The 40,714-nt window shown below is 49.4% G+C and carries 69 protein-coding genes and 1 tRNA gene; 62 read left to right on the plus strand and 8 right to left on the minus strand.

What is annotated here, in order from left to right:
• Nucleotides 1-110 precede the first annotated feature (110 nt).
• The 6 genes from ACKTSG_RS07375 to ACKTSG_RS07400 all read right to left on the minus strand — a co-directional run bounded on the left by ACKTSG_RS07375 (nt 111) and on the right by ACKTSG_RS07400 (nt 3,933).
• Nucleotides 111-1,310 carry a tyrosine-type recombinase/integrase gene (locus ACKTSG_RS07375; protein WP_407893428.1) on the minus strand — a complete coding sequence of 400 codons (1,200 nt, stop codon included), beginning with the start codon at nt 1,308-1,310 and terminating at the stop codon, nt 111-113.
• A gap of 173 nt (nt 1,311-1,483) precedes the next feature.
• Nucleotides 1,484-1,897 (minus strand): hypothetical protein, encoded by a 414-nt coding sequence (locus ACKTSG_RS07380; protein WP_407893430.1) that lies wholly within the window; start codon nt 1,895-1,897, stop codon nt 1,484-1,486.
• Complete coding sequence (locus ACKTSG_RS07385) at nt 1,887-2,345, minus strand: hypothetical protein (protein ID WP_407893431.1); 459 nt, start codon at nt 2,343-2,345, stop codon at nt 1,887-1,889. Before ACKTSG_RS07385 ends, ACKTSG_RS07380 begins: the two co-directional genes overlap by 11 nt.
• 95 nt (nt 2,346-2,440) lie before the next feature.
• Nucleotides 2,441-3,139, minus strand: a complete 699-nt coding sequence (locus tag ACKTSG_RS07390; protein ID WP_407893433.1) for a hypothetical protein — start codon at nt 3,137-3,139, stop codon at nt 2,441-2,443.
• Nucleotides 3,140-3,198: 59 nt separating this feature from the next.
• Complete coding sequence (locus tag ACKTSG_RS07395; RefSeq protein ID WP_407893435.1) at nt 3,199-3,609, minus strand: hypothetical protein; 411 nt, start codon at nt 3,607-3,609, stop codon at nt 3,199-3,201.
• The gene (locus ACKTSG_RS07400; protein WP_407893437.1) at nt 3,610-3,933 is read right to left on the minus strand and encodes a helix-turn-helix domain-containing protein; all 324 of its coding nucleotides are present in this window, start codon (nt 3,931-3,933) and stop codon (nt 3,610-3,612) included. It lies immediately after the preceding gene.
• 277 nt (nt 3,934-4,210) lie between these two features.
• On the opposite strand from ACKTSG_RS07400, the gene ACKTSG_RS07405 reads away from it, so the two are divergent.
• Nucleotides 4,211-4,393, plus strand: a complete 183-nt coding sequence (locus tag ACKTSG_RS07405; RefSeq protein WP_407893438.1) for a helix-turn-helix domain-containing protein — start codon at nt 4,211-4,213, stop codon at nt 4,391-4,393.
• Between the two features lie 13 nt (nt 4,394-4,406).
• Entirely contained in the window at nt 4,407-4,550 is a 144-nt protein-coding gene (locus ACKTSG_RS07410; RefSeq protein ID WP_407893440.1) for a hypothetical protein, read from the plus strand.
• Here the strand turns inward: ACKTSG_RS07410 and ACKTSG_RS07415 are convergent.
• A complete protein-coding gene (locus ACKTSG_RS07415; protein WP_407893442.1) occupies nt 4,547-4,723 on the minus strand; it encodes a hypothetical protein in 177 nt (58 codons plus the stop codon). The genes ACKTSG_RS07410 and ACKTSG_RS07415 overlap by 4 nt on opposite strands.
• Before the next feature lie 65 nt (nt 4,724-4,788).
• Here ACKTSG_RS07415 and ACKTSG_RS07420 point away from each other — a divergent pair, with 65 nt between their 5' ends.
• From ACKTSG_RS07420 to ACKTSG_RS07460, 9 genes are read left to right on the plus strand one after another with little or no spacing between them, the layout of a single operon-like run.
• Entirely contained in the window at nt 4,789-5,613 is an 825-nt protein-coding gene (locus tag ACKTSG_RS07420; protein ID WP_407893444.1) for an ORF6N domain-containing protein, read from the plus strand.
• A gap of 2 nt (nt 5,614-5,615) precedes the next feature.
• Nucleotides 5,616-5,804 (plus strand): hypothetical protein, encoded by a 189-nt coding sequence (locus ACKTSG_RS07425; RefSeq protein WP_407893446.1) that lies wholly within the window; start codon nt 5,616-5,618, stop codon nt 5,802-5,804.
• 3 nt (nt 5,805-5,807) lie between these two features.
• Complete coding sequence (locus tag ACKTSG_RS07430) at nt 5,808-6,074, plus strand: hypothetical protein (RefSeq protein ID WP_407893448.1); 267 nt, start codon at nt 5,808-5,810, stop codon at nt 6,072-6,074.
• Between the two features lie 41 nt (nt 6,075-6,115).
• A complete protein-coding gene (locus ACKTSG_RS07435) occupies nt 6,116-6,259 on the plus strand; it encodes a hypothetical protein (protein WP_407893450.1) in 144 nt (47 codons plus the stop codon).
• Entirely contained in the window at nt 6,256-6,555 is a 300-nt protein-coding gene (locus tag ACKTSG_RS07440; protein WP_407893452.1) for a hypothetical protein, read from the plus strand. The genes ACKTSG_RS07435 and ACKTSG_RS07440 overlap by 4 nt, the downstream gene beginning before the upstream one ends.
• Nucleotides 6,552-6,830 carry a hypothetical protein gene (locus ACKTSG_RS07445; RefSeq protein ID WP_407893454.1) on the plus strand — a complete coding sequence of 93 codons (279 nt, stop codon included), beginning with the start codon at nt 6,552-6,554 and terminating at the stop codon, nt 6,828-6,830. Before ACKTSG_RS07440 ends, ACKTSG_RS07445 begins: the two co-directional genes overlap by 4 nt.
• Nucleotides 6,827-6,958 carry a hypothetical protein gene (locus ACKTSG_RS07450; protein WP_407893456.1) on the plus strand — a complete coding sequence of 44 codons (132 nt, stop codon included), beginning with the start codon at nt 6,827-6,829 and terminating at the stop codon, nt 6,956-6,958. Before ACKTSG_RS07445 ends, ACKTSG_RS07450 begins: the two co-directional genes overlap by 4 nt.
• The gene (locus ACKTSG_RS07455; protein ID WP_407893458.1) at nt 6,942-7,226 is read left to right on the plus strand and encodes a hypothetical protein; all 285 of its coding nucleotides are present in this window, start codon (nt 6,942-6,944) and stop codon (nt 7,224-7,226) included. The genes ACKTSG_RS07450 and ACKTSG_RS07455 overlap by 17 nt, the downstream gene beginning before the upstream one ends.
• Nucleotides 7,219-8,094 carry a YqaJ viral recombinase family nuclease gene (locus ACKTSG_RS07460; RefSeq protein ID WP_407893460.1) on the plus strand — a complete coding sequence of 292 codons (876 nt, stop codon included), beginning with the start codon at nt 7,219-7,221 and terminating at the stop codon, nt 8,092-8,094. The genes ACKTSG_RS07455 and ACKTSG_RS07460 overlap by 8 nt, the downstream gene beginning before the upstream one ends.
• A 171-nt stretch (nt 8,095-8,265) precedes the next feature.
• Here the strand turns inward: ACKTSG_RS07460 and ACKTSG_RS07465 are convergent, their stop codons facing one another.
• A complete protein-coding gene (locus ACKTSG_RS07465) occupies nt 8,266-8,490 on the minus strand; it encodes a hypothetical protein (protein WP_407893461.1) in 225 nt (74 codons plus the stop codon).
• A gap of 51 nt (nt 8,491-8,541) precedes the next feature.
• Between ACKTSG_RS07465 and ACKTSG_RS07470 the strand changes: the two genes are divergently transcribed.
• The 51 genes from ACKTSG_RS07470 (at nt 8,542) to ACKTSG_RS07720 (ending at nt 40,464) form a co-directional block, all read left to right on the plus strand.
• On the plus strand, nt 8,542-8,733 hold the full coding sequence (locus ACKTSG_RS07470) for a hypothetical protein (protein ID WP_407893463.1): 192 nt from the start codon (nt 8,542-8,544) through the stop codon (nt 8,731-8,733).
• A gap of 2 nt (nt 8,734-8,735) precedes the next feature.
• Nucleotides 8,736-9,635 (plus strand): recombinase RecT, encoded by a 900-nt coding sequence (locus ACKTSG_RS07475; protein ID WP_407893465.1) that lies wholly within the window; start codon nt 8,736-8,738, stop codon nt 9,633-9,635.
• Nucleotides 9,636-9,766: 131 nt separating this feature from the next.
• Nucleotides 9,767-10,582: a DnaD domain protein gene (locus ACKTSG_RS07480; RefSeq protein ID WP_407893467.1), complete on the plus strand. Its 816-nt coding sequence runs from the start codon at nt 9,767-9,769 to the stop codon at nt 10,580-10,582.
• 14 nt (nt 10,583-10,596) lie between these two features.
• Nucleotides 10,597-11,430, plus strand: coding sequence for an ATP-binding protein (locus tag ACKTSG_RS07485; protein WP_407893469.1), 834 nt, complete (start codon nt 10,597-10,599; stop codon nt 11,428-11,430).
• 2 nt (nt 11,431-11,432) lie between these two features.
• Nucleotides 11,433-11,726: a hypothetical protein gene (locus ACKTSG_RS07490; protein ID WP_407893471.1), complete on the plus strand. Its 294-nt coding sequence runs from the start codon at nt 11,433-11,435 to the stop codon at nt 11,724-11,726.
• Complete coding sequence (locus tag ACKTSG_RS07495; RefSeq protein WP_407893473.1) at nt 11,716-12,060, plus strand: hypothetical protein; 345 nt, start codon at nt 11,716-11,718, stop codon at nt 12,058-12,060. The genes ACKTSG_RS07490 and ACKTSG_RS07495 overlap by 11 nt, the downstream gene beginning before the upstream one ends.
• Nucleotides 12,053-12,280 carry a hypothetical protein gene (locus ACKTSG_RS07500; RefSeq protein ID WP_407893475.1) on the plus strand — a complete coding sequence of 76 codons (228 nt, stop codon included), beginning with the start codon at nt 12,053-12,055 and terminating at the stop codon, nt 12,278-12,280. Before ACKTSG_RS07495 ends, ACKTSG_RS07500 begins: the two co-directional genes overlap by 8 nt.
• A complete protein-coding gene (locus ACKTSG_RS07505; protein WP_407893477.1) occupies nt 12,264-12,536 on the plus strand; it encodes a helix-turn-helix domain-containing protein in 273 nt (90 codons plus the stop codon). Before ACKTSG_RS07500 ends, ACKTSG_RS07505 begins: the two co-directional genes overlap by 17 nt.
• Nucleotides 12,529-12,810, plus strand: a complete 282-nt coding sequence (locus ACKTSG_RS07510) for a hypothetical protein (protein ID WP_407893479.1) — start codon at nt 12,529-12,531, stop codon at nt 12,808-12,810. The genes ACKTSG_RS07505 and ACKTSG_RS07510 overlap by 8 nt, the downstream gene beginning before the upstream one ends.
• A 312-nt stretch (nt 12,811-13,122) precedes the next feature.
• Entirely contained in the window at nt 13,123-13,326 is a 204-nt protein-coding gene (locus tag ACKTSG_RS07515; protein WP_407893480.1) for a hypothetical protein, read from the plus strand.
• Nucleotides 13,319-13,510, plus strand: coding sequence for a hypothetical protein (locus ACKTSG_RS07520; protein WP_407893482.1), 192 nt, complete (start codon nt 13,319-13,321; stop codon nt 13,508-13,510). Before ACKTSG_RS07515 ends, ACKTSG_RS07520 begins: the two co-directional genes overlap by 8 nt.
• A complete protein-coding gene (locus ACKTSG_RS07525; RefSeq protein WP_407893484.1) occupies nt 13,507-13,914 on the plus strand; it encodes a hypothetical protein in 408 nt (135 codons plus the stop codon). The genes ACKTSG_RS07520 and ACKTSG_RS07525 overlap by 4 nt, the downstream gene beginning before the upstream one ends.
• Entirely contained in the window at nt 13,914-14,081 is a 168-nt protein-coding gene (locus ACKTSG_RS07530) for a hypothetical protein (protein ID WP_407893486.1), read from the plus strand. The genes ACKTSG_RS07525 and ACKTSG_RS07530 overlap by 1 nt, the downstream gene beginning before the upstream one ends.
• Nucleotides 14,078-14,269: a hypothetical protein gene (locus tag ACKTSG_RS07535; protein WP_407893488.1), complete on the plus strand. Its 192-nt coding sequence runs from the start codon at nt 14,078-14,080 to the stop codon at nt 14,267-14,269. Before ACKTSG_RS07530 ends, ACKTSG_RS07535 begins: the two co-directional genes overlap by 4 nt.
• Nucleotides 14,266-14,676, plus strand: coding sequence for a RusA family crossover junction endodeoxyribonuclease (locus ACKTSG_RS07540; protein WP_407893490.1), 411 nt, complete (start codon nt 14,266-14,268; stop codon nt 14,674-14,676). Before ACKTSG_RS07535 ends, ACKTSG_RS07540 begins: the two co-directional genes overlap by 4 nt.
• An 11-nt stretch (nt 14,677-14,687) precedes the next feature.
• Entirely contained in the window at nt 14,688-15,116 is a 429-nt protein-coding gene (locus ACKTSG_RS07545; RefSeq protein WP_407893491.1) for a hypothetical protein, read from the plus strand.
• A complete protein-coding gene (locus ACKTSG_RS07550) occupies nt 15,116-15,316 on the plus strand; it encodes a hypothetical protein (protein ID WP_407893493.1) in 201 nt (66 codons plus the stop codon). The genes ACKTSG_RS07545 and ACKTSG_RS07550 overlap by 1 nt, the downstream gene beginning before the upstream one ends.
• Nucleotides 15,313-15,462, plus strand: a complete 150-nt coding sequence (locus tag ACKTSG_RS07555; RefSeq protein ID WP_407893495.1) for a hypothetical protein — start codon at nt 15,313-15,315, stop codon at nt 15,460-15,462. Before ACKTSG_RS07550 ends, ACKTSG_RS07555 begins: the two co-directional genes overlap by 4 nt.
• Before the next feature lie 203 nt (nt 15,463-15,665).
• On the plus strand, nt 15,666-15,827 hold the full coding sequence (locus tag ACKTSG_RS07560) for a hypothetical protein (protein WP_407893497.1): 162 nt from the start codon (nt 15,666-15,668) through the stop codon (nt 15,825-15,827).
• 77 nt (nt 15,828-15,904) lie between these two features.
• Nucleotides 15,905-16,402: a hypothetical protein gene (locus ACKTSG_RS07565; RefSeq protein WP_407893499.1), complete on the plus strand. Its 498-nt coding sequence runs from the start codon at nt 15,905-15,907 to the stop codon at nt 16,400-16,402.
• 158 nt (nt 16,403-16,560) lie between these two features.
• A tRNA-OTHER gene (locus ACKTSG_RS07570) sits at nt 16,561-16,619 on the plus strand.
• Between the two features lie 378 nt (nt 16,620-16,997).
• Nucleotides 16,998-17,483 carry a phBC6A51 family helix-turn-helix protein gene (locus ACKTSG_RS07575; protein ID WP_407893500.1) on the plus strand — a complete coding sequence of 162 codons (486 nt, stop codon included), beginning with the start codon at nt 16,998-17,000 and terminating at the stop codon, nt 17,481-17,483.
• On the plus strand, nt 17,461-18,702 hold the full coding sequence (locus tag ACKTSG_RS07580) for a PBSX family phage terminase large subunit (protein ID WP_407893502.1): 1,242 nt from the start codon (nt 17,461-17,463) through the stop codon (nt 18,700-18,702). The genes ACKTSG_RS07575 and ACKTSG_RS07580 overlap by 23 nt, the downstream gene beginning before the upstream one ends.
• A 3-nt stretch (nt 18,703-18,705) precedes the next feature.
• The gene (locus ACKTSG_RS07585; protein WP_407893504.1) at nt 18,706-20,220 is read left to right on the plus strand and encodes a phage portal protein; all 1,515 of its coding nucleotides are present in this window, start codon (nt 18,706-18,708) and stop codon (nt 20,218-20,220) included.
• Nucleotides 20,213-21,232 carry a minor capsid protein gene (locus tag ACKTSG_RS07590; protein ID WP_407893506.1) on the plus strand — a complete coding sequence of 340 codons (1,020 nt, stop codon included), beginning with the start codon at nt 20,213-20,215 and terminating at the stop codon, nt 21,230-21,232. The genes ACKTSG_RS07585 and ACKTSG_RS07590 overlap by 8 nt, the downstream gene beginning before the upstream one ends.
• A 95-nt stretch (nt 21,233-21,327) precedes the next feature.
• The gene (locus tag ACKTSG_RS07595) at nt 21,328-21,882 is read left to right on the plus strand and encodes a phage scaffolding protein (RefSeq protein WP_407893507.1); all 555 of its coding nucleotides are present in this window, start codon (nt 21,328-21,330) and stop codon (nt 21,880-21,882) included.
• Nucleotides 21,883-21,895: 13 nt separating this feature from the next.
• Complete coding sequence (locus ACKTSG_RS07600; protein ID WP_407893508.1) at nt 21,896-22,840, plus strand: capsid protein; 945 nt, start codon at nt 21,896-21,898, stop codon at nt 22,838-22,840.
• A 74-nt stretch (nt 22,841-22,914) separates the two neighbouring features.
• Nucleotides 22,915-23,376 (plus strand): Ig-like domain-containing protein, encoded by a 462-nt coding sequence (locus tag ACKTSG_RS07605; protein ID WP_407893510.1) that lies wholly within the window; start codon nt 22,915-22,917, stop codon nt 23,374-23,376.
• 13 nt (nt 23,377-23,389) lie between these two features.
• Nucleotides 23,390-23,782: a head-tail connector protein gene (locus ACKTSG_RS07610; RefSeq protein ID WP_407893511.1), complete on the plus strand. Its 393-nt coding sequence runs from the start codon at nt 23,390-23,392 to the stop codon at nt 23,780-23,782.
• Complete coding sequence (locus ACKTSG_RS07615) at nt 23,776-24,183, plus strand: hypothetical protein (protein WP_407893513.1); 408 nt, start codon at nt 23,776-23,778, stop codon at nt 24,181-24,183. Before ACKTSG_RS07610 ends, ACKTSG_RS07615 begins: the two co-directional genes overlap by 7 nt.
• Complete coding sequence (locus tag ACKTSG_RS07620; RefSeq protein WP_407893515.1) at nt 24,161-24,604, plus strand: HK97 gp10 family phage protein; 444 nt, start codon at nt 24,161-24,163, stop codon at nt 24,602-24,604. Before ACKTSG_RS07615 ends, ACKTSG_RS07620 begins: the two co-directional genes overlap by 23 nt.
• Nucleotides 24,605-25,036 (plus strand): phage tail terminator family protein, encoded by a 432-nt coding sequence (locus ACKTSG_RS07625; protein ID WP_407893517.1) that lies wholly within the window; start codon nt 24,605-24,607, stop codon nt 25,034-25,036.
• On the plus strand, nt 25,026-25,196 hold the full coding sequence (locus ACKTSG_RS07630) for a hypothetical protein (RefSeq protein WP_407893519.1): 171 nt from the start codon (nt 25,026-25,028) through the stop codon (nt 25,194-25,196). The genes ACKTSG_RS07625 and ACKTSG_RS07630 overlap by 11 nt, the downstream gene beginning before the upstream one ends.
• Nucleotides 25,196-26,641 carry a phage tail sheath family protein gene (locus tag ACKTSG_RS07635; protein WP_407893521.1) on the plus strand — a complete coding sequence of 482 codons (1,446 nt, stop codon included), beginning with the start codon at nt 25,196-25,198 and terminating at the stop codon, nt 26,639-26,641. Before ACKTSG_RS07630 ends, ACKTSG_RS07635 begins: the two co-directional genes overlap by 1 nt.
• A 15-nt stretch (nt 26,642-26,656) precedes the next feature.
• Nucleotides 26,657-27,121 (plus strand): phage tail tube protein, encoded by a 465-nt coding sequence (locus tag ACKTSG_RS07640; RefSeq protein ID WP_407893523.1) that lies wholly within the window; start codon nt 26,657-26,659, stop codon nt 27,119-27,121.
• A gap of 29 nt (nt 27,122-27,150) precedes the next feature.
• Entirely contained in the window at nt 27,151-27,573 is a 423-nt protein-coding gene (locus ACKTSG_RS07645) for a phage tail assembly chaperone (protein ID WP_407893524.1), read from the plus strand.
• A gap of 203 nt (nt 27,574-27,776) precedes the next feature.
• The gene (locus ACKTSG_RS07650) at nt 27,777-31,754 is read left to right on the plus strand and encodes a tape measure protein (protein ID WP_407893526.1); all 3,978 of its coding nucleotides are present in this window, start codon (nt 27,777-27,779) and stop codon (nt 31,752-31,754) included.
• Between the two features lie 17 nt (nt 31,755-31,771).
• Nucleotides 31,772-32,473, plus strand: coding sequence for a hypothetical protein (locus tag ACKTSG_RS07655; RefSeq protein ID WP_407893528.1), 702 nt, complete (start codon nt 31,772-31,774; stop codon nt 32,471-32,473).
• 4 nt (nt 32,474-32,477) lie between these two features.
• Nucleotides 32,478-33,464 (plus strand): XkdQ/YqbQ family protein, encoded by a 987-nt coding sequence (locus ACKTSG_RS07660; protein WP_407893530.1) that lies wholly within the window; start codon nt 32,478-32,480, stop codon nt 33,462-33,464.
• Nucleotides 33,464-33,808 (plus strand): DUF2577 domain-containing protein, encoded by a 345-nt coding sequence (locus ACKTSG_RS07665; RefSeq protein WP_407893532.1) that lies wholly within the window; start codon nt 33,464-33,466, stop codon nt 33,806-33,808. Before ACKTSG_RS07660 ends, ACKTSG_RS07665 begins: the two co-directional genes overlap by 1 nt.
• Nucleotides 33,809-33,811: 3 nt before the next feature.
• Nucleotides 33,812-34,195: a DUF2634 domain-containing protein gene (locus tag ACKTSG_RS07670; protein ID WP_407893534.1), complete on the plus strand. Its 384-nt coding sequence runs from the start codon at nt 33,812-33,814 to the stop codon at nt 34,193-34,195.
• A complete protein-coding gene (locus tag ACKTSG_RS07675; RefSeq protein ID WP_407893536.1) occupies nt 34,192-35,334 on the plus strand; it encodes a baseplate J/gp47 family protein in 1,143 nt (380 codons plus the stop codon). The genes ACKTSG_RS07670 and ACKTSG_RS07675 overlap by 4 nt, the downstream gene beginning before the upstream one ends.
• Nucleotides 35,327-36,196 carry a putative phage tail protein gene (locus tag ACKTSG_RS07680; RefSeq protein ID WP_407893537.1) on the plus strand — a complete coding sequence of 290 codons (870 nt, stop codon included), beginning with the start codon at nt 35,327-35,329 and terminating at the stop codon, nt 36,194-36,196. The genes ACKTSG_RS07675 and ACKTSG_RS07680 overlap by 8 nt, the downstream gene beginning before the upstream one ends.
• Nucleotides 36,197-36,207: 11 nt before the next feature.
• Nucleotides 36,208-36,738, plus strand: coding sequence for a phage tail-collar fiber domain-containing protein (locus ACKTSG_RS07685; protein ID WP_407893539.1), 531 nt, complete (start codon nt 36,208-36,210; stop codon nt 36,736-36,738).
• A gap of 173 nt (nt 36,739-36,911) precedes the next feature.
• Entirely contained in the window at nt 36,912-37,451 is a 540-nt protein-coding gene (locus ACKTSG_RS07690; RefSeq protein WP_407893541.1) for a hypothetical protein, read from the plus strand.
• 35 nt (nt 37,452-37,486) lie between these two features.
• On the plus strand, nt 37,487-38,095 hold the full coding sequence (locus tag ACKTSG_RS07695) for a hypothetical protein (RefSeq protein ID WP_407893542.1): 609 nt from the start codon (nt 37,487-37,489) through the stop codon (nt 38,093-38,095).
• Complete coding sequence (locus ACKTSG_RS07700; protein ID WP_407893543.1) at nt 38,088-38,447, plus strand: hypothetical protein; 360 nt, start codon at nt 38,088-38,090, stop codon at nt 38,445-38,447. The genes ACKTSG_RS07695 and ACKTSG_RS07700 overlap by 8 nt, the downstream gene beginning before the upstream one ends.
• Complete coding sequence (locus ACKTSG_RS07705; RefSeq protein WP_407893545.1) at nt 38,447-38,689, plus strand: hypothetical protein; 243 nt, start codon at nt 38,447-38,449, stop codon at nt 38,687-38,689. Before ACKTSG_RS07700 ends, ACKTSG_RS07705 begins: the two co-directional genes overlap by 1 nt.
• A 1-nt stretch (nt 38,690) precedes the next feature.
• Nucleotides 38,691-39,056, plus strand: a complete 366-nt coding sequence (locus tag ACKTSG_RS07710; RefSeq protein WP_407893546.1) for a hypothetical protein — start codon at nt 38,691-38,693, stop codon at nt 39,054-39,056.
• Nucleotides 39,053-39,328: a phage holin gene (locus ACKTSG_RS07715; protein WP_407893548.1), complete on the plus strand. Its 276-nt coding sequence runs from the start codon at nt 39,053-39,055 to the stop codon at nt 39,326-39,328. Before ACKTSG_RS07710 ends, ACKTSG_RS07715 begins: the two co-directional genes overlap by 4 nt.
• Nucleotides 39,325-40,464, plus strand: a complete 1,140-nt coding sequence (locus ACKTSG_RS07720) for a GH25 family lysozyme (RefSeq protein WP_407893550.1) — start codon at nt 39,325-39,327, stop codon at nt 40,462-40,464. The genes ACKTSG_RS07715 and ACKTSG_RS07720 overlap by 4 nt, the downstream gene beginning before the upstream one ends.
• Nucleotides 40,465-40,714 lie beyond the last annotated feature (250 nt).

Raw genomic sequence — 40,714 nt, forward strand, 5'->3', positions numbered from 1 at the left:
GGTGTTTAATTACTGCCTTCTCAATTTGAGCCCAGTGTTGACGCGGCTTACAACGTTTTTACCCAAAAATTGTCAGAAAATTGTCAGAACGGCTTATCAGGAGTTGAGCGCTATCCGTTCGATTCGTAATATTGTTTGAATAATGATTCAGCGTGGACAACACCTTCGCGAGTCGAGTGCATGTAATGGGTGAGGGTGAAGGTGCCGTTTGAGTGTCCAAGGATGGCAGCTACATCTGCGGGATCAGCACCGGCTTCTCCTAACAAAGTTGCTTTCGTATGCCGAAGGCCATGCAAAGTGATCCGGCGTAGCCCGTGATTTTCACAGGTTTGCTTCATCCACTTACCAATCTGAGTAGGAGTGAGGGGTTCAAAAGGATCATTGTCATTTCGAGGAAAGACCCATGCGTTAGGTGTAATGGTCGGCAACTGGCGTTGAAGGTTCCATTGCGCCTGCTTCATTTTCCAATCTTTTAGTGCTTCAACAGCTGCGTCGTCGAGATAGATAGTCCGAACACCGCTGCGCGTTTTTGTGGCGCCAACCATGATTCCATTTTTCACGCTCTTGATGCCACGCTCAACGCTGACAGTTTTCTCTTTCCAATCGATGTCCGCCCATTGTATGCCAGCGGCCTCGCCACGGCGCATACCTGTCGATACTACCATCATGAGTAACGCTTTGATTTTGGTTTGCAAATGTCTTGGCGATTTATCGTCGTCAGGCAAATGTTGCACAACCTCCACAAATTGTTTTAGCTCAGATAAGGAATACCAGTTTTGTTGGATATGATGTGAAGTCCTTTTGACTTTTCGTGGGCGTTCGACGTAATCGAATGGATCACGATCAATATAACCAGCTCGGACCGCAAAGCGCATGATCTGATGGCAGTCAGATAAATAATTGGCGTAACCAACATAGCGCGCCGCCACGTTGTTAAGCCATTCTTCAGCATCGATAATGGTGATTGCGTCAACGTAAGTGTGACCAAACGTGGGGATGACATGGCGTTCAATCCGACTTTTGATGTTTGCTTGCGTTGTTTGCTCTAGCTGAGACGCGTGTAGCTCAAACCACTGTTCGTAAACTTTTTGAAACCTTATCCTCTTAGGCTTCTGAGTGATTACAGTCTGCTTCTTGAATTCAGATACAGCTTCTTCGAAAGCATCTTTCGCGTCAAGCTTAGATTTGAATCCTTGACGGTTAAAATACTTGCGTTCGCCGGTTTTTTGGTTGGTGCCCATGTAGCCGGTGGCGCGATAGAAAGTTTTGGAGGTGTTTTTCTTTTTGTAAGATTCGATTTTTAAACTCATTTGATTGTCCTTTCGCTCGCGCTCGCACACGCAATTGATGGACAAGAGGGTGGGCATCACCTCCTTTCAGTGATAAAATGTGTACACAAAGAGCCACTCACTGAATGAGCTTTTTGAGAGATGCGTCTACCCACGGTCCGCCAAGATAGTGGGGTAGGCGCTTTTTATTTTGTCTAAACCAATCCGAGTAGTTTGGCAACAATGGCAACTACGACCGGTGCAATGATGCTTGCTAAGATCAAATTCTTCATACTTGATAAGCTCTCAGCTGTTGCTTTAGTTCGCTCATCCAGTCTGGCAAGTGCTGACGAATGATTAGCTTGTTGATTGTGAATATCGTCCATACCGGATGATATTCTCTCGGTGTCGGACTTGATGCCGTCCATTTTGGCCATCATCGTATCGAAACGACCGTCCATCTTTGCTTCTAGGGTCTTGAGCTCTTCTTTTGTGGCAAAACGTTCGTCCATGGTATTACCTCCATCTCCGCTGTTTTGGCCCGCCGGCTTCATTGTATCACTGCAAGTATTACTTTCATCTTCAGTGATCGGGTCGACTTTTGTCATTGAGATTACATTATTCTTCATGGAGGAGCTCCGCGTCTTTGCCAAAGGGAAGAATGGTCCTAAAAATTCTTCTGGTGATGTATGAGCCATCGTTCATGTTTTCAGTAAGCAGGTATACGCGAACGTCGAAATGTGAGGAAAGTGCATCTCGCAACTTCTGTGCATCTAGTGAGAAACCAGCTTCGAAAATAAAGAACCCTCGTTGGTTGTATGGAATTACAGCTTGCCTGCCTTCGCCGGGATGAGTTTGACGTAGCGTTTCAGATCGCCAGTGTGAGGGAGAAATATCAATTTGAAGTTTCTGGTGGCCTTCAGAATAAAGTGGTTGGAATAACCCTAGTCTGATTTGGAAGTTGACCGTTTCAAAAGAATCTATATCAATTGAGTGCACGCAGTTGTTGTTTTGCTTCACTGAAAATTCGGTAATAAAATTGTATTCCTCTGGCCTCAAGTAGTCTTCTTGTTGCACGATATCATTCCTTTCCGAGCCTCCCGCCTAGCGAGGGGCTTTTTTATGCCTCCGGCACGGCTCGCACGTGCCCGCCGCTAGGGGAGGACACATGATTACGGTAATTCGATTGTTGTTGCTGGTAAAGTCCCGACGTCGCTGAAGTCAGTTGTGTTGCAGAAACTGTCAAAGTTGATGGTCAGTTTCTTCAAGGTGTCCTTTTCAGCAGTGGGGATGATGGCCATAAATGCTGTGGTTTTTGTTGCGCCCGCTGCTACGGCTTCGCCCATGCCTTGGTCAACTAGCCCGCCGTTAAGGTCCAATTGAGTTCCCGCGCTTGTAAGGATTGATTTCACACCGTTGAACTGAACTTCTTCAGTGCCGGCGTTCTTAACGGAGTACTGAACTTGTGCTTCGTAATACGGTGTTGTAACACCAGCACTCACACCAAACAAGTCACTCGCTAACTTCTTTTGATCGTCATCTTTTGGAGTGACTTCAAAAAGCTTGTAGTCAGTCAAGGTGAGCGTATATGAGCCTGTGGTAAATGGCTTATTAATCGTGCTGATTTTTGCAAGCTTCATCGTACCTTGAGTGCTGTCATTCATCCATTCGCCAACCTTGAGAAGCTGACCGTTGGTAACTTTCTTCCCCTCGGAGGTTGCTTTTTTGCTACTTGACTTGGCCGTCGACGTCTTGGCCTTTGATGCAGTGGTGGTCTTGCCGCCATTGTCAGTGCCCTTACTACTGTTCCCACATGCAGCCAATGACAAAACCGCGGCAAGCGTGACCCCGATTGTCAGTAGTTTCTTCATGATGGTTCCCCCTAAAATTCCCCCAGCTTTTAACGTCAATCCGGTCTGGACGTAAGTATCTATTCTGCCGGTAGAAGTCGTTTGGCAGCACGCCAAACATTTTCTTCGTAGCCCATCGGAATCATAAACTCATTTACAAAGTCAGCAATGTTAAACATAGACTGTGGTGTGTCACTTGGCACATAACATTCCATCAATATATCAATTGCCCCACGGGTGGCTGCGGCCTCCTCAGGGTCTGTCGGTGTTCGTGTATATTGAGCGTTATCTGTACCATCTGCGAGTACGTGGCTAAACTCGTGCGCAAACTGCAATGGAATTTCTTGCTTTCGAGCCCAGCCAAGGTTCATGAAAACTAGTCTTTGTGACGGAATAGCCAATGGGATCCAATCAGGTGCGTGTGTGCCAGCATCGACGTTTATGTGATGGTCGAAGGCAAAGGACAGCAAAGGGTCAAGACTTACAGCCATCTATTTACCCCCATCCAAGATCCGGCGGATCATTTCCATTTCTTCGGGCGGGATAGGGCGGCCATTCCACGACATGATGGTGTCGGGGTCGTCTGAGGCCGCTTTGAGATCGATGCTTGTTGGTTCTTTGGACTTGGCAGTGCCAGTAAGATCTTCGTATGTCACTCCAAGCGTCTTGGCGACGAGAAGGACTGTAGCTTCTGCTGGCTGATGGTTTTTCCACCCATAAATGGCATTTTCACTCAATCCAGACTTAAGCGCAGTCTCTTTTAGATTCCAGCCACGAATTTTTGCATATTTTTTTACGCGTTCAATCAGCGTCATAACGGCGTTCCTCCGAAAGATGCTGGAACAAAAAGTATTCAATTCGTACTTTTCTATTTACAAAAAGAATTCTAGGAATTATACTTTGTTCATCAGCTAAGGTTGTTAGTTGCGAAAGCGAAGTTAATAAACTCAATCATATCGTTGACAGACGGGTAATGAGGAGTTTTTGGCTTGCTTATTAACTATGCCCAAATTGTACGACTGAAATACTTTTTTGGCAACACTTTAATAGCTGAAATCTTTAATTAACAAAAGGAAGTAGGTGAACCGAGGAATGACGCTGATTGAGAAACGTTTCAAGAAGCGGCTCATTGATAAAGAAATGAGTCAGAAAGAAGTCGCAGATCACTTCGGGTGGTCAAGCCAATATCTTCGCCAACTGCTAAAAGGCATGACCGCCGGACCAGCCGCAGATGCGAACTTAGCAAAGGTCAAGGATTACATGGGGCTTAAGTAAGGAGGGATGCTACATGGCTGAATCAAAAGAGTCACAAGATACAAAATCCAGCATCACGAAATTTGTTACTGACGTTTTGTCCAAAGAAGAAACAAAGAAAAGCCCTGCAATGGTGGCAGCCATCGCGGAGCTAGTCAAAGCGTACTGGGCGCTTTAGTTATTGTTCCCATAGAAGTCGTCGTGTTTCTGTTTGACGACAGCTTGGTTATGAGCGAATGCCTTCTCAGCCGCGTCGATGTACAAATCAAGTTTTTCATCGACAGTTAAATCCGGTGATGACGAATTAACAACTGCGGCAGCAAAGGCAAGCGGATCAGTTTTGACAGCCATATCTAACACCTCCTTCCCGAATTTCATTATCCGTCGGAGGGAGGCTAAACGAAAGGAGAAACAAAATGAATCAACTCAAAGTAATCGGCCGTGAGCATATCGGCCATATCGAATTTACCGGTATCGAGGGTGGCTTCGGTGAAAACAAAAAGGCGATGCTCGTCAAAGACGTCGCAGGGATTCACAACCGTCCGGTTTTTAAAATCAATGAGCTTATCAACCGCAATCGAAAACGATTTAAAGATGGCATCGACATCATTGATCTTGCCTCCCCAGATTTCGCTATCTTTTTGAAGGATAGCGGATTTACTCAGAATCAAATCAACGCTTCATCAAACATCTATCTGCTTTCTGAGCGCGGCTATTCTAAGCTGCTGAAGATTCTCGAAGACGATAAAGCGTGGGAAGTATATGACCAATTGGTCGATAACTACTTCAACCAGCGTCAAGCCATTCGCGAGAATCAACCTTCGATTTTGGAAGGTAAGCATCTTGAACTTATGGAAGATCGTGCGAAGACAGCACGCGGCAATCTGTTGTATCGGTTGGCAATGGCTACTGGCTCTGATTCGGCCCGTGAACAAATTCTGGCGGATGCCGTTGAAGCAGTTACCGGTCAACGACGAATCCCGACGATGAAGCAAGCAGAATATACCGCTACGGAAGTCGCAGAGAAGCTTGGTATCAGCTCTTCGAAGATGGTTGGCATTATCTGCAACAGTCTTGGTTTGAAAGCTGAAAAGCCACTTCAAAATGAGTTTGGGCGCTGGGCCGCCGATAAGTCGCAACACGGCCCTAAAGAAGTTGCTACATGGGTCTACTTCGATAAGGGTGTCGCCGCGATCAAGGCGGAAGCAATCAAACTCGGAAAAATCACTAGGGAGGACTAAAAATGGATGATTCAACAACAGTTCGGAGTTCTTTGAAATCAATCATAGAAGTTGTCAACGGACAGGATTTCAAAGTTAACGGTCGTCCAGCTTCTACGCAAGACGTGCTTGATTTGGTAGCTGAGGATGCTTATGCAATCGCAGACTTGCTCGGCATGTCTGACCTCTACCTCGGCGGTGAGGGGGCTTAACCAATGCCGCAAGAGTGGATGGAACAAATCGCGGCCGCACTAGAACCGCTGATTCGCCGCGTCGTCCACGATGAGCTAGCCAAGGATCAATCCAAGGCTAAGCGGTGGATGACCACCAAAGAGGCTGCCAGATATGTCAGCGGCAGTTCTGACAGCACGCGTAGTTTGGACAATCTGCGTACAGTCGGTCTGCACCGCATCCGCAACGTCGGGCTTTGCCTCTATGATCGCATCGAAATAGACAACCTGCTTGAGTCGATGAAACATTAAACGCGCTCGCACACGCAGCTCAGCAGGGCAGGAGGTAACACATGATTTCAGTTTCACAATTCGTGGTCGGCTTCGTGCTCATCATCTTAGCGGCCATGGCCATCATCGAACTAACTGATGACAAGCCGATTTCACCATGGCTCGTCAAGAAACTGGGGATTCCTGAAGGGAAGGAAGAAGAATGATCAAAACTGCACTCAGCAATCAAGAAGTCGCCTGCAAGCTGATCGCTGTAGCTCAAGCATCAATCGATGCCGATGAGTTCGGCACAACCGAATGGGATGAAGGACGTCTGGATGTTTTCCATTTTGCGAAACGGTTTGGCAAAGGTGACTTGAAGTCATGGGCTATCAACGAGCTGGCGAAATCGGAATCCTATTCCGAAGTCTTTAACCAAGAACCGAGCGACTATTCACAAGGTCGGGAAGCCGGCTATCGCAACATCATCGACGAGCTTTGCGCTCAGGAGGTTGAAGCATGATCAGTTTTGATTTCAAGCGCGAAGACGCCGGAGGCCTTCAAGCATTCGTTCCGGTTTTGCAGTCAGGAAAACTTATTGGCGAGTTGGTTTATACGCCGGGAGTTGGCGGCCCTGCTTACTTCAACGATTATCGCAAATGCAAGGGGCGTTTCGACATCGGCTTTAATGATTTGCATGACGCAGTGACTAGCTTGCCAAAGATTATGCATAAGCAACGCTGGCGTCGAATTAATCGACTTGTCTATCGTCAGGGACTGAAGGAGGCATTCGAATGACCCCGTTCGAGCTTAATCGTGCACTTGACCAGCAAGACCTAGCACGTCGCCATGAGGCTGAGGGCGAAGACCCAACGCCGGCGACTGCTGACTGGAAGGAGGAACCGGAATATGACGAAGACTTATAAACTCACGCCAACCGAGGCAGCCGTTATCGGCCTGATGCGTAGGGGTGCTAACGTTGACCTTACCATTGTTCACGCGGATTTGGCGCCGGAAACAAACGCACAGGCTCGCGAGTGGTTGCAACCAATTGCCGAGGCAACAGGGGCACGCATTGAACATGTGAATTTCAAAGATTCGCGATGGTGGCGGATACGTGTAGAAGTCACCACGCGCACAACAATCGCGGCTACGGTTTTTCCAATAAGTAAGAAGCGGCCAGATCATGCCTAGCGCGATTAGTACCGCCAGCATGAGCCGAAAGGAATGGCTCGAATTTCGCACCAAGGGCATTGGTGGCAGTGATGTGGCCGCAATCCTTGGCCTAAGCCCTTGGGCGACCCCATTCAGTGTCTGGGCCAAGAAGACGGGCCGCGTGCCTGTTGAGGGTGAGGAGAACGAGTTCATGCACTGGGGCACGATTATGGAGCCCATCCTAGCCCGTGAGTTTGAACAAGTGACTGGCAAGAAAGTTCGCCGGCAAAACAAAACGTTCTACGTGCCTGAGCATCCGTTTCTACGCGCCAACATTGACCGCGACGTGATCGGTGAAGATGGCATTTTAGAAATCAAGACGGCCACGGAGTACAAGTCCACCGAATGGGCGGATGATGCAGTGCCAGTGCCATACCAGCTCCAAGTCCAGCACTACATGTACGTCCTTGACCGACCTTATTGCTACTTTGCATATCTGGTCGGTGGACATAGCTTTGGCTACAAGCGTGTTGAACGTGATCAAGAGGCTATCGACATCATCGAGCCGCAACTCATCGCTTGGTGGCAGAAACACGTTGTCGAGGACGTGCCGCCTGACGTTGATGGGGAGGATGCGACAACTGCCGCATTGCGATCGATGTATCCCGAAGATGACGGCGAAGTCATTATGCTCGAGGACCGCTTTGACACCTTGCTTGAGAACCGGGAACAGCTCCAGTCGTCAATTAAGGACACTAAGAACGCTGTTACATCAATCGATAACGAGCTTCGAGCCGCTATCGGGGAAGCAACTGGCGGTGATGCTCGAGCATGGCTAGTCACGAACAAAATTAACAAAAAAGGCACGCGAACATTGCGTGTCAAGCGAAAGAAGGAAGATAAATGATCGAACCAAAAAACCGTCCAAATCACGCGTATGACGGTACGCATGGATTGGACGATGATGAAAAACAGCTACTCGACAGCCTTGTGTCTGTTGTGAAGAATTCAAATTTGAGTTTCGAGTCCGTTAACACGGTGCTGATTGTGATGAGTGACGCTCTATATAGTCACGCTCTCAGAACCCGAATGGATTTTCAGAAGCAGGATGATCATGCTGATACTTCAAAAAATCGTCATGAATAATTCCAAGCGTGTAAACGGTTGTGCCACTTTCAACGTCAAACTCTTTGGCAACGGCTAATAGTCTCCAGCCAGATGCAAGGAGCTCGTTGACTTCCTTTTCTGATTGCCTGTGCCAACCAGAAATACGCTTTACGTGATCCACGTTCTCTAATTCCATATTAATCGCCTCCCTTCGAGGTGATTATCTCACAAGAAAGAAGCTAATCGAATGATTAAAGAAAACATGAACTATTCCATCCGCACCTCAAATGGTACTGAAACCGGCTTTGCCGATTCAATTCAGATTCCAGACAAAGGCGGGGTCGTCCAAATCAATAAGCCGAACGGTGAAGTGATTTGGTTGGCACCTGGCACTTATGACATGTTTCGGATGTTTCCGGCAGAACGAACGGAGGGCTAAGCATGAGCAATTTATCTAATCAGCTGGCGCAAAGCCAACAACACACTGCAGTCGCAGCTTCAAGCGTCAAAGGTTTGATGAACTCTGCATCAGTTCAAAAGCGCATGAACGAAGTTATGGGCAAGAATGCCAATGCCTTTACCAGTTCAGTGATCAACCTTGTCAACAGCAGTCAACAGCTTCAGGACGTCGATGCGATGAGCGTTGTTTCATCCGCAATGGTGGCAGCGGCTCTCAACCTGCCTGTGGATCCAAACCTTGGGTACATGTACATTGTGCCGTTCCGCGAGAAAAACAAAGAAACGGGTCAGTGGATGAAGCGGGCACAGCCACAAATGGGCTATCGCGGGTATATCCAGTTGGCGCTTCGAACCGGTCAGTACAAAGCAATTAACGCCAGCGTCGTGCATGAGGGCGAAATCAGTAACTGGGATCCGTTCTCTGAAACGTATGAAGTCGGCGAACGAACCAGCGACAAGGTTATTGGCTACGTCGGGCACTTCGAGCTGTTGAACGGCTTCCAAAAAACCACGTTCTGGACTGTTGAGGAAATGGATGCACACCGCAAGCAGTACAGCAAATCAGGCAATTACAACGGCCAGCGTTCCGGCGTGTGGAAATCCAACTTCGATGCCATGGCAATCAAGACAGTCATTCGAAACCTGCTTAGCAAGTGGGGCATCCTATCCATTCAGATGCAGGAAGCCGTCGCTAAGGACGAGAAGCCGCAAAGCTTTGATCCCGAAACCGGTGAGATCACTCAAGACCCGAAGTGGGTTGATGGCACTGAGGAAACTAGCGACGCCGAAGATGGACCAATCGACAACATCGACCCAGAGCTTGCCAAGCAAGCCGATGAATACTTCAAAAATCAAGACGCCGGCGAATCTCAGGAGGCCTGAGCATGGATGAAGATTATTGCGAATTATGCCAGGTCTGTGGCAAGCAAGACGCTGCGTATATCGGCGGTGGTGAGTTTTGGTGCCAGTCCACTAATGAAATTTACGAAGCCTGGTAGTCAGGAGGTGATCCCATGGCGGACACCGGATGGATAAAGATTTACCGGTCTATCAGGTCAAATTGGCTGTGGGAGAACGGAAACGAACGCTACGCCAAATGGTGGATCGATATTTTGATGATGGCCAATCATGAGCCACGAAAGGTCCTTGTGAATGGCAAGCTGATCGAGATTGGTGTTGGTGAACGACTCACCAGCATCCGGAAGCTTTCTGCTCAATGGGGAGCATCAACACATACCATCTCAAAATTTCTAGATTTGCTGGTCGAAGACGACATGCTGGAAGTCAAAAAGTCGCGCACGGGTGGCACCACGCTGAAAGTCCTCCATTACAGCGTTTATCAGACTTTTTCAACAGAAACGCGCGCAGGGTCTGCTACACAGAATGCTTCAGGGTCTGCCTCACAACCTGCCGCAGGGTCTGCCTATAAACAAGAATTAAAAGAATTCAAGAATGATAAGAAGATATCTACTACTACAGAAGACCGAGAAGCTGCTAACTTTTACCAAGCCAATTTCGGGATGCTGAGTCCTTTCAACATCCAGAAACTTGAGGACTGGGTCAGCGACTTCCAAGCCATCGGCGCGAGTGAGTCTGAAGCCAACAAGATTCTGGTCAAGGGGATGCAAATTGCTTTGACCAGGAACAAGCGAAACCTCGGATATGCAGAAGCTATCTATCGTGACTGGGAAGGCAAGGGTCTGAACTCAGTGGCTGCTATCGATGGCGAGGAAGCAAAGTTCCAGGCAGGCAAGCAGCCAAGCGGTGGTCAGCGTCGCAAGAAACCGGACATCACCACTGAGCCGACACAAGATGACTTGCCATTTTAGGAAGGAGGATCCGCATGAGTGACGGAACAAAATCATTTGCAGAGCTGTTCGCAGCCCTCGAAAACTTTGGCGTCAACTGTCCGACTTGCGGCGCGCCGTTATTTCGACCCAAGGTGCTGAGTCGTGAAACTGGCAAGAAGATGGCCGGCGCGTGCATGAGGTGCGGCTATAAGCAACCACCAACGGAAAAACGGTCGAAGACTACCAAAACGAATCCACAGCTTCAGCATGATGCCCGGAAAAATCGCACCATCGGCTACTATCTCAATTACAGCATCTTTGCCAATGAGTCGATTATGGCCAAGGACTTTGGCAATTTTCGACATGACACACCCGGTCAAAAAGAGCTGATGAATTTCGGAGAGAGCATCGCACAACAAATCATCAACAAGCCTGATCCGGTTCACGCACTCATCGTGGGGACACCAGGCGTCGGCAAGAGTCACATTGCAAACGGCATGCTGGTTGCAATCCAAAAAGGCAGCGACTACCAGATGACCACGATGTTTGTTGACTGGCACCGATTAATGAAACTGCGGAAGCAAGGTTTTTCCGATGACGCCAAGGACGTCAAAGCCAAAATCGATGGGGTCATGGACCAGATGGCCAAGGCCGATGTGGTTGTGATTGATGACATCGGCGCTGATCGCGGCACGGATTTTGACAAAGACCTTGCCGGCGAAGTTTACCGCTTGCGGGAAGACAAAACAGTGATCACGACGACAAACCTAAAGGGCAGCGACCTGCGTGCCTATATGGACGACGAGCGCACCATGAGTCGCATGTCAGCCCATAGCCAAGGCGCAACGTTCGCGGTTCGGGGCATCGCTGATCAGAGAGGAGCGTAAGCTTGAAATCAAGACTGAACACAGCGACTGATTTTGTTACAGACCACTCCATCAGCCTGAAAGCGAAAGGTTTGCTGTGCTACATGATTTGCGCGTCCAATCAAGCAGATTTGACCCTTGACGCACTTACCCAAAGTTCAACGGATGGGCGCTCTGCCATCAGATCGGCATTGCATGAGTTAGTTGCATCGGGATATTTAACTGAGGAGCGAGAACGCCACGAGGGACAGTTTGGCCCGATGTATCGTTTTGCAACTGCATACTCGCGAAAGGAGGAAAACACCAATGGCAAATAATCGAAAACGACTTATCGCGCGCGAATTGCGTCGAGAAATTGTCCATCGCATTGAGGACTACTGGCATTGGGATTGGGTCGTCCAAGTGGCACCAGGTAATTGGATTGGTCGCGCAGAAAATGAGCAAGATTACATTTACGGTCGAATGGATATCATTCTGAGATACCTGTGGAATTACCGTATTATCCCGAAACAGTTGCATCTTCCGGATAACATTCGGGAAGAGCTTGTCAACTGGGATGACTGGTTTGAATATCTGACTGGCACCCCAACAGACAAAACGGAGGCAGAGTGTAAGTGGTCGAAGCGGCTTTATGGAGGTGCAGATGGCTAAACAGTTTTACCTGCGTCGTCCGGAATCGCGCGCACCAGGCGGCTATGAGTATCTGCACCATGTCACCGATATTGATGGCAATGAGTTGCTTGACCTCGTTGAGCTGCCAGGTGAAAACGGTGCAGCAGTATTTGACTCGACCGTCGCATATTACGGAACAAAAAACGGCTATGAAGCCGTTGAGATATCAGGAGATGAAGTACATGGGGAAAGCAATTGATCGCGACGAGCAAATCGCACGTGATTCAGCTCGCGAACGTATCCGCAATTACTTGGATGACTACGGGCTGACAGAACGCGAATTCGCCAACTTGATTGGTTGGCAACGTGCCTCATTACACAACTATCTGGCAGACATGGCGGACTTGCCAGCGTGGGTATATCCAAATGTGGCACAGGTGATGCAGACCACCAAAACCGAATTACGTCGGCCGCTTGGGCCATCAGATTATTTGAAGGAGGAAAAACATGGATGAACTAACTGAAAACGAAAAAGACTTCGCAGCCTTTATCATGGCAACCATCTTGCAGGATCGTCAGACCGGTGCTGGCTTGCTGGTTCTGATGAAGCCGGCAGTCACTACCAAGGTACTCAACTCGATTTATCGAAGCCTTACTGAAAAGAGCAAGTCTCAGATGCGTGCGGCGTTGCTCATTGATCACATCGAAAACGATGCCGACGACGACACATCACTTGAGTTGTTTCGGCCGGATTTACTTCAGGGGGTGCAACATGCGGCTAGCCATTAAACAACTGTTTTGCCGGCATGAATGGCAGTGGGAGTACTACCGTGGTCGACGAACCAGCAAGCAGTATTGCGTCAAGTGTGGCGAACGCCGCGTAAGGGGGATTTAAACACGAATGAACACCGGAAAATTCAAAGGTGGATTCTGTGACTGTTGGGCAGTTGGCAAAATTTTACCTAGCGGAGAAATCCGGAAAGTGTCACCAATCTGCTTCCGAAAACAAAATGCCGAACGCTATCTCTTAGGTTTACGAAACAAAAAGCCGTCAGAAACGTTTCGACTTTGTCACACAACTGGTTGGATGGAGGTATCGCGATGAAATTTTATGCAATCAAGAATGATGAGGGCAAATGGCTGACGTTTGGAGATAACTTCAAAATCGAGTGGAGCATTGACGCATATGCCTTCGTCGATAAGGAAATGGCTGATTACTACGCCGAGGAAAACGATGGAAACGTCGTTCCGCTGGTGGTTGTTGCGGATTCTGTAAAGACCAGTCAGGAGGTACCAAATGAATAAAGAAAAGTCCACATCCAGCGGCACTGGGTTTCTGGGGATGCTGACAATCCTGTTTATCGGCTTGAAACTCACCCATGTGATTGCTTGGAGCTGGTGGCTGGTATTACTTCCAGAATTGATACCTGTGACGCTTATCCTAATTGCCTTGGCGGCTCAAAAAATCGTGGAGGTGATGTCACGATGAAAAATGAAACTCGTTGGTGCATCTATGATCGCATCAAAAAAGGCTACATCAAAGTAGCCGACTCGCAAAAAGGCTACAAGCTCACCAAGAACATCATGGACGCGTTGACTTGGTCAGAACGCACCGACTTCAAGGGTTTGGCTCAAGCATACGAGCGCAAAGAAACTGAGTGGGAATGGCGGCCTCGACCAAACCGCCAACGGTTCCGCGTCACCTACGATGAAAAACACCCGCAGCATGTGACCCATGATGTGACGCTGCCAGTTGATAACCCACCACACATCAACGAAAACGGCTGGTTAGAAGTCGGCGGCGTGGCCACGAATGGGCACAATATCGAGAATATCGTGATCACACCAATCGGCTCGCCATATTACGACAAGACGTTTGGAGGCGGTGAGTGATGAAACGATTTGCGCAGGCACTTGGCCACGGAGTTGAGTTCAGCTGCATCCTCGTGGCAATCATCGGAACGATGTTTTATTACGATTCCGACTGGACGGTAATCTGGCTAACCGTTGCGCTCATCTTGTCGGCCTACTTCTTTTGGGGAGAAGGTGAGGAGTCATGAACCAAATCCTGTTTTTACATTTTGACCAGTTAATAACACAGATGGCCAAGGATGGTAGCTGGCAAGCGCTCAAGGAGCTGCGCGGCATGATCCGGACGTGGAAAGGCGTGAACACTGATTACCACGCTTATATGGCGCAATTACTTCTGGACATCAGCGATTCGCTGCCGAGAGGAGTGGGTGAATGATTGAACTCACAATTATGGGCGAACCTTTACCCCAGACCCGGCCCAGGTATGACGGCCGAGGCAAGTTTGTCCGCGTCTACTACGCCGATAAGTTTCTGGATTATCGCAAGTCCGTCGCCACCCAAGCGGCCAAGCAATACGAAGGTGATCCGCTTTGTGGCCCGTTGCGCATCGATGTGACAATTTTTCGACCGATGCAAAAATCTGGGTCAAAGGTGGTACACGCTAAAAAGCTCTCAGGGCTCATCAGGCCGGTTGAAAAGGGTGACGTGGATAATTACTTCAAATCGGTCACAGACCCGCTCACGGGCTTAATCTGGGTCGATGACGCGCAGATTGTCGAGGCTCACATCTCAAAGTTTTATAGTACAGATCCCCGCGTTGAAATCAAGGTTGAAGAAATCTAGGAGGAAACATCATGAACGAATTGAAAAACAACAGCATTACCGTTAAGGCTAACATCATGACCGCGACTGAAAAGACGGTCAACAAAGCCCAGGTCATGGAACTCAAGGTCCGCATCCCGGCCGATGAATTGGCGGGCAAACGTGACTTGTTGGCCGGTGCTTTAAAAGGAACGGCTCAACTTGTGCTCACCCCGGGACAAACTGAGCTATACCTAGACAAGCCCAGCAAGGAAGCCGATGGTCAGACCGAGATGATCGACAAGGACGGCAAGGTCAAGAACCCTGTGACCAAGCCGGCTGCCAAGAAATCAGCAAAGCCAAAAGTCACCGGCGAAACCAAAGCGGCCAAGGCTGCTGCAAATCCAGCACCAAAGAAAATGGCAGCTTCCAAGAACGCTGGCGTCGTCGATATCTCAACTGCTAAACAGGAGGCAAAGTAATGAAACAAGACAGCCTGATTATCTGGGTGCCATCCGTTGATGGATTCACCACTCTGAAGTTTGGTAACGTCACAGGGCTCACGGAAGACTACCAGCATCTCGTATTCGAATATGACGGCGTTTCGACTGGTGAGCATCGTTCTGCCACGTTTGAGACTGACAAAATCATGGGCTACGCGATCACGGAGGCAATCAAATGAGTTGGCAAGCAGTTGTGTTGATCGTTTTCGGCGGGTTTGTGATTCTAGCAGTGATCGCCATTATTGCCGTTTGGGCGATGTGGTCTAAGGCTTCCGATGCTATCAAGCACGAGATGATGGAGGACGACCATGGCGACAAGAAGTGAAATTCGGCGCAAACACCCAGATTGGAACGTGACAGGCCTAGCACCCATGAATCGCCTGATCAACTGCGCAGGTTGCGGAAAATTTATCGATTTTGGCCACGCATACACATCGCTCGAACAAACTGACGATAGTGGGGCTTTTGGACTTGGTGTCTGCGGCGATTGTTATGCCAAGGAGATTCGGAGAAAGCGAGATGAAGTGCATGGGTAAGAAGAAATCGGCGGTCAAGAAGAAGCGTCGTCGAATGATGCAGGCACGTCGGGACAACGAGGCTAAGATCAGTCTTGAAAAAGAGCGAGCAAGCTACGGCGGCAAATTGACATTTGATGAGCTACTGGACAAGACTTTGCACCCGTATGGCTAGACACAAAAATAGGCCACCTCGAAAGGCAGCCATTAAGATTAGCTCGACACCTAATCTTAGCACAAGGGGTGGCCAATGTGAGTGTGAAGTATACGGCGACGAGGTTTAGTTGGCTGGAGAGCTACTTGGCCAACGAGGAAGAAATTGCGAGTCTTGAGCTTAACAAGAAGCGGACTGAAATTGAATTACGTCGGTGGACGGATGGCGACCTGGCACATGTTCGGATCCAAAAAGGTTCGCATGGAGCAAAGGTCGAAGAAGCACTAGCTGAAATCAATGCAGCACTTGCCGAAGACAAAGAGTTGCAGGCAATCACGCTGGATCTCATCGAACGCTTTGACGGCCTCGAAAACACCATCCTGCGCCGCAAGTATGTGGATGGCATGAGCCTGATGGATATCGCCAACTGCGATGATATCGGCTACTCGTATTCGACCATCAAGCGAGTCCATGCCGAGCTCAAGCACACCCTCAAGTTCTTGGATAAGTGGGATGTGCCGGGCCCAGGAGATGTCACCGACGTGGTATCAAAAAAGTCTGACCGTGATGGTGCCGACACCTTGATTAAGCCGTGATATCTTAATAGCATCGAATGATTCAAAAACGCAGAGTAAATGCACGCATAGCGTGAAGCTTTTGGTTGGGACTGCCTGCTCGTCCAATCAGTGAACCGCTATTGTGCCAAGCAATTAGAACGGCAGAGGCATGGCGATTGGGGCGGCAATAGCCGTGTGTGGCCGTAGCTCAGTAGGCAGAGTCATAGTGTCGCGGGTTCGAGTCCCGTCGGCCACATTTTCGTGGCGGAAAACACGGCAAATTTCCACTTTCCTAAACTCTCCTAAGTTTGGAAAACTTATTTACAGGTCGGCGTTTTGTCACGGGGACGTCGATCATTGCCAGGCACCCCTTAACCTGGCGAACCTCCTTTTTAGGAAAACCCCAACCCAGCCGGCAGTTGGCGAGTAGCTGCTGCCGGTCATAAGCACGAACACGCGGTGCTGTGCTACATCACAAATCTGAAAGATTAGAGGTGCAGCCTCCTGCAATAACTCATAGCGTGCGAGTTTTATTCTAGCGGTAAGTCGGCGGAAAACGGCTGTCCACATAGGCGTCCAAGATTACTCTTGCGGCGCTATTTTATTGCAATCGCGGAGGTGTGGTGATGACCTGATGACACATGACAAAACACGACGTCTAGCGAAATTTTACAAGCTGACCGTGAAACAGCAAAAGGCGATTGTCTTGCTGTTTGATGGAAAGCTAACCAAGACAGAAATTGCCGATGCTGTCGGGGTCGCTCGGACTACACTTCCGGCATGGCATAAGCGACAAGATTTCCAAGATGGTATCGCTGAATACAACCGATACATGCTCGCCGGGTTAGGCGCTGAAGCCATTCGACAAATGGGGAGCTTGATGCGTGGCGCTCGTTCAGAAATGGTGCGATTTAACGCGGCACAATACATCATCGATAAAACCAACGTCGCCGATGATTTACAGGCAGCACTTGTTGAACGTGCTCAAGCCGAGGCTAAGATTGCCGCTGCTAAGGCTAAGGTCTACGAGGACGAGACCGATGATAGTGGCAGTTATGGTTTGATCGTCGATATTCCAAGAGAGGAGGCTGAGACCGATGGCGTGGCCAAAGGCAAGTGAAATCATAGCGCTGGCGTTCTGGCCACTCTACTGGGACGTGGTTGACCGGAAACACGATAACTACTGGCTGCCAGGTGGGCGTGGATCTACAAAGTCCAGTTTTGTTTCGCTGATCATCGTGCTTCAGATGATGCGCGACGAAAATGCCAACGCCATCGTTTTGCGGAAGCAACAGAGTGAATTGCGTGAAACAGTGTATGACCAGTACTTGTGGGCAATTGACGCTCTTGGCGCTGATACACTGTGGCACGCGTCTGTGTCACCGCTCAAGCTGACATACAAGCCAACTGGCCAGCAGATTCGTTTCAAAGGTGTCGATAAGCCTCGAAAAATCAAGTCGCAAAAGTTTCGTCATGGATACACGAAATTCATCCATTTCGAAGAATGTGACGAGTTTACTGACTTGCGAGAAATTCGGAACGTCAATCAGTCGCTCAAACGTGGTGGCAATGACATCGTTGATTTTTACAGCTTCAACCCACCGGCGTCCCTCAACAACTGGACAAATCAGGCTGTGATACAAGCGGGCTTGCGGGCTGACACGCTCGTCCACAAGTCCAACTACCTGACCGTGCCAAAGCAATGGCTGGGGAAAGGCTTCATCGCCGAAGCGGAACAGCTGAAGAAAGATAATCCTACTGCTTACGCTCACGAATATCTGGGCGAAATCACTGGGACTGGTGCTGAGGTCTTCACAAACTTGACACTGCGAGAAATCACTGACGAGGAAGTCGCATCGTTTGATCACACTCGACGCGGGCTCGACTTTGGGTTTGCTCGCGACCCACTGGCCTACATGCAGTTGAATTATGACCCGACATATCGTCGACTCTATATTTACGGCGAGATTTACAAGGTAGGACTGAGCAATCACAACGCGGTCGAGGCAATCAAGCACGCCAACCCTGACAATCTCGTGATCTATGCTGACTCCGCTGAGCCTCGCACCGTTTACGAGTTTCACGATGCCGGTCTCAATCTGTATGGTGCTCGCAAGGGCAAAGGCTCTCGTGAGTATGGTATGAAGTGGTTGCAGGACTTACGCGAGATCATCATTGACCCGATTCGATGCCCGAATGCTGCCCGCGAATTCAGTGGCTATGAGTTGGCCAGAGACTCAAACGGCGGCTTTAAGGCGGGCTTCCCAGATGGCAATGACCACACGATTGACTCGACCCGATATGGCGAACAAGACGACATGAAAAGAGGTGCGCGGTAACGAATGGAAATCGAAAGCCTTAAAAGATTACTCAAAAATACAGCGGCTGAGCACACGCACTTTGTAGAACAAAGTCAGAAAAGCCTCAGCTACTACAACAACAAAACCGATATCACCATTCGCAATGGTGGCGAGTCCAAGGTCAACAATGATGGTGCTGACAAAGATAAAGGCCCACTTCGTCGAGCTGATTATCGTGTCTCAAGCAACTTCCATCAGATTCTAGTCGACCAAAAAGCTGATTACTTGGCCAGTAAAGCGCCAAAGATCGATACCGGCATCGATGCAACCAATAAAGTTATTGATCAAGTGCTTGGTGATGACTTTGCCGCAACGCTTCAGGAGCTGTGTGTGGACGCGTCAAATTGTGGGGTTGCTTGGCTGCATGTTTGGCACGATGATGCTGCTAACAAAATTCGATATGCGCCTATCCCGCCTGACCAGGTTATCCCACTGTATGCAGGTGACACTGACCGCACGCTCTTAGGCGTCTGTCGCAAATACGCGCAGATTGACCCGGAGGACGGGACACAATACACCGCCATCGAATACTGGGACAAAACCACGGTCACAACTTATCGCATGGATCACGGCGATTATCAAAGCTTGCGTTTGCTCAAGCAGTTTGTACTAAGCGATGCCTCAACTGGTAACGAAACTGGTGATCCAACTGCCGTGCTTGAGCATGGTATGGGTGAAGTCCCTTTTATCCCATTTCGAAATGGCAAGTTTGAAAAGCCGGACCTACAGAAATACAAAGGTCATATCGATATTTATGACCAGGTGTACAACGGCTTTGCCAACGACTTGGCTGACGTCCAGCAGGTGATCCTTGTACTCACCAACTATGGTGCACAATCGCTCGATGAGTTTATGACCGAGCTCAAGGACAAAAAGGCTGTCAAACTCGATTCCACGATGCCTGATGATAAGAGTGGTTTGACCACACTAACCATCGACATTCCAACTGAGGCGCGCCAGGCAATGCTTGACCTCACCTTTGACGACATTTTTGTCTATGGCCAAGGGGTCAACCCAAAGCAACTCTCAGCCGGTACCAACACAACTGCTGTCGCGATCAAAATGCTGTATGGCCAGCTTGAGTTAAAGGCTGCGACAACAGAAACGTATTTCCGTCAAGGTGTCTCTCGACTTGTGCGCATGATCTTGCGTCGCTCTGGTGTGGCCAACGCTGATACCTGTGAGATAACGCAAACGTGGACGCGGTCACTCATCAGCAATGATCTGGAACGCGCAGACATCATCTCAAAGGTGGCTGATCACACTTCCCGCAAAGCCTTGGCTCAGGGGAATCCACTTGTTGAAGACGCTGAGCAAGAACTCAAAGATCAAGATGACGACACTGAGCACGAAGCAGAACAACAGGCTTTACACCCAGACCCATTCTCGAATCTCATGGGAGCTCAGCAGGCGGCACATGGAGCTGTGGACGGTTCCAAAGATGATGACGGGGATAAATCCTCACCCAACCGTAAAAAGGGCGTAGACGATGAATAGGCGCGATTACTGGCATGGCCGATATTTGCAGATTCGGGCGGCTAACGAGCTCAGCACTATCCGCTTTGAGCAGGAGATGGTGACGACAGTCGACGCCCTCAATACCAAAATCAATCAGGAACTGGTCAGCTGGTATAAGCGATACGCTCGCACTGCAAAGGTCGATTTTGGCACATCAGCGGAGATCCTCAAAAAAGCACGGACGGAGGGCTGGCATCAGACTATCGACGAGTTTCAGCGTTTGGCTGTCCAAGGTGGTCACACTGACGAGCTCGACATGGAGTACATCCGATCGCAAACAGCTCGCTTGGAGCAGTTACAGATTCAGCTTATTTCGGTGATTGCACCGATCATCCCAGAGCTCACCAACTCGATGAGCGATGAATTAATTGAGCAATATCGGTATCAGTACGAGCATGCGATGTATCTCAATGAGATGGCCAGCGGTAACACCGGCAACTTTGCAACGTTTGATAATGAGTCCCTCAAACTCGTGGTCGCACAACCGTGGGCAGGGGATGATTTCAGTCACCGAATCTGGCGAAACTTTCAGCAGGATTTGCCCAACATGCTGATGAAGACCTTATCGGAGAGCGTCGTGCTTGGCCGAAGCCCAAAACGCCTTGCTCATGAGCTGTCGATGACCCACAAGCAATTTACCGAGGCTAACCTGCATCGGCTGATAAACACCGAAATGGCACATATCGATGAGTCTGCAAATTATCAGGCACTGGTGGATGTCGATGCCGAATGGTACGAACACTTGGCCACGCTTGAGAGCCATACGTGCGAAATATGTGCCAAGCTTGACGGAAAACATTTCAAGATGAGTGAGCGAGCGGATGGCGTAAATTACGCACCAATCCATCCGCATTGCCGTTGTGACGAAGTGTACTGGGAACCAAACATGCCAGCAGTCGGCAAGCGCTGGTCACGTAATCCCGTTACTGGTAAACGCCAGATGGTTCCTGGCATCACGTTCACCGAATGGCGCAAACAATACGCAGCTTAATATCTCGCCCCAGACATGGCGTAAAAAGGTCTATTTTTAATGCCCGATCGCGGTCGTCCCGCGAAAAAATAACGGATGGGCGGAAAGGATTCATCATGACACGCGAAGAACTCAAAGCAATGGGGCTCAGTGATGAGCAGGTCGATCAAGTGATGGCATCACACGGCAAAGCAACTCAAAAACTACGTGATGCCAACAATAAACTCAGCCAACAACTCGACGAAGCAACAACCGGGTCGACTGAGCAGGCCACTCAAATTGATGACCTCAACAAGCAACTTAAGGCCGCTAACAAAAAGGCTGGCCAAGTGGATGATTTGTCCAAGCAATTGGAAGCAGCAAACGGCAAACTCAATCAGAGCACGCTGGATGCGGCAGTTAATGCTCAGCTTTCCAAGGCAAAGGTGCGCAATGCTAAAGCGGCGCGTGCCTTGCTAGATCCAGACTTGCTCAAGCTCGATAACGAGGGCAAGGCTCCAGACCTTACCGAACAAATTGCCGCACTCAAAGAAAGCGACGGCTATCTGTTTGACGAGGGCACCAAGAACAATTACAAACCTAACTCTGGCAAGGGCGGCACGCCTGATATGACTCAGGCAATGGTTGACGCATTTAAAGGCGGCGCCCCTGCTACCCCACCAGCAAAATAAGGAGATGTAACACATGGCAACATTAAACTACGCAGACGCGTATCAAGCAGCATTGCAACAAGCTTTTTATGATGGCCATCTTTTCAGTGCCAAGCTTTGGAATTCACCATCAAACAACGTTATTAAATTCGACGGGGCCAAGCACATCAAGGTACCACGTCTGACGATTGACGAGGGTCGTAAAGACCGCACTCGCCGCACAATCACTACCCCTGCGGCCAACTATTCCAACGATTGGGACTCTTACGAACTGACCAACGAACGTTATTGGAGCACTTTGGTTGATCCATCTGATATCGATGAATCCAACATGGTGATCAGCATTGCTAACATCACTAAGCAGTTTAACTTGGATGAAAAGATGCCTGAAATGGATCGCGAAATGTTCTCCAAGTTATACAGCGAAAAGGAAAAAGCTGCTGACGGCGGCATCACCACCGATACATTGACTGAGGACAATATCCTTGAAGCCTTTGATCAAATGATGGTCGATTTTGACGAACAACGCATCCCGTTGGCCGGCCGTGATCTTTGGGTAACTCCACAAATCAACCGGATGCTCAAGACTGCTGTGGCCAAGAACCGTACTCTGATTTTGACTGATACAGCCAACATCAAGCGCTCTGTATACAGCTTGGATGACGTTAATCTCAATGTTGTGCCATCCGACTTGATGCAGACTGCATTTGACTTCACCACTGGGTCCAAAGTAGTTTCTGATTCCAAACAAATTCAAATGTTCCTGATTTTCAACGGTGTTCAAATTGCGCCACAAAAGTACAGCTTCGTTGGGTTTGACGCTCCATCTGCTCAAAACTCCGGGAATTACTTGTACTACGAACAATCTTATGATGACGTTTTGCTCTTGAAGACCAAGACCAAAGGGATTTCGTTCGTCGTTGCAAATAAGCCAGCTGCGGCTGATTCTGGCACTGGTGCAGCGTCGGGGGAAGCCTAGCGCTGTCTGGCGTTAATGTGACGCCTACTCCAGACGGCGCTATCATCACAGCCAAGTAGGCAGGAGGATAGCAAATGGCAAAACTAGCAATTTTTAAAAAGGGTGAGTCCACGCCGTTGATCACTTCGGGTGACGACGGCAAAGCGACAATCACTGGCTTGGCTCCCGAAACTTCGGTTGCCGCCGGCGATTATCAAGCCGCGCTCACTGATGGTAAAACCTTTGGCGATAAGATTGATGTTCCGGGATTTACAGTCCTTAAGGCACCAAATCCAGCAATGGGAATCAAACTGCAAGCAACAATGTCGCTTAAGGTTGGTGACACGAAGAAACCAACACTTGCAGCCGATCCCGTCGACGCGGATGATGCTGAAGCTGTGGTTGCTGCTACGACATATAAGTCCAGCGATGAAGCTATTGCGACCGTTGCCACCGATGGCACAATCACTGCGGTGGCTGTTGGCTCAGCTACCATCACTGCGACAAGTGGCTCCTTTACTGGTGACTGTAAAGTTACTGTTGCCGCTGCAGCTTAGGGAGGTGGCTTAGATGGCTGATGATCGCAGAGCAGACTTGCTCAAAAAGGTCACCACTTTGGCCACGACACCTGAAGACATGAGTCAAGAGGCAGCCACTGCCACACTGAGCTTTGCGCTCGACAAAGTCATCGACGACGTTTGTGCCTACACCCATATCGACTGGGAGAAGCTCCCGACACAGCTCAACACGACTATCGTTTCGATGGTCTTGCACGCTGTGGCTGAGCTTGGACTCTTAGCATCGATTAATGGCGAATCAGGGCAGGTTTCCAGCCTTTCAGAGGGCGACGAGTCCGTTTCCTTCCTTTCACCGCTGGACGCGTTAGACAAGCTCTCTGGGGCAAATACGGTGACAGGTGATTTTCTCCGGGTGCTTAACACCTATCGGGTGGTCAAATGGTGAGCTTATCTTATGCATACAATCGCATGGCCAAGGTCAAGCACTTGCTGGACAACGTCAAAGTCACGATTTGGACGACGGGGACTGTCAAAGATGGCCCCTTTACCAAGCCGGGCAAGCCAGTGGCAATCGTCACTGACTACTCAGCAAGGGTCATTAAGGGCACGCTCAACACACAACAGCAGCGCGAATTTCTGCCTGACACTTATGACGCCATCTTGATCATCGACACTGGCATTGATATTCCGGCCGGTTGCACGATCGATGCGACTGACCTGGCAGGCCAAGTGACACACTACACGCGCGCTACTCGCGGTTATGCCGGCTATCATAGTCATCAAGAGGTGGCGATGGTCCTAGACGCAAAGGCAGGTGATCAACATGCCAAAATGGGCAACGGTTGACGATGAGCAGTTTCAGGCGTTTGCCGAGAGCTTGCATCGTGCTGCTGACGGCGGCTTCAAAGAAGCTGTTGAAAGTGAAATTGGCAAATCTGCTCAAATCATGCTCAAAGAGATCAAGGCGCGCACTCCGGTTGATTCTGGGATGTTGCGTCGGCGTTGGCGAATAAAGGCTGTGTCATATCAGGCACCGGCCTTTTTGCTTACTCTTACAAATTCGGCTGAGTATGCGAGCTTTGTCGAAAATGGTCACCGTCAAAAGGTCGGTCAATATGTCCCGGCAATCGGTAAGCAACTCAAAAAGCCGTGGGTTGATGGTCAATTTATGATGCGAGACGGCGTCATGGAGTCAATGCCTGACGTTCAAGACCGACTGGCGCAAGGTGTGGCCAAAGCAATCACTGAAATCTTCGGAGGTGACTAGATGGAAGATATGACAAAAGCAGTTGGTAGTCAGTTAGCTGTTTACTGGCCCGATTTGCTCATCTATAGCGAGAACATGCCCGACGACTTCTCGACGCCGTCCTTGTATGTGCATCGTATCGGCTTATCCCGGTCGCCAGCAAACGTTGGCACTCGCCAGAAACGGCGATACAGCTTTCAGGCGGTCTTTTTCCCTGACGAGGATAACGTCGGCAATATCAACGGGCAATTAGATGCTGCGGCTGAAATCTTTGCTGACAACCTTGAGGTGATCGGTGGCAAATACCGCGTCCAAAACTTGGAAATCAATGTTGATCGGGATGAGCAAGTCGTCCAGGCAACATTTGACCTAATTTTCCACGTCGAAATTGTCTTTGACCAGGTAAAACAACAATCTCTTGACTACACAGGAGGTCTAAAAGATGGCAACTAAATCAAAAGCACCTCAGTGGACTAAAGTCGAGTTATTATCGGCTGTTAATCTCACTGGGGCCGAGCGCGATGTCATGATGGTCGCGCTGAATGATGGAAAACTTTACACGATCGATGAGGCTAAGGCCGCGATCAAAAAGACTAAAGGAGGCTTGTACTAATGGCAGGCGGAACTTTTACAACGATGAGCAAGAAGCGCCCAGGCGCATACATCAATATCAATGCTCCACAAAAATCTGTGGGGTCCTCTGATGCGACCAGTGGGGTCGTATTTTTTATCAGCGGTGTTGGCACAGGTTGGGGTAAAAACGGTGTGATCAAGCTCAATGCCGGCTCCAACTTCAAGCAAGCAATCGGCGTGGATCCATATTCGGACCTCGCCGGCGTCAACGCATCTTCTACCGAAGACGGCGCAACAGTTTTGGTTGATGCTCAACTGGCGTCGACCATGATTGGCCTGCGTGAAACCCTTAAAGCCGCACAGACTGTGTTATTTTACAACGTAAACTCTGGTGCCAAGGCAACACTGACTGATGAAACTCTGCCATGGAGTATCACCGCCAAGTATCCTGGTACACGTGGCAATGACGTCCGCATCTCGGTGACCAAAAACGCAGCGTTAAGCGAAGGCCCAGCATCCGTCACGGTAACGACATATTTCGGTACCCAACAAGTCGATAGTCAATCGGTGGCCAAGGCGAGCGCTTTGGCATCAAACAATTATGCTGACTTTGCGGTGACTGAAGCAGCCACCAAAGATGATGGTGTAGCGTTGCTTGCGGCAATCACGAGTAGCACGACTCAATCCCTTACCGGTGGGACCACAGATGAATCCGCAACGGCTGACACTGACACGCTTATCAACGCGATGGAGACCCAGGACTTCAATACGATGGTCTCGGCGGGACAAGCTGATGACGCCGGCATCCATACCCTTCTGGTAACCACGGCCACTCGTTTGTGCGAAGAGGAAGGCCAAAAGGTTACGGCTGTCGTGCCAGCCACGATTGGGGCTGATAGCGAACACGTTATCGCAGTAGCAAACGCGGTCATCTTGTCAGACGGCACCGAACTCACTGTGAGCCAAACTTGCGGGTGGGTCGCTGGTATCGAAGCTGCTGCAGACGTGAACCAATCATTGACCTATACAGCTTACCCAGATGCAGTTGACGTGGCTAAGCGGTTGACGAACGACGAAACCGAAGATGCTTTGTCGAACGGTCAGTTGTTATTCACCGTTCGCCACGATGGTTCTGTGGTGATCGAGCAAGACATCAATTCTTTGCATAACTTCACGGCATCAAAGAGCGCCGACTTATCCAAAAACCGTGTGATGCGAGTATTGAACGATATCGCCAACAACACAAAGGATACCTTTGAAGCTAACTTCATCGGTAAGGTCAACAACGATGCGACCGGCCGAGATCTCTTTAAAGCCAACCGAGTGGAATATCTTACTCAATTAGCATCCATCGGTGCCATCCAACCATTTGAAGTGGACGACATCACGGTTGCGGCCGGAGATGAGCTTGACCAGGTCGTTGTGACCTTGGGCATCCAACCAGTGGACGCAATGGAAAAACTGTACATGACGGTGACAATTTAAGGAGGATGATCACACATGGTTAAAACTTTAGCGCCTGGGGATACGATCTCCAGCAAACAAGCAACCATCTTCGCAACGGTCAATGGTAAGAATATCAACATTATCGAATGTCAAGAACTGACTGCAAAGATTGAAAAGAACAAAGAACAAGTCCAAGCAATTGGCAGCATCTGGACTGGTCACAAGACTACCAGCCTTGAAGGTACTGGGTCCTTTAACCGGTATGTGGTGAACTCTACTTGGATTCAAGCACATCAAAGCTTGTTAGATGGTGGTGCAGACCTCTACTTTTCGATTAACGCGACCATTGAAGACAAGACTTCCAGCGTTGGCAAGCAAACTATCTTGATCAGTGGGGTCAACCTAGACGACATCAACTTGCTCAACCTAAGTTCTGATGATGGCTTGATTACCGATGAATCTGACTTCACGTTCGAAAACTGCAAGCTCATCACGCCGTTTACTGGTATCAAGGCTTAGTCACACAACTTCCAAAAGGAGAAATTACCATGGCAGAAAATAACAACATCGTATCTATTGACGCGTTCCTTCGAAAGAACGTTGCTTCGACCGAAACCCAAGAAGTCAAGTTTGACCGATTCGGGGCACCTTTCATGATCCAGTCTGTGTCTGAAGCGAAGGCAGATGCTTTGCGTAAACGGGCAACCACCAAGGTCAAGCAAAACGGCGCTTGGACAACTTCCACTAACACCAACTTATTCGTTGACTTGCTGGTTACTGAGGCCATCGTGGCTCCCGATTTAAATAACGCGCAGCTACAATCCGACTGGGGCACTCCAGGCAAACCAATCGATACCCTGAAGGCCATGCTTTTGGTCGGCGAATATGCTGAACTTGCCAAACAAGTGCAGTCCTTATCTGGATTTGAAACCGAAGACCTCGAAGAAACAGCTGACGAAGTAAAAAACTAGTCAGGGCCGGGAACGGTCCCGAATTTCAGTATTACTTTCATGCGATGTATGAATTTGGCTGGACTCCTCAAACTTGGGAGTCCTTTTCGTTTAGAGAAAAGGCCATGGTGATCGCGGGTATCAATATCCACTCCGAGGAAGAAGACAAGGCGCAGAAAGCAGCTGAGCGCAAAGCACGACGCGCTCGGCACTAGGAGGATGATATGGCAACAATTAGTACAACCATAGCCATCCAGGACCGCGTGACCTCTGTCCTCAACTCGATGGCTCGTGGCGCTGACAAGGTGGCTTCTGGATTCAGCAAAATTAAGCAATCGGCTAGTGGCAACTTAGGCAGTGGCTTCAAGGCACTTGGTTCCACTATCAATGATCTTGATGGCAAGATGCAAAAGTCATCAGGCTTGATGAAGTCAATGCTTGGCGCTAACCTGATTAGTTCTGGCATCACTACTGGCATTGGCGCGATTAAAAATGGCATCGTTGGATTGGGCAGCGATTTGAGCGAAGCGTCTGCTACCTGGCAAACGTTCCAGGGAAACATGTCAAACCTCAAAATGCCGCAAGCCCAAATCAATGGGACCAAGAAGCAATTGCAAGAATTTGCCCAAGCCACCATTTACTCAGCTAGTGACATGGCATCGACGTACTCACAGCTTGCCGCCGTGGGGACGAAAAATACCACACAACTGGTTAAAGGCTTTGGTGGCTTAGCGGCCGCCTCTGCCGAGCCGTCACAAGCGATGAAGACTTTGAGCCAGCAAGCTACACAGATGGCTGCAAAGCCTAAGGTCCAATGGGAAGACTTCAAGTTGATGCTTGAACAGTCTCCAGCCGGTATGGCTGCGGTGGCGAAAACGATGGGCGTAAGCACCGGCCAGATGATCAAAAACATCCAGGCCGGTAAGGTTGCGACATCCGACTTTTTCAACGCGGTTTCTAAGACTGGGACAAATGCCAATTTCACCAAGATGGCTACGCAATTTAAGACCGTTGGTCAAGCGGTCGACGGGTTGAAAGAAACTGTCACCAACAAGCTTCAAGGTGCGTTTGATCGCGCAAGCAAGGTTGGTATCAGCTTTGTTTCTGGCTTAGCTGACAAGATTCAGGCGGTCAATTTTGATGCCTTAGCAGATAAGGCAATGGCAGCCTTCACCAAAATCCAGCAGGCCGTTTCCACCTTTGCATCTGGCTTCAGCTCTACATTTGCGATGACGGATGTACAAGACGCTTTTGTTGGCGTCAAGTTGGCGATTGGCGATGTGATCAATGCTTTGGCGGGTGTCGATAAAGGTGCTTCACCAATGGAGGGGCTCAAGAAATTGGGTACCGAAGTCGGTCACGGCATAAGCATCGCGGCCAATGCTGTGCAAAAGCTGGCCAACTTTATCAGCTCGCTAGATCCCAGCACCATTCGCACAATCTTCTCGGTAGTCAAGAGCGGGCTGGTTGCTTTCGTTGCGTTTCGCGTTGCTGTTGCGGGTATCGCTAAGGCTTTCAAGGCTTGGGAAGCGGCCATGCAAGCTGTACAAACGGCTAAAAGCATCGCTGGGGCCTTTGGCTTGATCGAAAAGACCGCAAAGCCTGCCGCTGATGGTGCTGGTGCTATGGGCAAAGCCGCAGGTAAAAGTGCCGGCGATATGCTCAAACTTGGAGCTGCTGCTCTGATGGTTGGTGCTGGCTTGGCACTCGCCGCTGTTGGTATGGGCGTCTTAGCTTTCTCCGCGATCAAGCTTGCAGCGGCTGGCCCAGGTGCGGTCGTGACCATGTTGCTGATGGTTGCGGCGTTGGCTGGACTGATTGCAGTCGTGAGTGCTGTTGGTGCAGGACTTACTGCGGCTGGTCCGGGGATGTTGATGTTTGGTGGCGCTCTGATGATGATCGGTGCCGCGGTTTTGATCGCAGCTGCTGGTATTTTGGTGCTGTCAATGGCGCTTCCAGCTGTCGCTCAATATGGGACTGCCGCCGCTATAGGTCTCTTGGCTCTTGGCGGTGCGATGCTGGTCTTTGGACCTGGGGCAATCGTGGCCGCGGCAGGACTGGTGCTTTTGGGTGCTGGCTTACTAGTCGTAGGTGCTGCGGTCATCGTTGCGGCTGTTGGAGTGCTTGCCTTGGGAGCAGGAATGCTCTTACTTGGCGCTGGCACGCTGGTGGTTGCAGCGGGTATGACGATTCTGGCGGCTGTCTTTCCGTTGATTGCATCATCAATCATGGGGGTAGCTGGTGGATTTGCACTCACGGCGGCGTCGCTGGTGCTATTAGCGCCAACGGCTTTGCTCGCGGCAGTTGCAGTTGCCGCCCTTGGTGCGGGCCTCCTGATCATGGGTGCCGGTGCACTCGTGGCAGGCGTTGGCTTGCTTGTGCTTAGCGCGCCACTGATGCTGATAGCTGCCTTCGGACAAGCCGCAGCACTTGGCTTTGTTGCCATGGCTGGAGCACTCATACTCTTTACGCCGGCGGCTCTGCTTGCTGGTGCCGCATCGGTGGTACTGGGTGCAGGACTGGTCGTTCTTTCGGCCGCGGTAATTATCGTTTCCGTCGGACTTACGGCCATGGCTTTGGCTATGACTTTGCTGAGTGCAGCGACGATGGTTGTTGCGCTAGGGATGACAATGCTTGCGGTCACACTGCCGATAATTGCAGCGACAGTAATGACGGTAGCGGCTGGCTTCAGTCTGATGACAGCATCGCTTCTGGTGCTTGCACCTATGGCTGCACTTGCGGCCGCCGCTGTCACCGCACTTGGTATCGGCTTAGTTGCTCTTGGCGCTGGTGCTTTAATCGCTGGAGCGGGAGCGGTGGTACTTGGAGGAGGCTTAGTTGTTGTTGCGGCCGGACTTGGTCTGGTAGCTGTAGCAGCTGCCGCGACTGGTGCTGGCTTGATAGCATTGGGCGCAGGTGTTCGTTCTGTGGCCGCAGCGTTTGTTGCAGCTGGTTCGATGATTGTGTCGGCCATCTCTGGTGCAATGCGTAATGTGATTTCGGCGGTACGCACAGGTATTAGTAATGCTGTCTCGGCGGCGAAGTCATTCGGTAGCGCGTTGGTCTCTGTTGGTGTTGATCTCATCAAAGGCTTGATCTCTGGGATTAAGTCAATGGTAGGTAACGCAATCTCAGCAGTCGAGGGTGCGGTCAAAGGCGTCGTTGCAAAAGCTAAGTCTTTGCTGCATATTGGCTCGCCATCCAAGCTCTTTAAAAAGTTTGGGCGGTGGACCCTCGAAGGCTACACAATCGGTGTCAATGATCGAGCTGAACAGTCTGCGAACGCGATGGGTAATGCAATGGCTGGCGTCGTTGACGCCGGTAGTGGCATGACCATTGCAGGTCCGTCAGTCATCAGCAGTGATCCGATTGCGGCCGTGTCTGCTGATATGCGGGCTATGGCCACTGTGGCACAACCTAGTCTGGGTGTGACTGGTCCAACTATGGACAGTCAGAATCCGGCGAAAGCAGCGGCGCAAGATGTGGCAGCGATGCAGTCTGTCACTGGTAACGCGGCAACTTTATCGGGTCCCGTTGTTGCGAGTGTAGATCCTGCCGCTACCGTAGCCAAGGACTATGCCTCGATGAATGCAGTGAAACAACCAGCATTGACAGTTGCTGGTCCGGCCGTGACAAGTAGCAACCCGGCGGTTTCAGTTGCTAGTGATATGTCTGCCATGAAGCAGGCCAGTCAAGGCAATATCGGAACCGTGCAAGGCCCATCTGTAAAAAGCATGGGCCTTGGCGACCGTTTGGCGACCGGCTTTGATCATGCGGCAACCGCTGTTGGCAACATCAAGGACGCACTGGCTTCATTACCTACTAAGGCTGCTGTGGCTATTCAAGGCAACTTTGGTGGCTGGGGTGCGACCCCGTCACTCGCTACGGATACACCGATGATGACCGCGCCGGCCATGAATGTCCAAATGCCGTCGCCGACTGTTGACGTGATGACTGTACCATCCAAGCCGATGGACACGCCGACGACTGGATTTGTCCAAAGCAGTCCAGAAGTCACAAGCGCACCAGTTAACTTGTCTGCAGGTGGCAACACGACGAGCACGACAAATCATTCTGAAACTCACACAGTCAACGTGGAGGCTGGTGCGATCAAAATCATCGCTGACAAGGACACACCGATTGAAGAAATTGTCCAAGCGTTTGAGGACTACCTTAAGAAGCGCGCGGCTCAACAATTATAGAAATGGAGATGAACGTTATGGATCACATGGGTGTCTACATTACGGATTCCGCCAATAAGACGGTGGAATTACCGGTAGCACCCTCTGAGTTCAAGATCAAACGTGAACTCGGGGGAGATACGATAACCATTTTGGGGCTTGGTGATGTGCGACAGCTTGGGCTTGAAAAGCTTCGGTCAATTAGTATACCTGGTGCATTTCCACTGAATCCAAAAGCTGCGTCCTGGTGTACAGCTGAGAAGCTACTTAGCAGTGCCGATGACTATATCCATTTTTTTGATGCAGCATACAAGAAAAAGAAGCCGGTGCGCTTGGTTTTGTCCGGCACCAGTTTAAATTTTTCAGCAGTGATCACCGCATTTGAGTATGGCCCTGCAAAAGGTTCGACCATCGAAATGGAGTACGAACTGGAACTCAGTGAGTATCGCGAGACTAAGGCGCTGAAGACTGTTGTCAAGATTGTAGAAAAAAAGAAGTATGTAGCACCGAAACCCAAGCCGCGTCCTAAGCCTCCAAAGAAAATCGGAATTGGATCAACGGTTATTGTTAACGGTCGGTTGCACCGAGATAGTTATGGATCCGGTCCAGGTCAAACCGAGCACAATGCCACTCGAAAAATCAATTTCCATGCGCCCGGGCGTAAGTGCCCGTGGCATGTGACGACGTTGAGCGGAGGTTGGCGTGGTTGGGTGGAAGCCGGAGCAGTGAAAGCGAAGTGAGTACATGACTGTGACACAAATGCAGATTCACACGCGTGGTAGTACCGACTACTGGGACTGCCGTACATTGCTAAAATCTGCGCCGACTTACACAACTGATCCCGACTTCGCTGCAGGCACGCTAACTTTTGACCTTATCGAAGTCAATGAGGGTTTCACCCCTAAAAATGGCGATGAAGTTCGTTTTTCATGGGATGGCCATAAGGTGTTCTTCGGTTATATCTTTACGGTCAATTATTCGTCGGATGAAGTCTTTAGCTGCACGGCCTATGACAAGCTCAGATACCTCAAAAATGAGGATAGTGTCGTGTGGCCGGTATCGTCAATTGGTCAACGGTTTACGACTGCATGCAAAGCTTCAGGAATATCTTACAAAGTCATCTATGATCCAGGGTATCGGTTACCAACTAAGGTGTCCGATGGGGTATCGTATTTTTCAATGTTGCAAGAAGACATCGAAACAACCGCTATTGAGTTTGGTCAGGCATGTTTCATCCGTGATAATTACGGGACGGTAGAGCTATGTGCTTATCCGATGCCAGTATCTGGTGAAGTGATGATTGTTGGCGATAGTGGTATGGCCACGTCATGGGAATATGATCGTAGCATTGATGAGGCCGCCAATGTGGTCAGAGTTGAAAAGAACAGCCAAGCTGATTCAGGCAAGATTGGTGCCAGTGAAACTGCAACTGGAAACACAATCAGTCGATGGGGAAAACTTCAAAAAGTTGAGAAGCTCTCTGATGACAAGATGAACTCCGCACAAATGAAGGCAAAGGCGAAAGCGTTACTTAAAGTCAGCAACGTTGAAAAACGCACGCTTAAAGTTTCTGCGATCGGGAACCTGGGCTTTTATACTGGGGGGAGTTTCGTTTTGAAAGTGCAAAGCCTAATTGAAATCGGTATCTCAGCGCGTCGAGTTACGATTGGCAAATGTACTCAAAACTTTGACCCTGATCACTGGACCACGGAGATGGAGGTGAGCTGGTAATGGTCACACAAACTGGAGACTGGCTCCTTAAGCAGATGCAGTCTAAAGGCGGTAAGCCCAACGAGTATGCAGACCTTGTATTTGGCAAGGTGATTGCAACCAGTCCGCTCCAGGTACGACTGAGCAACAACATGATTTTGCCGAATGCGGTCCTGATGCTCGGCCGTCATGTATCCAAGTATAAAGTGAAGATGAGCTATTCGGATCGCCAGGAAAATGGTAAGGATAAGACTCGCACTGAAACAGTCACAATCGATGAGTCGCTGAAGTCCGGCGATGGTGTGGCCATGATTCGTGCTGACGGCGGGCAAAGCTTTTACATCTTCGAAAAGTTGGGAGGTTAGCTCATGGACGATGAGAACTTAGAAATCGAAGAACAGACGCTACCCTCACTGACTTATCGGGTTGTGGATGGCCGTGTTCGGGGGATGATTGATGATCTGGATGCTGTTCGTCAGGCTGTCGATAAAATATTGAGGACTGAGCGTTTTGTCTGGCCAATTTACGATGACCAATATGGCAATGATCTGCTAGAGCTTATTGGTAAGTCGATGCCCTATGCCAAGGCTGAGGTTGAGCGCATGATCACTGAGGCTCTTCAAGGCGATGACCGTGTTGACGGTGTCACCATCGACAAGATGGAAGCGGTCAATGGCGACAGTCTTGCAGTCTGGTTTACCGTGTCCACTGCTTCAGGTGAACTTCAAGCAGAAACGGAGGTGGCAGCATGAGTCCAACTGACTTAGTTGCTCAGCTCGAACAATATGACTTTCAGTACTTCATCGATAAAGCTATCGATAACGTCCCTACTGGCATTGACACGCGGCAAGGCTCGATCATCTATGATGCGCTGGCACCCGTTGCTTATAGCTATGCTGAACTCGTTATGTATTTGCGCCAGATGGTGCTTGATGGATATGTTCAGACTGCTACCAATGAATCACTTGATTATCGTGGACAGGAGCGCGGCATAAGCCGCTATGTGGCAACGAACGCGGTTGTTTCGGCAACCTTTTCGGATTCTAAAGGCGCGCCGGTTGCCGTTAAAATTGGTGATCGCTTTGCATCAATTGGTGCAATACCATTTTTTTACACAGTGACAGCTACTGATGCGGTTGGTACTGCTGATCTGACTTGTGAAAGTGTTGGCTCCGAAGCCAATCATTACGTTGGCCAGATTCTGCCCATTACCCCAAATGACGTACTGGCCGACGCCAATATCGCCGAGGTGACTGCACCCGCCCGCGATGATGAGTCCGATGATGATTACCGAACCCGTATCATGGCTCAGTTTTCGACGACTGCTTATGGTGGCAATATAGCCGACTATGAGCAGATGTGCGCCTCACTCAAGACGGCGGGGGCTGTTCAGGTTTACCCAACGTGGAAGGGCGGGGGCACCGTCAAGTTAGTTATTGTCAACAATGACTTTATGCCTGCGGGCGCTGACCTGATTTCGAATGCACAAGAAGCAATTGACCCGACTGCCAATCATGGTAAAGGCTATGGCTTAGCACCGATTGGCCACGTGGTCACTGTCGTTGCGCCAACAGCACGCAGTATCAAGGTAAGCTTAAACATCGAGACCGATGGCTCTATCGATTCCACAACACTCCAGACGCAGGTGAACACGGCGGTTGAGACATACTTCGCCTCTGTCCGGAAAGCCTGGGCAAATCGCGGGAGTGTCGTCGCTGGGTATAAAGTGACTATCTTCGTATCACAGTTGATGTTCGCTGTGCTCCAAATCAAAGGAGTGATCAACGCTACCAACTTGATGCTTGACGGCGAAGCAAGTGATGTGGTGCTCACTGAGACCAGTGCAGTTTCAGAGCTTCCGGTGGTCGGGGAGGTGACCATCAATGGGTGAACTCATTCGATTGGAGAGCCTGCTGCCAGACTACTACGATGACGTAATTGACATGCATCAACTTGCCAAAGCCGAGCAGCCACAGCTTGATGACTTACACGCGAATATTGAACTGTCACAAGCTCGGCTTTTCGTCGCCACTGCGGATTCAGACGGCTTGGGTGTGTTTGAGAACATGCTCAACATCGTCGCTACTTCTGGCTCGACAGTTGAGTCACGGCGCAAGGTTATCATGTCTCGGCTACTTGACCGTAAACCGTACACGATCACTTATCTAAAATCTGTGCTCAGCACGCTTGGCGGCCCAGCTTCGGTGTCATTAGATGCGGCCAACTATGGTCTTCAGGTGGAAGTGAGTCTCGATCAGCCAAACCAAACGGATGAGCTCGATCGCATTCTGACAGAGACCGTACCTGTTAACATGACCGTTAAATCACATAATTCAATTTATGCCGATGCCTCTGGCCCGGCATTTTTTGTTGGTGGTGTTGCGGTTATCGATACCATCACTCTGACCAATGACTGGCGAAGTGATGCGTCGCTAAATGCAGAAGCACATGGCGGCGCTGCTATCAGTTATCTTGAACGGCAGCAGCTTACCAACGACTGGCAAGAAAACCAATCGATTACTGCTTCAGCAAATGGCGTCACTTATGCCACCGCAACTGATACCGTCACGCTAACCAATGACTGGCGAACTGATGAGACGACTCAAGCAAGCGCTGACGGTGTCTCATACGCGACAACCGTCGATACTGTGACGCTGACAAATGACTGGTATGACTCAATGCAGTCAACTGCCGCAGCGGTGCCTGGCGAAGTACTAAGCGGTCTGACAACCATCACAGTAAAAAGTGAATAGGAGGGGAAGAGATGGCCCAATTTAAAACATCAATCATCACGAAGCAAGGCCATGCGTTAATGGCCAAGCTTCTGAATACTGAAGGCACGACTAAATTCACGAAAGTCGTCGCCTCGGATACAGTATACACAGACGCACAGCTTGAAGGATTAACTGCTATTTCTGGCATTAAACAAACGTCACTCGTGACAAACGTCAAGGTCACCAATGCAGCAACCATCGAGGTGCGAGCGCCTTTTGAAAACACGAAGCTCACGCAAGGCTACTACATCAATACGATTGGTCTTTATGCACAAGACCCGACTGTTGGTGAAATCTTATTCTCGGTCACGTGTGCCACTCAGAATGCTTTCATGCCTGCATTCAACTCAGTTACGAGTTCTGGATTGACCGTGACGCTGGTTACTACCGTGTCGAATTCATCCAACGTGACGCTGACGATTGCTCCAGCAGCGACTGTAACGCACGAAGACTTGGAAGAAGCGACGACAATCTCAGACGCAAGCTTAGCAGCTTGGATTAAGGAACAGGCAGGTGAATAGTTCCATGTTTAATACAATTGAAAGTGTTGCAAAAGCATTAAAGAACATTACAACCCGGTTAAGTCGGGGGGGGGGCAGATAGCCCTGTTTACGCTGTAAATAACGGTACTCCCGATAAGAACGGTAATGTTGATCTAAGCTATATGGCTCGACAGGATAAGGCGAACGACTTTATGATTACACCGACAGTGAATGGGTCGCCAGTATGGACTAAGAATAGCTTACAGGTTGGTGGACGAAATTATTTGCTCAATTCCACGACCTTTTTGAATTGGAAACTTGGTCATTGGACGCTCTCGGATGAAACATTTCGCGGTGGTGCAGTGATCAAGACTTCATATACTCACGGTATAGAAGATGGTGTAATTGGTTACTTGTCAGAATCAGGCAAGAAAGTTTTGACATCTTTCTGGGCTAAATGTGACGTTGAAGGAGCATCGATTCATTACGAACTATTTGGAGGCAGTGCTAGTACCAATTTTTCACTCGAAACCGAGTGGAAATATTTTGTCTGCCCGCAAGGCCTAGTTCAAGAAGATAATCCACAAGTATACTTCTGGTCCAATACTGATGGTGCACAGATCAGTCTTGCACTTCCGCAGACCGAAATTGGAAGCACGCCAAGTGATCACTCGCTTGCCCCTGAAGATACCCAGGCACAGATTGATGAGATCAATAAGAAATTAGCCGCACTAACTGCACCACAAGCTTAGATTACATCCTCTTATCGGGAGCGATAGGAGGAAAAATGAGTAATGTAGTAACACAACTCGCGAAGATTTTGAAGAACAAAGTTGTATTAACCGTTGGTGGTCAGAAACCCGCCAACGGTGATATCAATATGGAAGCATATGCGTTGAAGTCAGATACCGACGAGAGAATCGATGACGTTGAGTTTCAAATCTTAACAGCGGCTGTAAATCTTGAAGTGATTTCCACTGAAACGAGTGGCGTTTGGATTGGACATTCCGGAGAAACAGTCACATCAACTAATTCAGTCGCTTCAGATTATATTGTTATTGATTCATCAAAAAGATACACCTTACAATATTGGCCGAATGCTGACAACTCTAACAGTTGGATTGGTGTGACTTTTTGGGATGAAGACAAAAAATTTCTTTCGTATAAGAGCTTTGGGCAAAGCATTGATCCGATAGTTTATCGAATGGTTTCAAAAGATTTTGTCGTGCCGTCAGGTGCCGCTTATGTACGAATCTCATACTACAAGCGAAAAGACGATCCTATTTCACACATTCGTTTCAACGAAGGACTTGAAGTATGTTTGCCATGGGCTTTGAACCCCACTGATTTACTTAATATGTTTTATAAAACAATAGGAGGAACAACAAATGTCTAAAACTGTTTATGATACGCACCCGTTAGATCACGGGTGCTATTTTGATCCAATGATCGTGCCGGATGCCTATGTTGTAAAATATCCGGTCACAGATATCGAGCCTGATAAGTCCTTACAGGTAGCGAAGTTCGACCCCGCAACGCAAACCTGGCATGACGCCTCAGAAGATGCGCAAGCGGCCAAGGATTTGAAGCGCGATCAAGATTTAGCAACTGCACAAGCTACCATCGCATCACAAGCTGCCAAAATCGCTGACTTGAAGTCGCAATTAGCAGAAGCCCAAGATGCCATCGTTGAGCTGGCACAAGCAACCTTGCCATCAACTGACGCCACAGATACGGAGGCAAAATAATGAGTGCATTAGCAAACCTTTTCGCCCGTAAGCAGATTGCGGGTACCTTAACGGGTGTAATCCCGGATGTAATCAAGCCAGAATTGGCGGATGCAGTTGCGACTATTAAGGCCGAAACCGCACCGCAAACAAAAGTTGCAACTGGCGACCAAGGTATAGCAATCAAGACTCAAGTGCCGTCCGACGCACCACACGTAGATGCGGCTACGGAAACAACTGAGGCGGAAACAGAGGCGAAGTAGTATGCCACCACATGGATTTTTTGGCCTGACATGGGCCGAAATTGGTAGCGTGGTCACCTTGATTTTGCTTTTGTTCGGTGCGATGGCTTGGCTTATTCGTAAAACCATTGTTGATCCCTCGTCACAAAAGCAGAGCGACGCCGTTACACAAGCTCTTTCAAAGTCCACTGAAAGTAGCGACAAGCTCCAAGATGCAATCAACAAGCTAAATGTTTCGGTAGAGCTATTGAATCAGCGACTTGGGTCGATTGATGAACGCGTAACTGATCATGGCAAACGGATTCGCCATCTCGAACAACAGGCGGCCCGCCACGATGAACGTCTACACATCACCGAGCAAGAATATAAGGAGGAACACGAAAGTTGAAACTGAAAATTAATTGGGCTTTACGGCTCAAAAATAAGGCAACGTTGACTGCTTTGGTCGCCGCTGCCTTTTTGCTTGTCCAACAAATTTTGGCAATGTTTGGTGTCACTTGGGATTATTCGACGTTACTCACTCAAGTCACTGGCGCAATCGGGACCATCTTCACATTACTCGCCTTGCTAGGCATCGTTGTGGATCCAACCACTTCGGCAGCGAGTGATAGCAAGGATGCCCTGGCACGCACTACGCCGAAAAAGGAGGATGCAGAATGACGACCCTGAATGGTATTGATGTTGCAAGCCACCAAGCCGGTATCGGCAAGACCACTGGTGACTTCCGAATCATCAAAACAACCGAATCAACCAACTACACCAATCCGGAAATGAATTCGCAAATTAAGTCATCACCGGCTTTAAAAGGCTTCTATCACTTTGCGTCGAATGGGAGTGTTCAAGGCGAAGCAGATCATTTCTTGGCCGTAGTCAAACCATATATTGGAAAGGCCTTGTTGGTGCTCGATTATGAACCTGCACGTCCATCTGTTGCTTGGGCTAAAGCCTGGCTAGATTATGTTTACGCCAAAACGGGGGTGCGCCCGCTGATTTATCTCGGCGTGGCTGTAGAAAATGACTATGACTGGTCGCCGGTGATTAAGGCAGGTTATGGGCTCTGGGTCGCGCAGTACAATAACTACAGCGCGGTACAAGGCTATGCGCCTCGCGACTTATATGGCAGCCTCAAGCATTGGCCAGTAATGGCGATGTTCCAGTACACCTCTTCCGGATATCTTCCTGGTTGGGGCAAGGCTTTGGATTTCGATGCCTTTTACGGTGATGCAAATGCCTGGAATAAGTATGGTGCAGTGAGTGGCAAGATTACCGCAGCAGCGACAGTTGCTACTCCGGCGGTCGCTAACCATACGACACGGACGAAGCCGGCTGTCAAAGTTAACGTCACCTATGACATGCACCAGTTGAACGGTTCATGGTTAGGCGAGATCACTAACTTCAGTGATGATAAAGTCACCGGTTTTGCTGGCAATCCCAACCATGCTCACGACGCTCTGGTCGTAAAAGTTAGTCATGGCAGCGTAAAGTATCGTGTCCACACGATTGAAGATGGCTGGCTGCCATTCGTCACTGGATATGATCGCGGTAATTCTGCTACTGGCTTCGCTGGCTGCATGGGCCATGCAATTGATCAAATCGAAATCTTCTATATCACAGCACCAAACGAAGACTATCAGCAAGCCTGGTACCGAACTCAAACCACCAAACGTGGCGGCTGGTTACGTGTCGTCTGTGATGATGGTCGTTCTGTTGCCGGGTACACCGATACCTTCGCGGGCGAGTATGGCGAACCAACTGACCGACTCCAAATTTGGGTTGGCACATCAAATCCGTTCTAGCTCAGCAAAGACTCTGTCAAGCTCATTAAAATGGCCTCTCATCCATTACGGGTGGGAGGCTTATTTTTATGCATTAGAATTGGATAATTGCGTGTGCGAGCTTCTAGTTGTTCTGTCATAAAATTGTCAGATTATTGTGAAATGATGTGAGACGATGTGAGATAGTCACTGCGTAAAAATACCGATAAACAGGCAAATGTACGATGATATAAATAATGCTTGCAATGTGAATTGTCTTGGTGTTTAATTA

Source organism: Lacticaseibacillus salsurae, assembly GCF_045862175.1.
GTDB lineage: Bacteria > Bacillota > Bacilli > Lactobacillales > Lactobacillaceae > Lacticaseibacillus > Lacticaseibacillus salsurae.

Coding starts and splice junctions, on each gene's coding strand:
- ACKTSG_RS07375 (WP_407893428.1), bottom strand. CDS start 1,310: ATGAGTTTAAAAATCGAATCTTACAAAAAGAAAAACACCTCCAAAACT.
- ACKTSG_RS07380 (WP_407893430.1), bottom strand. CDS start 1,897: ATGAAGAATAATGTAATCTCAATGACAAAAGTCGACCCGATCACTGAA.
- ACKTSG_RS07390 (WP_407893433.1), bottom strand. CDS start 3,139: ATGAAGAAACTACTGACAATCGGGGTCACGCTTGCCGCGGTTTTGTCA.
- ACKTSG_RS07395 (WP_407893435.1), bottom strand. CDS start 3,609: ATGGCTGTAAGTCTTGACCCTTTGCTGTCCTTTGCCTTCGACCATCAC.
- ACKTSG_RS07400 (WP_407893437.1), bottom strand. CDS start 3,933: ATGACGCTGATTGAACGCGTAAAAAAATATGCAAAAATTCGTGGCTGG.
- ACKTSG_RS07405 (WP_407893438.1), top strand. CDS start 4,211: ATGACGCTGATTGAGAAACGTTTCAAGAAGCGGCTCATTGATAAAGAA.
- ACKTSG_RS07410 (WP_407893440.1), top strand. CDS start 4,407: ATGGCTGAATCAAAAGAGTCACAAGATACAAAATCCAGCATCACGAAA.
- ACKTSG_RS07415 (WP_407893442.1), bottom strand. CDS start 4,723: ATGGCTGTCAAAACTGATCCGCTTGCCTTTGCTGCCGCAGTTGTTAAT.
- ACKTSG_RS07420 (WP_407893444.1), top strand. CDS start 4,789: ATGAATCAACTCAAAGTAATCGGCCGTGAGCATATCGGCCATATCGAA.
- ACKTSG_RS07425 (WP_407893446.1), top strand. CDS start 5,616: ATGGATGATTCAACAACAGTTCGGAGTTCTTTGAAATCAATCATAGAA.
- ACKTSG_RS07430 (WP_407893448.1), top strand. CDS start 5,808: ATGCCGCAAGAGTGGATGGAACAAATCGCGGCCGCACTAGAACCGCTG.
- ACKTSG_RS07435 (WP_407893450.1), top strand. CDS start 6,116: ATGATTTCAGTTTCACAATTCGTGGTCGGCTTCGTGCTCATCATCTTA.
- ACKTSG_RS07440 (WP_407893452.1), top strand. CDS start 6,256: ATGATCAAAACTGCACTCAGCAATCAAGAAGTCGCCTGCAAGCTGATC.
- ACKTSG_RS07445 (WP_407893454.1), top strand. CDS start 6,552: ATGATCAGTTTTGATTTCAAGCGCGAAGACGCCGGAGGCCTTCAAGCA.
- ACKTSG_RS07450 (WP_407893456.1), top strand. CDS start 6,827: ATGACCCCGTTCGAGCTTAATCGTGCACTTGACCAGCAAGACCTAGCA.
- ACKTSG_RS07455 (WP_407893458.1), top strand. CDS start 6,942: ATGACGAAGACTTATAAACTCACGCCAACCGAGGCAGCCGTTATCGGC.
- ACKTSG_RS07460 (WP_407893460.1), top strand. CDS start 7,219: ATGCCTAGCGCGATTAGTACCGCCAGCATGAGCCGAAAGGAATGGCTC.
- ACKTSG_RS07465 (WP_407893461.1), bottom strand. CDS start 8,490: ATGGAATTAGAGAACGTGGATCACGTAAAGCGTATTTCTGGTTGGCAC.
- ACKTSG_RS07470 (WP_407893463.1), top strand. CDS start 8,542: ATGATTAAAGAAAACATGAACTATTCCATCCGCACCTCAAATGGTACT.
- ACKTSG_RS07475 (WP_407893465.1), top strand. CDS start 8,736: ATGAGCAATTTATCTAATCAGCTGGCGCAAAGCCAACAACACACTGCA.
- ACKTSG_RS07480 (WP_407893467.1), top strand. CDS start 9,767: ATGGCGGACACCGGATGGATAAAGATTTACCGGTCTATCAGGTCAAAT.
- ACKTSG_RS07485 (WP_407893469.1), top strand. CDS start 10,597: ATGAGTGACGGAACAAAATCATTTGCAGAGCTGTTCGCAGCCCTCGAA.
- ACKTSG_RS07495 (WP_407893473.1), top strand. CDS start 11,716: ATGGCAAATAATCGAAAACGACTTATCGCGCGCGAATTGCGTCGAGAA.
- ACKTSG_RS07500 (WP_407893475.1), top strand. CDS start 12,053: ATGGCTAAACAGTTTTACCTGCGTCGTCCGGAATCGCGCGCACCAGGC.
- ACKTSG_RS07505 (WP_407893477.1), top strand. CDS start 12,264: ATGGGGAAAGCAATTGATCGCGACGAGCAAATCGCACGTGATTCAGCT.
- ACKTSG_RS07510 (WP_407893479.1), top strand. CDS start 12,529: ATGGATGAACTAACTGAAAACGAAAAAGACTTCGCAGCCTTTATCATG.
- ACKTSG_RS07515 (WP_407893480.1), top strand. CDS start 13,123: ATGAAATTTTATGCAATCAAGAATGATGAGGGCAAATGGCTGACGTTT.
- ACKTSG_RS07520 (WP_407893482.1), top strand. CDS start 13,319: ATGAATAAAGAAAAGTCCACATCCAGCGGCACTGGGTTTCTGGGGATG.
- ACKTSG_RS07525 (WP_407893484.1), top strand. CDS start 13,507: ATGAAAAATGAAACTCGTTGGTGCATCTATGATCGCATCAAAAAAGGC.
- ACKTSG_RS07530 (WP_407893486.1), top strand. CDS start 13,914: ATGAAACGATTTGCGCAGGCACTTGGCCACGGAGTTGAGTTCAGCTGC.
- ACKTSG_RS07535 (WP_407893488.1), top strand. CDS start 14,078: ATGAACCAAATCCTGTTTTTACATTTTGACCAGTTAATAACACAGATG.
- ACKTSG_RS07540 (WP_407893490.1), top strand. CDS start 14,266: ATGATTGAACTCACAATTATGGGCGAACCTTTACCCCAGACCCGGCCC.
- ACKTSG_RS07545 (WP_407893491.1), top strand. CDS start 14,688: ATGAACGAATTGAAAAACAACAGCATTACCGTTAAGGCTAACATCATG.
- ACKTSG_RS07550 (WP_407893493.1), top strand. CDS start 15,116: ATGAAACAAGACAGCCTGATTATCTGGGTGCCATCCGTTGATGGATTC.
- ACKTSG_RS07555 (WP_407893495.1), top strand. CDS start 15,313: ATGAGTTGGCAAGCAGTTGTGTTGATCGTTTTCGGCGGGTTTGTGATT.
- ACKTSG_RS07560 (WP_407893497.1), top strand. CDS start 15,666: ATGGGTAAGAAGAAATCGGCGGTCAAGAAGAAGCGTCGTCGAATGATG.
- ACKTSG_RS07575 (WP_407893500.1), top strand. CDS start 16,998: ATGACACATGACAAAACACGACGTCTAGCGAAATTTTACAAGCTGACC.
- ACKTSG_RS07580 (WP_407893502.1), top strand. CDS start 17,461: ATGGCGTGGCCAAAGGCAAGTGAAATCATAGCGCTGGCGTTCTGGCCA.
- ACKTSG_RS07585 (WP_407893504.1), top strand. CDS start 18,706: ATGGAAATCGAAAGCCTTAAAAGATTACTCAAAAATACAGCGGCTGAG.
- ACKTSG_RS07590 (WP_407893506.1), top strand. CDS start 20,213: ATGAATAGGCGCGATTACTGGCATGGCCGATATTTGCAGATTCGGGCG.
- ACKTSG_RS07595 (WP_407893507.1), top strand. CDS start 21,328: ATGACACGCGAAGAACTCAAAGCAATGGGGCTCAGTGATGAGCAGGTC.
- ACKTSG_RS07600 (WP_407893508.1), top strand. CDS start 21,896: ATGGCAACATTAAACTACGCAGACGCGTATCAAGCAGCATTGCAACAA.
- ACKTSG_RS07605 (WP_407893510.1), top strand. CDS start 22,915: ATGGCAAAACTAGCAATTTTTAAAAAGGGTGAGTCCACGCCGTTGATC.
- ACKTSG_RS07610 (WP_407893511.1), top strand. CDS start 23,390: ATGGCTGATGATCGCAGAGCAGACTTGCTCAAAAAGGTCACCACTTTG.
- ACKTSG_RS07615 (WP_407893513.1), top strand. CDS start 23,776: ATGGTGAGCTTATCTTATGCATACAATCGCATGGCCAAGGTCAAGCAC.
- ACKTSG_RS07620 (WP_407893515.1), top strand. CDS start 24,161: ATGCCAAAATGGGCAACGGTTGACGATGAGCAGTTTCAGGCGTTTGCC.
- ACKTSG_RS07625 (WP_407893517.1), top strand. CDS start 24,605: ATGGAAGATATGACAAAAGCAGTTGGTAGTCAGTTAGCTGTTTACTGG.
- ACKTSG_RS07630 (WP_407893519.1), top strand. CDS start 25,026: ATGGCAACTAAATCAAAAGCACCTCAGTGGACTAAAGTCGAGTTATTA.
- ACKTSG_RS07635 (WP_407893521.1), top strand. CDS start 25,196: ATGGCAGGCGGAACTTTTACAACGATGAGCAAGAAGCGCCCAGGCGCA.
- ACKTSG_RS07640 (WP_407893523.1), top strand. CDS start 26,657: ATGGTTAAAACTTTAGCGCCTGGGGATACGATCTCCAGCAAACAAGCA.
- ACKTSG_RS07645 (WP_407893524.1), top strand. CDS start 27,151: ATGGCAGAAAATAACAACATCGTATCTATTGACGCGTTCCTTCGAAAG.
- ACKTSG_RS07650 (WP_407893526.1), top strand. CDS start 27,777: ATGGCAACAATTAGTACAACCATAGCCATCCAGGACCGCGTGACCTCT.
- ACKTSG_RS07655 (WP_407893528.1), top strand. CDS start 31,772: ATGGATCACATGGGTGTCTACATTACGGATTCCGCCAATAAGACGGTG.
- ACKTSG_RS07660 (WP_407893530.1), top strand. CDS start 32,478: ATGACTGTGACACAAATGCAGATTCACACGCGTGGTAGTACCGACTAC.
- ACKTSG_RS07665 (WP_407893532.1), top strand. CDS start 33,464: ATGGTCACACAAACTGGAGACTGGCTCCTTAAGCAGATGCAGTCTAAA.
- ACKTSG_RS07670 (WP_407893534.1), top strand. CDS start 33,812: ATGGACGATGAGAACTTAGAAATCGAAGAACAGACGCTACCCTCACTG.
- ACKTSG_RS07675 (WP_407893536.1), top strand. CDS start 34,192: ATGAGTCCAACTGACTTAGTTGCTCAGCTCGAACAATATGACTTTCAG.
- ACKTSG_RS07680 (WP_407893537.1), top strand. CDS start 35,327: ATGGGTGAACTCATTCGATTGGAGAGCCTGCTGCCAGACTACTACGAT.
- ACKTSG_RS07685 (WP_407893539.1), top strand. CDS start 36,208: ATGGCCCAATTTAAAACATCAATCATCACGAAGCAAGGCCATGCGTTA.
- ACKTSG_RS07690 (WP_407893541.1), top strand. CDS start 36,912: ATGATTACACCGACAGTGAATGGGTCGCCAGTATGGACTAAGAATAGC.
- ACKTSG_RS07695 (WP_407893542.1), top strand. CDS start 37,487: ATGAGTAATGTAGTAACACAACTCGCGAAGATTTTGAAGAACAAAGTT.
- ACKTSG_RS07700 (WP_407893543.1), top strand. CDS start 38,088: ATGTCTAAAACTGTTTATGATACGCACCCGTTAGATCACGGGTGCTAT.
- ACKTSG_RS07705 (WP_407893545.1), top strand. CDS start 38,447: ATGAGTGCATTAGCAAACCTTTTCGCCCGTAAGCAGATTGCGGGTACC.
- ACKTSG_RS07710 (WP_407893546.1), top strand. CDS start 38,691: ATGCCACCACATGGATTTTTTGGCCTGACATGGGCCGAAATTGGTAGC.
- ACKTSG_RS07720 (WP_407893550.1), top strand. CDS start 39,325: ATGACGACCCTGAATGGTATTGATGTTGCAAGCCACCAAGCCGGTATC.